The organism is Shewanella inventionis (genome assembly GCF_019931735.1).
Taxonomy (GTDB): domain Bacteria; phylum Pseudomonadota; class Gammaproteobacteria; order Enterobacterales; family Shewanellaceae; genus Shewanella; species Shewanella inventionis.
Genome location: NZ_CP082926.1, coordinates 3,806,318 through 3,863,988 on the forward strand (window position 1 = coordinate 3,806,318; position 57,671 = coordinate 3,863,988).

General features: G+C 41.9%; 46 protein-coding genes, 2 pseudogenes and 1 riboswitch (2 of these 49 running past the window's edge). Of the genes and pseudogenes, 32 read left to right on the forward strand and 16 right to left on the reverse strand.

Annotated elements, in window-relative coordinates:
• Positions 1 to 703, forward strand: the 3' portion of a protein-coding gene (locus K8B83_RS17010) for an aspartate ammonia-lyase (RefSeq protein WP_188736637.1). It extends 689 nt beyond the left edge of the window; the window shows 703 of its 1,392 coding nt (coding positions 690-1,392); its start codon lies off the left edge, out of view; its stop codon occupies positions 701 to 703.
• An 88-nt stretch (positions 704 to 791) separates the two neighbouring features.
• Here K8B83_RS17010 and gndA read toward each other — a convergent pair whose 3' ends face one another.
• Positions 792 to 2,321, reverse strand: coding sequence for an NADP-dependent phosphogluconate dehydrogenase (gene gndA / locus K8B83_RS17015; protein ID WP_188736639.1), 1,530 nt, complete (start codon positions 2,319 to 2,321; stop codon positions 792 to 794).
• A 246-nt stretch (positions 2,322 to 2,567) separates the two neighbouring features.
• On the reverse strand, positions 2,568 to 4,490 hold the full coding sequence (locus K8B83_RS17020; protein WP_188736641.1) for a propionyl-CoA synthetase: 1,923 nt from the start codon (positions 4,488 to 4,490) through the stop codon (positions 2,568 to 2,570).
• A 317-nt stretch (positions 4,491 to 4,807) separates the two neighbouring features.
• On the opposite strand from K8B83_RS17020, the gene K8B83_RS17025 reads away from it, so the two are divergent.
• The 8 genes from K8B83_RS17025 to K8B83_RS17060 all read left to right on the forward strand — a co-directional run bounded on the left by K8B83_RS17025 (position 4,808) and on the right by K8B83_RS17060 (position 13,424).
• A complete protein-coding gene (locus K8B83_RS17025) occupies positions 4,808 to 5,218 on the forward strand; it encodes a MerR family transcriptional regulator (RefSeq protein ID WP_188736810.1) in 411 nt (136 codons plus the stop codon).
• Positions 5,219 to 5,344: 126 nt separating this feature from the next.
• Positions 5,345 to 6,514 (forward strand): isovaleryl-CoA dehydrogenase, encoded by a 1,170-nt coding sequence (locus K8B83_RS17030; protein ID WP_223418408.1) that lies wholly within the window; start codon positions 5,345 to 5,347, stop codon positions 6,512 to 6,514.
• A gap of 87 nt (positions 6,515 to 6,601) precedes the next feature.
• On the forward strand, positions 6,602 to 8,209 hold the full coding sequence (locus tag K8B83_RS17035) for a carboxyl transferase domain-containing protein (protein WP_223418410.1): 1,608 nt from the start codon (positions 6,602 to 6,604) through the stop codon (positions 8,207 to 8,209).
• 37 nt (positions 8,210 to 8,246) lie between these two features.
• Positions 8,247 to 9,062: an enoyl-CoA hydratase-related protein gene (locus K8B83_RS17040; RefSeq protein WP_188736648.1), complete on the forward strand. Its 816-nt coding sequence runs from the start codon at positions 8,247 to 8,249 to the stop codon at positions 9,060 to 9,062.
• Positions 9,062 to 11,092, forward strand: coding sequence for an acetyl/propionyl/methylcrotonyl-CoA carboxylase subunit alpha (locus K8B83_RS17045; protein ID WP_188736650.1), 2,031 nt, complete (start codon positions 9,062 to 9,064; stop codon positions 11,090 to 11,092). The genes K8B83_RS17040 and K8B83_RS17045 overlap by 1 nt, the downstream gene beginning before the upstream one ends.
• Entirely contained in the window at positions 11,093 to 11,983 is an 891-nt protein-coding gene (locus K8B83_RS17050; RefSeq protein ID WP_188736652.1) for a hydroxymethylglutaryl-CoA lyase, read from the forward strand.
• A gap of 66 nt (positions 11,984 to 12,049) precedes the next feature.
• Positions 12,050 to 12,754: a CoA transferase subunit A gene (locus K8B83_RS17055; protein ID WP_188736654.1), complete on the forward strand. Its 705-nt coding sequence runs from the start codon at positions 12,050 to 12,052 to the stop codon at positions 12,752 to 12,754.
• 13 nt (positions 12,755 to 12,767) lie between these two features.
• Positions 12,768 to 13,424 carry a 3-oxoacid CoA-transferase subunit B gene (locus K8B83_RS17060; RefSeq protein WP_188736656.1) on the forward strand — a complete coding sequence of 219 codons (657 nt, stop codon included), beginning with the start codon at positions 12,768 to 12,770 and terminating at the stop codon, positions 13,422 to 13,424.
• 66 nt (positions 13,425 to 13,490) lie between these two features.
• Here the strand turns inward: K8B83_RS17060 and K8B83_RS17065 are convergent, their stop codons facing one another.
• Positions 13,491 to 14,348 carry a universal stress protein gene (locus K8B83_RS17065; protein WP_188736658.1) on the reverse strand — a complete coding sequence of 286 codons (858 nt, stop codon included), beginning with the start codon at positions 14,346 to 14,348 and terminating at the stop codon, positions 13,491 to 13,493.
• 272 nt (positions 14,349 to 14,620) lie between these two features.
• Between K8B83_RS17065 and K8B83_RS17070 the strand changes: the two genes are divergently transcribed.
• Complete coding sequence (locus tag K8B83_RS17070; protein WP_188736660.1) at positions 14,621 to 15,817, forward strand: cation:proton antiporter; 1,197 nt, start codon at positions 14,621 to 14,623, stop codon at positions 15,815 to 15,817.
• Positions 15,818 to 16,200: 383 nt separating this feature from the next.
• Positions 16,201 to 17,991 carry an acyl-CoA dehydrogenase C-terminal domain-containing protein gene (locus K8B83_RS17075; protein WP_188736662.1) on the forward strand — a complete coding sequence of 597 codons (1,791 nt, stop codon included), beginning with the start codon at positions 16,201 to 16,203 and terminating at the stop codon, positions 17,989 to 17,991.
• 75 nt (positions 17,992 to 18,066) lie between these two features.
• Here K8B83_RS17075 and K8B83_RS17080 read toward each other — a convergent pair whose 3' ends face one another.
• From K8B83_RS17080 to K8B83_RS17095, 4 genes are all read right to left on the reverse strand, one after another.
• The gene (locus K8B83_RS17080; protein ID WP_188736664.1) at positions 18,067 to 18,645 is read right to left on the reverse strand and encodes a thymidine kinase; all 579 of its coding nucleotides are present in this window, start codon (positions 18,643 to 18,645) and stop codon (positions 18,067 to 18,069) included.
• Positions 18,646 to 18,796: 151 nt separating this feature from the next.
• Positions 18,797 to 20,353, reverse strand: a complete 1,557-nt coding sequence (locus K8B83_RS17085; protein WP_283104385.1) for a Na+/H+ antiporter NhaC family protein — start codon at positions 20,351 to 20,353, stop codon at positions 18,797 to 18,799.
• Positions 20,354 to 20,434: 81 nt separating this feature from the next.
• Positions 20,435 to 20,650: riboswitch (Lysine riboswitch) on the reverse strand.
• Positions 20,651 to 20,955: 305 nt separating this feature from the next.
• Complete coding sequence (locus tag K8B83_RS17090; protein WP_188736665.1) at positions 20,956 to 21,879, reverse strand: electron transfer flavoprotein subunit alpha/FixB family protein; 924 nt, start codon at positions 21,877 to 21,879, stop codon at positions 20,956 to 20,958.
• A gap of 1 nt (position 21,880) precedes the next feature.
• Positions 21,881 to 22,630 carry an electron transfer flavoprotein subunit beta/FixA family protein gene (locus K8B83_RS17095; RefSeq protein WP_188736667.1) on the reverse strand — a complete coding sequence of 250 codons (750 nt, stop codon included), beginning with the start codon at positions 22,628 to 22,630 and terminating at the stop codon, positions 21,881 to 21,883.
• Positions 22,631 to 23,065: 435 nt separating this feature from the next.
• Here K8B83_RS17095 and K8B83_RS17100 point away from each other — a divergent pair, with 435 nt between their 5' ends.
• The 12 genes from K8B83_RS17100 to K8B83_RS17155 all read left to right on the forward strand — a co-directional run bounded on the left by K8B83_RS17100 (position 23,066) and on the right by K8B83_RS17155 (position 33,003).
• Positions 23,066 to 23,476: an H-NS histone family protein gene (locus K8B83_RS17100; RefSeq protein ID WP_188736669.1), complete on the forward strand. Its 411-nt coding sequence runs from the start codon at positions 23,066 to 23,068 to the stop codon at positions 23,474 to 23,476.
• A 141-nt stretch (positions 23,477 to 23,617) separates the two neighbouring features.
• The gene (rcsF, locus tag K8B83_RS17105; protein WP_188736671.1) at positions 23,618 to 24,013 is read left to right on the forward strand and encodes an Rcs stress response system protein RcsF; all 396 of its coding nucleotides are present in this window, start codon (positions 23,618 to 23,620) and stop codon (positions 24,011 to 24,013) included.
• 121 nt (positions 24,014 to 24,134) lie between these two features.
• Positions 24,135 to 24,914, forward strand: a complete 780-nt coding sequence (tsaA, locus tag K8B83_RS17110; RefSeq protein ID WP_188736673.1) for a tRNA (N6-threonylcarbamoyladenosine(37)-N6)-methyltransferase TrmO — start codon at positions 24,135 to 24,137, stop codon at positions 24,912 to 24,914.
• Between the two features lie 4 nt (positions 24,915 to 24,918).
• Complete coding sequence (locus tag K8B83_RS17115; RefSeq protein ID WP_188736675.1) at positions 24,919 to 25,530, forward strand: acyltransferase; 612 nt, start codon at positions 24,919 to 24,921, stop codon at positions 25,528 to 25,530.
• Between the two features lie 117 nt (positions 25,531 to 25,647).
• Positions 25,648 to 27,363, forward strand: a complete 1,716-nt coding sequence (locus K8B83_RS17120) for a proline--tRNA ligase (protein WP_188736677.1) — start codon at positions 25,648 to 25,650, stop codon at positions 27,361 to 27,363.
• A 177-nt stretch (positions 27,364 to 27,540) separates the two neighbouring features.
• A complete protein-coding gene (locus tag K8B83_RS17125; RefSeq protein ID WP_188736678.1) occupies positions 27,541 to 28,674 on the forward strand; it encodes a patatin-like phospholipase family protein in 1,134 nt (377 codons plus the stop codon).
• Positions 28,675 to 28,844: 170 nt separating this feature from the next.
• A complete protein-coding gene (locus tag K8B83_RS17130; protein ID WP_188736680.1) occupies positions 28,845 to 29,261 on the forward strand; it encodes a copper resistance protein NlpE in 417 nt (138 codons plus the stop codon).
• 74 nt (positions 29,262 to 29,335) lie between these two features.
• Complete coding sequence (rfbA, locus tag K8B83_RS17135) at positions 29,336 to 30,229, forward strand: glucose-1-phosphate thymidylyltransferase RfbA (protein ID WP_188736682.1); 894 nt, start codon at positions 29,336 to 29,338, stop codon at positions 30,227 to 30,229.
• The gene (gene rfbC / locus K8B83_RS17140) at positions 30,210 to 30,773 is read left to right on the forward strand and encodes a dTDP-4-dehydrorhamnose 3,5-epimerase (RefSeq protein ID WP_188736684.1); all 564 of its coding nucleotides are present in this window, start codon (positions 30,210 to 30,212) and stop codon (positions 30,771 to 30,773) included. The genes rfbA and rfbC overlap by 20 nt, the downstream gene beginning before the upstream one ends.
• Positions 30,774 to 30,777: 4 nt before the next feature.
• On the forward strand, positions 30,778 to 31,809 hold the full coding sequence (gene rfbB, locus K8B83_RS17145) for a dTDP-glucose 4,6-dehydratase (protein ID WP_188736686.1): 1,032 nt from the start codon (positions 30,778 to 30,780) through the stop codon (positions 31,807 to 31,809).
• On the forward strand, positions 31,806 to 32,687 hold the full coding sequence (gene rfbD, locus K8B83_RS17150; protein ID WP_223418411.1) for a dTDP-4-dehydrorhamnose reductase: 882 nt from the start codon (positions 31,806 to 31,808) through the stop codon (positions 32,685 to 32,687). The genes rfbB and rfbD overlap by 4 nt, the downstream gene beginning before the upstream one ends.
• Positions 32,688 to 32,841: 154 nt before the next feature.
• The gene (locus K8B83_RS17155) at positions 32,842 to 33,003 is read left to right on the forward strand and encodes a hypothetical protein (RefSeq protein WP_041413129.1); all 162 of its coding nucleotides are present in this window, start codon (positions 32,842 to 32,844) and stop codon (positions 33,001 to 33,003) included.
• Positions 33,004 to 33,150: 147 nt separating this feature from the next.
• Here the strand turns inward: K8B83_RS17155 and K8B83_RS17160 are convergent, their stop codons facing one another.
• Entirely contained in the window at positions 33,151 to 34,548 is a 1,398-nt protein-coding gene (locus K8B83_RS17160; RefSeq protein WP_223418413.1) for a magnesium transporter, read from the reverse strand.
• A gap of 149 nt (positions 34,549 to 34,697) precedes the next feature.
• Here K8B83_RS17160 and K8B83_RS17165 point away from each other — a divergent pair, with 149 nt between their 5' ends.
• A complete protein-coding gene (locus K8B83_RS17165) occupies positions 34,698 to 35,183 on the forward strand; it encodes a glutathione peroxidase (RefSeq protein ID WP_223418414.1) in 486 nt (161 codons plus the stop codon).
• 1,707 nt (positions 35,184 to 36,890) lie between these two features.
• On the opposite strand, the gene K8B83_RS17170 is transcribed toward K8B83_RS17165, so the two are convergent.
• From K8B83_RS17170 to K8B83_RS17185, 4 genes are all read right to left on the reverse strand, one after another.
• Positions 36,891 to 37,862 (reverse strand): PstS family phosphate ABC transporter substrate-binding protein, encoded by a 972-nt coding sequence (locus tag K8B83_RS17170; RefSeq protein ID WP_188736696.1) that lies wholly within the window; start codon positions 37,860 to 37,862, stop codon positions 36,891 to 36,893.
• A 314-nt stretch (positions 37,863 to 38,176) separates the two neighbouring features.
• Complete coding sequence (gene phoR / locus K8B83_RS17175) at positions 38,177 to 39,472, reverse strand: phosphate regulon sensor histidine kinase PhoR (protein WP_188736698.1); 1,296 nt, start codon at positions 39,470 to 39,472, stop codon at positions 38,177 to 38,179.
• Positions 39,473 to 39,640: 168 nt separating this feature from the next.
• Positions 39,641 to 40,330 (reverse strand): phosphate regulon transcriptional regulator PhoB, encoded by a 690-nt coding sequence (phoB, locus tag K8B83_RS17180; RefSeq protein ID WP_188736700.1) that lies wholly within the window; start codon positions 40,328 to 40,330, stop codon positions 39,641 to 39,643.
• A 186-nt stretch (positions 40,331 to 40,516) separates the two neighbouring features.
• Entirely contained in the window at positions 40,517 to 41,461 is a 945-nt protein-coding gene (locus K8B83_RS17185; protein WP_223418416.1) for a porin, read from the reverse strand.
• Between the two features lie 326 nt (positions 41,462 to 41,787).
• On the opposite strand from K8B83_RS17185, the gene rdgC reads away from it, so the two are divergent.
• The 3 genes from rdgC to K8B83_RS17200 all read left to right on the forward strand — a co-directional run bounded on the left by rdgC (position 41,788) and on the right by K8B83_RS17200 (position 44,711).
• Complete coding sequence (rdgC, locus tag K8B83_RS17190; RefSeq protein ID WP_223418417.1) at positions 41,788 to 42,699, forward strand: recombination-associated protein RdgC; 912 nt, start codon at positions 41,788 to 41,790, stop codon at positions 42,697 to 42,699.
• Between the two features lie 18 nt (positions 42,700 to 42,717).
• On the forward strand, positions 42,718 to 43,275 hold the full coding sequence (locus K8B83_RS17195; RefSeq protein WP_223418419.1) for a glutathione S-transferase family protein: 558 nt from the start codon (positions 42,718 to 42,720) through the stop codon (positions 43,273 to 43,275).
• A 113-nt stretch (positions 43,276 to 43,388) separates the two neighbouring features.
• Positions 43,389 to 44,711, forward strand: coding sequence for an IS4 family transposase (locus tag K8B83_RS17200; protein ID WP_223417409.1), 1,323 nt, complete (start codon positions 43,389 to 43,391; stop codon positions 44,709 to 44,711).
• A 37-nt stretch (positions 44,712 to 44,748) separates the two neighbouring features.
• Here K8B83_RS17200 and K8B83_RS17205 read toward each other — a convergent pair.
• The 3 genes and pseudogenes from K8B83_RS17205 to K8B83_RS17215 all read right to left on the reverse strand — a co-directional run.
• Positions 44,749 to 46,167: pseudogene (locus K8B83_RS17205) on the reverse strand (M61 family metallopeptidase); the annotation flags it as partial.
• Between the two features lie 40 nt (positions 46,168 to 46,207).
• On the reverse strand, positions 46,208 to 47,164 hold the full coding sequence (locus K8B83_RS17210; RefSeq protein ID WP_188738175.1) for an IS1595 family transposase: 957 nt from the start codon (positions 47,162 to 47,164) through the stop codon (positions 46,208 to 46,210).
• A 42-nt stretch (positions 47,165 to 47,206) separates the two neighbouring features.
• Positions 47,207 to 47,629, reverse strand: a pseudogene (locus K8B83_RS17215) (M61 family metallopeptidase); the annotation flags it as partial.
• A 199-nt stretch (positions 47,630 to 47,828) separates the two neighbouring features.
• Between K8B83_RS17215 and K8B83_RS17220 the strand changes: the two are divergent.
• The 4 genes from K8B83_RS17220 (at position 47,829) to xni (ending at position 53,902) form a co-directional block, all read left to right on the forward strand.
• On the forward strand, positions 47,829 to 49,985 hold the full coding sequence (locus K8B83_RS17220) for a tetratricopeptide repeat protein (protein ID WP_223418421.1): 2,157 nt from the start codon (positions 47,829 to 47,831) through the stop codon (positions 49,983 to 49,985).
• A 176-nt stretch (positions 49,986 to 50,161) separates the two neighbouring features.
• Positions 50,162 to 51,718, forward strand: coding sequence for a sensor domain-containing diguanylate cyclase (locus tag K8B83_RS17225; protein WP_223418422.1), 1,557 nt, complete (start codon positions 50,162 to 50,164; stop codon positions 51,716 to 51,718).
• 62 nt (positions 51,719 to 51,780) lie between these two features.
• Positions 51,781 to 53,145, forward strand: coding sequence for a nucleotide 5'-monophosphate nucleosidase PpnN (gene ppnN / locus K8B83_RS17230; protein WP_188957849.1), 1,365 nt, complete (start codon positions 51,781 to 51,783; stop codon positions 53,143 to 53,145).
• The gene (gene xni / locus K8B83_RS17235; protein WP_188957851.1) at positions 53,138 to 53,902 is read left to right on the forward strand and encodes a flap endonuclease Xni; all 765 of its coding nucleotides are present in this window, start codon (positions 53,138 to 53,140) and stop codon (positions 53,900 to 53,902) included. The genes ppnN and xni overlap by 8 nt, the downstream gene beginning before the upstream one ends.
• Before the next feature lie 96 nt (positions 53,903 to 53,998).
• Here xni and K8B83_RS17240 read toward each other — a convergent pair whose 3' ends face one another.
• Positions 53,999 to 56,818: a S9 family peptidase gene (locus K8B83_RS17240; protein WP_223418424.1), complete on the reverse strand. Its 2,820-nt coding sequence runs from the start codon at positions 56,816 to 56,818 to the stop codon at positions 53,999 to 54,001.
• A gap of 396 nt (positions 56,819 to 57,214) precedes the next feature.
• On the opposite strand from K8B83_RS17240, the gene K8B83_RS17245 reads away from it, so the two are divergent.
• Positions 57,215 to 57,671: the 5' end (the start) of an isocitrate dehydrogenase gene (locus K8B83_RS17245; RefSeq protein ID WP_188957855.1), read on the forward strand. It continues 554 nt past the right edge of the window; the window shows 457 of its 1,011 coding nt (coding positions 1-457); it begins with the start codon at positions 57,215 to 57,217; the stop codon falls past the right edge of the window.

The window sequence follows — 57,671 nt, forward strand, 5'->3', positions numbered from 1 at the left end:
TGCGATAGGAACGGGGATCAACAGCCATAAAGATTACCCCAATTTGGCCATTGCTCATTTGGTTGCCATTTCAAATAAACCGCTATTTCAAGCAAGCGATCTTATTGCGGCAACATCCGACATGGGCGCCTTTGTTTATTATTCAGGAATATTAAAACGTCTCGCGGTAAAACTAAGTAAAATAAGTAATGATTTAAGGTTGTTATCAAGCGGACCAAGGACCGGATTAGCCGAAATATCATTACCGGCGGTACAGCCAGGTTCAAGTATTATGCCAGGGAAAGTCAACCCGGTAATTCCTGAAGCCGTCAACCAAACTGCTTATCAGGTTATTGCAAGCGATCTTGCGGTCACTCTGGCTGCTGAAGCTGGGCAGTTGCAACTCAATGCGATGGAGCCGCTAATCATCTACAACTTATTAAACTCAATCAAAATGCTAACCTCAGCTTGTAAAATGCTTGATGAGCGCTGCATAAGAGGAATACAAGCTAACGAACAGCGGTGTCGAGATAATGTCGACAACAGTATTGGTGTCGTGACAGCTTTGGTTCCGGTGCTCGGTTATAGCAATGCCAGTGCAGTAGCTAGACAAGCGCTAGCAGAAAACAAAACAATTAGTGAAGTGGTGTTAGCTCGAAATCTACTGAGTCAGCAGCAGCTTGATAACTTATTGAACCCCACCAGCATGATGGGTATTGCTTAATAACATTTATACTCATCCTTATTTATCCCAATAAAAACGCTCTCATTTCAATGAGAGCGTTTTGGTGTTAACAACCCTTACAGCGGATTTATACTTTAGATAATGTGCGCTGTTTGGCGCTCCAGTCTAAATGGTATTTTTCACCTGCGGGTTTATCAGTACGCTCAAAGGTGTGAGCACCGAAAAAGTCACGCTGACCTTGCAATAAGTTAGCCGGTAATGTCTCACAGCGATAACTGTCGTAATAGGCAATAGCCGAGCTAATACAAGGCGCAGGGATCCCTTGCATAACTGATGCAGCAACAGTTTTTCGCCAGCTAAAGTGTTTTTGCGACAAAGTCTGACTAAATGTATCGGCCATTAATAGATTAGCTAGGGTTGCATTTTCTTGATACGCCTGAGTAATCGATTGCAAGAATGTAGCGCGGATAATGCATCCCGCTCGCCATATCTTGGCTATCTCAGCAAAATCTAAAGCCCAATTCTGCTCTTTTGCCATCATCGCCATAAGCTGGAAGCCTTGAGCATAACAACACACTTTGGCGCAATATAATGCATCTTCAAGGTTAGCGATAAACTCCGCTTTTTCGGTTTCGCTCAATACAACCGGGGCCGGCCCCGCAAGCTTAGAATTTAACTGCACTCGCAACGTCTTTTGAGTACTTACAGCACGTGCGTAAACTGCTTCTGCAATCGTTGGCGCCGGGCAACCAATTTGTAAACTGCTCACTGCAGTCCATAAACCGGTGCCTTTTTGACCTGCTTTATCTAAAATCATTTCAACTAGGGGCTTACCCGTTAATGGGTCATCTTGCTGTAATACTTCAGCACTAATCCCCATAAGGTAACTGTTTAATATTCCCTTGTTCCATTGTTTAAATACGGTACCGATTTCATGGGCAGACATCCCCAAACCATCATTAAGCAACTGATAGGCTTCACAAATAAGCTGCATGTCAGCATATTCAATACCGTTATGGACCATTTTGACATAATGGCCAGAGCCCGCAGGACCAATATAGGTTGTGCAAGGCTCGCCTTCAGTCACCGGATTGCCCGGTTCAAAACGCTCAATCGGTAAACCGGTTTGTGGATCCACTTTAGCCGCTATAGCATTCCAAATTGGTTCAACATAACGCCATGCTTTTTCGTCGCCACTTGGCATTAATGAAGGCCCAAAGCGTGCCCCTACCTCACCACCAGAAACGGCTGAACTAAAAAAAGTAAACTGACCTTTATACTTAGCTTCACGCTCTACAGTATCAGTCCATAAACTGTTACCCGTGTCGATAACAATATCTTGAGCTTCTATACCTGCGTCAATTAATGACTTACATACACCATCTACAGGAGCGCCCGCAGGAACAGATAACACGATCACACGAGGTTCGACTAAATTGGCGAGCATTTCTGAAAGATTATTACACGCTTGCATACGGTCAGCTAAGCCAGCCTTGCGCTCATTTGCTTCTTGAGAAATTGCAGCGTTCACTTTTTGAGTATCGAGATCAAAAACAGCCACATGATAGCCGTTATCTGCGATGTTTAGTGCAAGGTTCTTGCCCATCACACCAAGGCCAATAACGCCGACGTGAGATTGTTGGGTGTGGTTATTCATAGTCTATATTTCCACAGGTCACAGAGATTAATCGCGTAATGCGAATCCATTTGGGTGGCAATTATAGCGATTCTTGTAACTAAATTACCAGTAACAAAACGCGGAAACGCTGTTTTTTACAAAGTAAGTCTAGCCGAAGAATATAAAGGTAACCTATTGTCAGAATAGAAAAAACCATAAAAACTACTGTGCTTTTATGGTTTTAGTTCAGTTTAATTAAGGCATTTATTTGTGTTACAAAATGATTTAACCACCAGTGTGCTCTGATGCGAGTGCATTTGCATAACCCATTTTTGTCAACGCGTTACGAACAATTTCTAAGGTGTTTGGATCTTCAATGGTCGCAGGCATGGTGTAATCTTGATTGTCAGCGATTTTGCGCATGGTTGCGCGCAAAATTTTGCCCGAACGCGTTTTTGGTAATTTTTGTACTGCACTCACTAGTCTAAAGGAAGCAACAGGGCCAATTTCATGGCGCACTAACGCCAGTAATTGTTTATACAAGTCATCATCAGATAACGTCACCCCATTTTTAAGCACCACTAATCCAAGCGGAACCTGGCCTTTAAGCTTATCTTGCACGCCAATAACCGCGGCCTCAGCAACGGCTTCATGTTGACACAATACCTCTTCAAAGCGCCCAGTAGATAATCTATGCCCTGCGACATTAATAATATCGTCAATGCGGCTCATGATGTACAAATAGCCATCTTCATCAATGTAACCTGCATCTCCAGTTAAATAATAACCTGGGTACATAGACAAATAACTATCAATATAGCGTTTGTCATTTTGCCACAGCGTAGTAAGCGTGCCTGGTGGCAAAGGCTGCTTAATCACCACATTACCACTTTCATTGGCCGCAACAGGCTCGCCCATCGCATCTAATATCTCGACTTGATAGCCTGGTACAGCTCGTGCGGGGGAACCAGGTTTAATCGCGATTGGATCTGTACCCATTAAATTGGCTGCAACTGGCCAACCGGTTTCTGTTTGCCACCAATGATCAACCACTGGCTTACCTAACTGTTGCTGACTCCAATTTAACGTTTCAGGATCGCAGCGCTCGCCAGCTAAATACATTTGTTTAAGGCACGATAGGTCAAACTGTTTAATAAATTCACCGTTTGGATCTTCACGTTTAATTGCACGAATAGCCGTTGGCGCAGTAAAAAAGCTGCGAACGTGCTTTTGTTCAATAATGCGCCAAAAAGCGCCTGCATCGGGAGTGCCTATCGGTTTACCCTCATACATAATTGTGGTCGCCCCCACAAGCAATGGCCCGTACACAATATAAGAATGTCCAACTACCCACCCTACATCGGATGCAGCCCAAAACACATCACCCACACCAGTGTCATAAATGTGCTCCATAGACCAGGCTAGCGCAACAGCATGACCACCGTTATCGCGAACAACCCCTTTAGGTTGGCCAGTTGTACCTGAGGTATACAACACATATAAAGGGTCTGTCGCATCTAACGAGACACAGTCAACATCTTGTGCATCAACCAATGCACTGTACCAATCAAGATCGCGCGGGGCGTTTAGCTCAGCCTGATATTCAGTGCGATTTAAAATGATACAATGTTCAACTGTGTGTGTTGCCTGTGCTAAAGCATTATCTAATAAAGGCTTATAAGGCACGACACCCGACGGCTCAATACCACATGAAGCAGATAAAATTAATTTGGGTTTCGCATCATTAATACGAGTAGACAACTCATTGGCAGCAAAGCCACCAAACACCACAGAGTGAATGGCGCCAATGCGCGCACAGGCAAGCATTGCGTAGGCGGTTTCAGGGACCATTGGCATGTAAATGACGACACGATCGCCTTTAGTGACACCTAATGACACCATTAACCCCGCAAGGCGTTTGACTTGCGCTAGCATTGATTGATAACTAATCGCGTATTCATTTTGAGTCACGGGACTAATGTAATGGATAGCAGTTTGCTCACCACGACCAGCGAGTACATGACGATCGACAGCATTAAAACAGGTGTTCATTTTGCCATCAGCAAACCATCGATAAAATGGCTTGTTGCTATCATCTAATACCTTATTAGGTACAATGTCCCAACTGATGGCCTTTGCCGCTTTTTGCCAGAAAACTTCGGGCTCAGCTATCGACTGTTCATGCATTAAGAGTCCTAAATCCGCCATATTGATCTCCATTAATCAGGGTGTATGACAATGATTATGAGCAGAATTCATGAAATAGCCCTATTAGACAAAGGGATAACAATTCATCAAATGCACAAAAAAATCTTTAATTTCAATCAAGTGTTTAATATTATAATGACGTTAACTACTAAAGATTAATATCAAATATAACAATTGGTTAATGTATAATACTTAGCAACGTGGCAAGTAGAATTAACACGTATTTGCAGGATAAAAAATCAAAATAAACCCCACAAACTTTACCTTTACGTAAACTTCATATATCTTGCATCAAAAGAAACAGTTTTGGTGACATGATGAGCACAATCCATAGCCCTCAATCCACATACTCAATCAGTGACTTATCAAAAGAATTTGATATCACCACCCGCAGCATTCGTTTTTACGAAGACCAAGGCTTAATCAAACCTAAGCGTCGTGGTCAAACTCGTATATACAGTTTAAAAGACCGAGTACGTCTAAAACTCATACTTAGAGGAAAACGACTTGGGTTTTCATTAGCAGAAACACGCCGATTATTTGAACTTTACGATGCAGATAAAAGCAGTTCGACTCAATTACAAACTATGCTTGATTTAGTCAACGAGAAAAAAACCGCACTACAGCAACAAATGGACGACATTAAAGTGGTATTGATGGAATTGAACTCAGCAGAGCAGCAATGCAAAGCAGCATTAGCAGATAACACAGCCAAAAAGATGAAATAAATAACAGCAAAGAATGGCTGACTCAATTCGGCCAATGTTTTACCCGCTACCCAAAACGCAACTCTATAAGCGTTGGTAGTCAGTGCTTTACAAGACAATAATAAAAATTCAACAGGACACATGCAAATGAGCGACTTATATACCAGCCTAAACTTTGGTTTAGGTGAAGATGTTGACATGTTACGTGATGCAGTTCGTGGTTTTGCCGCCAACGAAATCGCCCCGATTGCCGCCCAAGTCGACCTCGATAACGCCTTCCCTAATCAATTATGGCCAGTGCTTGGCGATATGGGGTTACTTGGCGTCACCGTCGATGAGCAATATGGTGGTGCTAACATGGGCTACCTTGCTCATGTGGTCGCAATGGAGGAAATCTCACGCGCATCAGCGTCTATTGGATTAAGTTACGGCGCGCACTCAAACCTATGTGTTAACCAAATTAACCGCAATGGTAATGACGCGCAAAAGGCAAAATACCTGCCTAAGCTTGTGAGTGGTGAACACATTGGTGCATTGGCCATGAGCGAGCCTAATGCGGGTTCAGACGTTGTATCGATGAAATTGCAAGCCCGTAAAGAAGGCGACCGCTACATTCTTAACGGCAATAAAATGTGGATCACCAATGGTCCAGATGCACACACCTATGTGATTTACGCCAAAACCGATCTTGAAAAAGGCCCTCATGGTATTACGGCGTTTATTGTCGAACGCGGATTTAAAGGATTTAGCCAGGCACAAAAACTCGACAAACTCGGGATGCGCGGCTCAAATACCTGCGAGTTAGTATTTGAAGACTGTGAAGTGCCAGAAGAAAACATCTTAGGCGGCCTCAACAATGGCGTTAAAGTGCTAATGAGCGGGCTAGATTATGAGCGCGTTGTGTTGTCTGGTGGCCCATTAGGTATTATGTCTGCTTGCATGGACATCGTTGTACCTTATATTCACGAGCGCGAACAGTTTGGGCAATCCATTGGCCAGTTCCAGTTAGTGCAAGGAAAATTAGCTGATATGTACACAGGCATGAACGCTGCCCGTGCTTATGTTTACAGCGTGGCAAAATCTTGCGATCGCGGTGAAACCACCCGTAAAGATGCTGCTGGCGCCATTTTATACAGCGCCGAACTGGCGACTAAAATGGCCTTAGATGCTATCCAATTACTGGGCGGCAATGGCTATGTTAATGAATACGCAACTGGCCGTTTATTACGCGATGCTAAGCTTTACGAAATTGGTGCTGGCACCTCTGAAATTCGCCGTATGCTCATTGGCCGCGAATTGTTTAACGAGTCAAAGTAACCAGCATTTCAGTATAAAGGCGACATAACAAACATGTTATGTCGCCTTAATTAAGCCCCTATTTTTTGCTTCATTAAGGATATAAAAATGACGCAACTGAGCAGCCGTATCAATCCTCGCAGTGACGAATTTAAAGCCAAGTCAGACAGCATGACCTTACTTGTCGACGATCTTCAACAAAAACTCAAAAAAATCGAACAAGGTGGCGGCCCTGTCGCACTTGAGCGCCATTTGTCTCGTGGTAAGTTATTGCCGCGCCAGCGCGTTGAAAAGCTGCTCGACCCGGGCTCACCCTTTTTAGAAATATCACAATTTGCCGCATTTGAAGTTTATGACGAAGAAGTCCCCGCAGCGGGTGTAATTGCCGGTATCGGCCGCGTCAGTGGTGTTGAGTGCATGATTATCGCCAACGACGCCACAGTCAAAGGCGGCACCTACTACCCAATTACGGTTAAAAAGCATTTACGGGCGCAAGACATTGCCAGCCGTTGCCACTTGCCGTGTATCTATTTGGTTGACTCAGGCGGCGCGAATTTACCCCGCCAAGATGAAGTGTTTCCAGACCGCGATCATTTCGGGCGTATTTTCTATAACCAAGCGCAAATGTCAGCCAAAGGTATTCCACAAATTGCCGTCGTCATGGGCTTGTGTACCGCAGGCGGTGCTTATGTACCTGCCATGGCCGATGAGTCGATTATCGTCAAAGAGCAAGGCACTATCTTTTTAGCTGGCCCACCGCTTGTCAAAGCCGCAACGGGTGAAGAAGTCAGTGCAGAAGAGCTGGGCGGCGCAGAAGTACACACAAAAATATCCGGCGTTGCCGATCATTTAGCCCAAAATGATGAACACGCCCTTGAGCTTGCTCGCCGTGCAGTACTGCGCTTAAATCATCAAAAAGAAATCAAAAGCTTATTAAGCCCAGTTAAACCACCAAAATTCGACATCCATGAGTTGTATGGCATTGTCGGTACCGATCTTAAAAAGCCGTTTGATGTAAAAGAAGTCATTGCCCGTGTGGTAGATGACTCTGACTTTGATGAATTTAAAGCCAACTATGGCGCAACGCTCGTGTGTGGTTTTGCTCGCATTCATGGCTACCCCGTCGGCATTGTGGCCAATAACGGTATTTTATTTTCTGAGTCGGCGCAAAAAGGCGCTCACTTTATTGAACTGTGTTGCCAACGTAAAATTCCATTACTGTTTTTACAAAATATCACCGGCTTTATGGTGGGTAAAAAGTACGAACACGAAGGCATTGCTAAACATGGCGCCAAAATGGTGACTGCGGTGTCTTGCGCTAAAGTACCTAAGTTTACCGTGATTATTGGCGGCAGTTATGGCGCAGGCAACTACGGCATGTGCGGCCGCGCGTTTGAACCCACCATGATGTGGATGTGGCCTAATGCGCGTATTTCGGTCATGGGTGGTGAGCAGGCCGCGGGTGTATTAGCCACAGTGCGCCGCGATGGTTTAGCGCGCAAAGGCGTTGAATGGTCTGCAGAAGATGAGCAAACCTTCCGTAAACCCATTGTTGAGCAATACGAAAAAGAAGGCCATCCATACCATGCCAGCGCCCGCTTATGGGACGACGGCATTATTGATCCAGCGCAAACCCGTGACGTGGTCGGCCTAGCCTTATCGGCAGCATTAAATGCTCCTATTGAAGACACCCACTTTGGGGTGTTCCGCATGTAATTGTGCGGTTAATTCAACAAATAAGGAGTCATAAATCATGTTATCAAACCAATATAAATTTATTGAATGCCGCCTTGAACAAGGGGTGGCAGAGCTTATTTTAAATCGCGTTGAAGTGCACAATGCCTTTGATGAAGTGATGATCAGCGAGATGATCCAAGCTATCGAACACTTTGCCAAAAACAGTCAATGCACCATGTTGATATTGCGCGCCAATGGTAAAAACTTCAGTGCAGGCGCCGATCTTAATTGGATGCGCAAACAAGCCCAAATGGACTTTGAGCAAAATCTGACTGATGCCCATGAGCTTGCCAAGCTGATGCATGTGTTAGACAAGTTTCCCAAACCGACCATCGCCCTTGTGCAAGGTGCCGCGTTTGGTGGTGCATTAGGCTTAATTTGCTGCTGCGATATTGCCATTGCCACCACTCGCGCCAGTTTTTGCTTAAGTGAAGTAAAACTCGGACTGATCCCAGCTGTAATAAGCCCTTATGTGGTGCGTGCCATGGGTAATCGTCAATCACGCCGCTTTATGCTAACCGCAGAACGTTTTAGTGCTGATGTTGCCTTAACCCATCAAGTCATTCACGACATTAACGACGACCTCGATGCCGCGGCAGCGCCTTTTATTGCTGCATTGAATGCCAACAGCCCTCAAGGCATGGCATGGGCAAAAAATCTTGTGGCGTATTTAGAAAACGGCGTAATTGACCACGAAACGCTCAACTTTACCAGCGAGCAAATTGCTCGTATTCGTGTATCAGATGAAGGTCAAGAAGGCCTTAATGCCTTCTTTGAAAAACGACCGCCAGCATGGCAAACCGCTAAATCTGATCCACAAGGAGCCCAATAATGTTTACCAAATTACTGATTGCTAACCGTGGTGAAATTGCGTGCCGTATTATTAAAACCGCGCAAACCATGGGCGTACGCACCATCGCCCTTTATTCTGATGCCGACAAAGATGCCCGTCATGTCGCCATGGCTGATGAGTCATATTACCTAGGCGGCAGCGCCCCTGCTGACTCATACCTAAAAGCTGACTTGATTATTGAAATAGCTAAAAAATCGGGCGCAGAAGCTATTCACCCAGGTTATGGTTTTTTGTCAGAAAATGCCGAATTCGCCCGCAAATGTGAGCAAAATGGTATTGCCTTTGTTGGCCCAGGTAGCGATGCCATTGATGCCATGGGCAGTAAAAGTGCCGCCAAAAAGATCATGTCAAAAGCCAATGTCCCCCTGGTGCCTGGCTATCACGGCGACGATCAAACCGATGCAACCTTAATTGCCGAAGCAAAAGCCGTTGGTTTTCCTTTGTTAATTAAAGCGGCTTACGGCGGCGGTGGCAAAGGGATGCGTATCGTTGAAAACGAAGGCGAAATACTTGAAGCCATTAAGTCTGCACGCCGTGAAGCCATCTCGTCATTTGGTAATGACAAGCTACTCATGGAGCGCTACTTACGCCAACCGCGCCATGTCGAATTACAAATATTTGCCGACACCCATGGCAATGCCATTTATTTATCTGACCGTGACTGCTCTATTCAACGTCGCCATCAAAAAGTGGTTGAAGAAGCGCCAGCACCCGGTTTATCAGACGAACTGCGTGCCCAAATGGGTAATGCCGCAGTAGCAGCAGCTAAAGCCATTGATTATGTTGGCGCAGGCACGGTTGAGTTTTTACTGGATACCGACAACAGCTTTTACTTTATGGAAATGAATACCCGATTACAGGTCGAACACCCTGTAACCGAAATGGTAACTGGTCAAGACTTAGTAAAATGGCAGTTAGTGGTCGCAAGTGGTGGCGAATTGCCGCTACGCCAGGATGAAGTGCGTATCCATGGGCATTCATTTGAAGTACGCATTTACGCTGAAGATCCGCAAAACGAATTTTTACCCGCCAGCGGTAAGCTAAACTTTTTGCGTGAACCAGAGCAAAATCGTCACGTACGCATAGATTCAGGCATTCGTGAAAACGATGTTATCAGTAACTTTTATGACCCCATGATTGCCAAACTAATAGTATGGGATGAGTCGCGCCCTCGCGCCCTGCAACGTTTAGTGCATGCGCTTGAGTCATACCAAATCAGTGGCCTTAAACATAACATCGAGTTTTTAGCCAATATTGCCGAGCACCCAGCCTTTGCAGCTGCCGATTTCTGCACCGACTTTATTGAACGATATGGCGACACCTTAATTGGTGATGCCGCCATTGAAGCCGATACCGCGTTAGCACTAGCAGGACTGTATCAAGTGCTGTCTCGCAAACAAGCGGCCAAAACATTGGCCATAAATAGCGCCGACCCATATTCACCTTGGGGCCTCGTGAGCGGCTTTAGACTCAATAGTTCAAGCGTACACCATGTGTCACTGTTAACTGATACCGCAACGGCCACTCAACAGCACGATCTCGTTATTACCGCCGTGGGTGAGCAATACCAATTATGCTTACATGAGCAAGTGCTAAACCTAGCGGGTGATCTCAAAGCAGACTTACTTTTAGCCGAAATTAATGGCCACAAAAGCAAAGTACCTGTGAGCCACCAAGGTGACGACTTTACGCTATTTTTACCTTCTGGCAGCTATCACTTTAAAGCCATATTGGCTCAAGTGGCTGAAGAGGTGGTAAACCATGCAGATAAGCTTAAAGCACCAATGAACGGCACAGTGGTAACCCATTTAGTTGAAGTTGGCGAGCAAGTTAAAGCTGGCCAAGGCTTATTAGTGATGGAAGCCATGAAAATGGAATACACCATAGAAGCGCCATTTGACGGTGTGGTCAGCGAGTTTTATTTCCAAAGCGGTGAGCTTGTCAGTGACGGGGCACAACTGCTAAACGTTGAACCATTAACCAGTGAAGCTAACGTCGAGGAAGCATAAATGTTACCGACAAAAGTCAGCATTTTTGAAGTCGGCGCCCGTGACGGCCTACAAAACGAAGTGCCGGTGACTACAGCCGATAAACTCACGCTAATCACACAACTTGGTGATGCAGGTGTTAAACGTATTGAAGCGGGCAGCTTTGTGTCACCTAAATGGGTGCCACAGATGGCAGACTCCCATGAGGTACTGCAGCAACTTAAACGCCAAGCGGGTGTGGTTTACAGTGCCTTAACCCCTAACCTAAAAGGGTTTGAACTGGCATTAGCGGCTGGCGCCGATGAAGTGGCCATTTTTGGCGCCGCATCAGAGAGTTTTAGCCAGAAAAATATTAACTGCTCAATTGATGAGTCAATCGAGCGCTTTGCTCCGTTAATGGAAGCCGCCAAACAACATGGGCTTGCTGTGCGCGGGTATGTGTCTTGTGTGCTAGGTTGCCCATATGAAGGCGAAATTGCAGTAAGTGACGTCGCCAGAGTATCTGAGATCCTTTATAAAATGGGTTGTTACGAAATATCACTTGGCGACACCATCGGTGTGGGTACGCCCACTAAAGCACGGCAAATGATTGAAGCTGTCGCTAAAGTGGTGCCCATAGACAAGTTAGCTTTGCATTTTCACGACACCTACGGCCAAGCGTTAGCCAACATACTTGTCTGCCTTGAAACCGGTGTCAGCGTGTTTGATACCTCGGTTGCAGGCTTAGGCGGCTGCCCCTATGCCAAAGGTGCGTCAGGCAATCTTGCCACAGAAGATTTAGTTTACATGCTCCATGGTATGGGCATTGATACCGGTATTGACCTCACAAAGCTTGCGTTTGCAGGCGACACCATTAGCCGCGTGTTGGGGCGCGCTAATGGGTCTAAAGTGGCAAATGCAATCAGAACATAATCACATATACTCACAGGGGTGAGGCAAAACACTCCCCCTTGTGAACATAACAATAAGGACAACAAGATGGCAGGATTCAATAAAGTCGTCCACAGCTATGACGAAGCGCTAGCAGGACTGAGTGACGACATGACCATTATGGTCGGCGGATTTGGTTTATGTGGTATTCCTGAAGGCTTAATTAACCACATGGTAAAATTGGGTGTAAAAGGCTTAACAGCCATTTCAAACAATGCAGGTGTAGATGATTTTGGTTTAGGTTTATTGCTTAAACAACATCAAATTTCGACCATGATAGCCTCTTATGTTGGCGAAAACGCCACCTTTGAGCAACAAATGTTGTCTGGTGAACTTAATGTCATACTCACACCACAAGGTACGTTGGCTGAAAAAATTCGCGCTGGCGGTGCTGGTATTCCAGCCTTTTTTACCGCGACAGGTTACGGTACCCCTATTGCTGACGGCAAAGAAACCCGTGAAATTAAAGGTCGTCATTACGTATTAGAAGAATCATTAACGGCAGACTTTGCTTTAGTCCGCGCCTGGAAAGCCGACACCATGGGTAATTTGGTGTTTCGAAAAACCGCCGCTAACTTCAACCCAATGATGGCCACCGCAGGCAAAATTACCGTGGTAGAGGCTGAAGAGATTGTTGAGCCAGGCGAGCTCGACCCAGACCACATCCACACACAGGGTATTTATGTTGATCGCGTTATCAAAGCAAGCTTTGAAAAACGTATCGAGCAACGCACCGTTAAAGCTGCGAAATAAGGGAGGCAACACCATGGCATTGACCAGAGAACAACTCGCCCAGCGCGTAGCAAAAGAATTACAAGACGGTTTTTACGTAAACCTTGGTATTGGTATCCCAACCCTTGTGGCCAACTATATTCCACAAGGCATGCAAGTGATGCTGCAATCTGAAAACGGTTTACTCGGTATGGGCGAGTTCCCGACTGAAGAAAACATTGATGCAGACCTTATCAACGCCGGCAAACAAACCGTTACAGCAGTACCTGGCGCATCATTCTTTTCATCAGCAGAAAGCTTTGCGATGATCCGTGGCGGCCACGTAGACTTAACTGTACTCGGCGCATTTGAAGTCGATGTTAACGGCTCTATCGCCTCGTGGATGATCCCGGGTAAGCTCATTAAAGGCATGGGCGGCGCAATGGATTTAGTGGCAGGGGCTGACAACATCATTGTTACCATGATGCATGCAGACAAGCATGGTAATTCAAAATTACTGCCCAAATGTGAACTGCCATTAACCGGTTATGGTTGCATTAAGCGCGTAATGACCGATTTAGCCTTTATGGAAATTAAAGACGGCGCATTCCATCTTTTAGAGCGCGCACCTGGCGTATCTGTTGAAGAGATCGTCACAAAAACAGCCGGTAAGCTAGTGGTACCAGATCATGTACCCGAAATGACGTTTTAAAATTTGCTTATCACGATCAATAAAGCCCGGTTTTTACCGGGCTTTTTGTTACTGGCTTTATGAGTGTTATTCTTCTGTTGGGATAACCAAAACATTACTGCGCATCCGGCTTAAAATGGCTTCTGCAGTATTACCAATAATTCGCCCTAACAAGCCTTGGCGCTGCCTTGCACCGACCACAAAGTATTGGCTTTTTAAGCGGCAGGCTAATTCAAATAAACACAATTCAGGCTCACCGGTAATGATATGCATGCAATCGGCATCAACACCTATCTCGGCAATTTTTTGTTTATGTTCCGCATAAGCCTTTTTCACTAGGGCATTGATATCAAGTATATCCATATCGCGCACAATTTGCGGAATTCTGAGCACATAAGCCACATGTAGCTTTGTCCCCGTTGCTTTAGCAAACTGCTTACCATGGGCAATAACGGCATCATTAAGGCGCTGTTTTGCAGGGTTACTGGTGCCAAGGTCAATTGAAATTAACGTCGTGTTGCCGTTATTAAGCGGATTGTTAGTAAGCAACAACAAGGGCACTGTTGTATGGCGAATAAGCTGCCAGTCGGTCGGTAAATAATGCTCTGCATGGTGCACCGCTTTAACCATCAAATCAAAACCATGACGCTGAGCATGGCTGCAAGCATGTTCAAAAAGGTATTTACTCCAAATCACATGTAATGGCACATCTTCAGCATCGAGGCTATCTAAATGAGCTTGTAATTGTATTTCGCGTTGAGTCATCAAGGCTTTTTGCGCCACGCCCGCTAACCTTGGGTTGTCTCGGTCGGCACCACTTAAATAAGCATAAGTATAAGCAAACACTTCAACTTGTTTATTTAATTGTTTCGCTAACACTAATCCATGAGCAATGGCATCTGTGTGGGCATTTTCCATTTGAGCAATAACAAACATTTTGTTCATTTATATCTCCTTTATGAGACGTGTTAACGATCCAAAGCCACTTAAAACACATTGACTAAAGCTAATATCATCATGTTGTCACGTCATTAAAAACGCAGTAATTACCTAACAGCTACCCCATAACACATTCTCTAAAAACGTGAGCTAGCAACTATCTTTAGCTTAGCTAATAGCGTAAGTTTGTGCATAAATATCGGTATAAAAATTGATCAACATCAAGTTTATTAGATCAAAACAATCAAATACATATTGCCCAACTTAAGGAAAATGAGATGGCAATAGACAGCTTTGTCGTGTCACTGTTTCTTATTCTCATTGCCGGAAGGTTATTAGGAGAATTAAGTGACAGGTTGGGGTTTCCTAGCGTGGTGGGAGAAGTCACTGCGGGAATAATCATTGGTCCGTCACTGCTTAATTGGGTGTTACCACACAGCACTTTGGCCATCATCGCAGAACTCGGTGTTATCTTATTGTTATTTGATATTGGTTGTGAAACATCAATCAAACGCCTTGCTCATTCAGGTAACCAAGCTATTCGCGTTGCCTTGCTAGGAGTTGTCATTCCATTAATGACCACGGGGTTGGCGAGTTTGTACTGGTTATCACTGTCTCCTTTTACTGCATTATTTTTTGGCTGCGCATTAACTGCCACCAGCATAGGCATTTCAATTCGCGTTTTAGCACTCAATAACCAAACTCAGAGTCACGCAGGGCAAATTATCCTAGGTGCTGCGGTAATAGACGATATTGTTGGCGTAATGTTGTTAAGCATACTGTTTAATTTTGCCTCATCGGGTGAATTAGCACTTAGTTCAACATTGATGTTATTTATCATGATCGCCTGCTTTATTATCTTTAGCCCGCCGCTCATCAGAGCCATTATTTATCTTACTCGTTGGCTTCACCTAAAAGCGCGTATTCCAGGGTATGAAGTGTTTGTTGTCATGACCATGATTTTGTTATTTGCATGGTTAGCACACTTGTTTGGTACACCTGCCATTTTAGGTGGATTTGCAGTCGGAATGGGCTTGTCGAAACACTTTACATCTCCCTTTAATCGTTATTTAAAGAACCCTTTTACTTACACCAACCAACTAGAAGGAGCAGCAAAACCGTTAGTCCAATTATTTAGTCCAGTCTTTTTCGTGTACGTTGGCATCAGTTTAGACTTAAGCCAACTTGATGTGAGCTTTACAGGCTTAATATTACTGGCATGGCTAAGTTTTATTGCTGTTGTCAGCAAGTTTTTAGCGGGGCTCACCGCAAGCTCTAAATGGCAAGAAAAACTCATTGTAGGCTCGGCAATGGTGCCACGGGGTGAAGTCGGCTTAGTGTTTGCTGAAATGGGTCGTCAGCTTGGAGTAATACAAGCCAAAGAATTTGCCATACTTGTTATGGTTATTGCTCTGACAACACTGATTGGGCCGTTAATCTTAAAATTAACAATGGAAAAAAATCAATCTCAGTGACGAAATAGCAAGCGTATTTTAATATCGCTATTGCTGATTAACCCGTTCATTTATGCCTAACAGTTCAAAAAAAACAGTCACAACGACCTTAAGAAGGTGGCAATTGAACACAATTTACAGACTACCCAAGCCAAGCAAATAATGATCGTTTAGGCATAAACCTCCGTATCGAACAACATTCATACAGCATATGCGCCAAAGTAAATTTAACAATACATCCAATATTCGAAAAAGTTTACGCTTACGTAAAAATAATGCTGAGTTTTTACTCGAAATTGGTTATGTTAGATAACACAAGCCAAAGAGATTGGACCAGTATTAAAAATGATGGTTTACCGCCTTTGTTGAAATATTGAAATACACAGTAACCAAGGAAAGACTTTATGCCAATTTATCAAGCCCCTCTTCGCGACTATCAATTCATTTTGTCAGAATTACTCAGCATTTATCAGCAAACTGATCTACGCGGTTTTGATGAAATAGACGCAGATCTCACCGATGCAATCTTACAAGGTGTAGCAGACTTTACTACCGACATCATGTTACCACTTAATGCCAGCGGCGATTTAGAAGGCTGTAAACTGGTTGACGGCAAAGTCATTACCCCAACAGGGTTTAAGCAAGCATACAAACAATATGTTGAAGATGGTTGGGCCACATTAACATGCGACCCAGAGTACGGCGGCCAAGGTTTACCAGAAGTGATTGGCACGTTTGCTACCGAAATGAAAACGGCAACCAACATGGCGTTTGCCATGTACCCAGGGCTTACCCATGGCGCCTACTCAGCCATTCATGTACATGGCAGCGATGCACTAAAACAAAAATATTTAGCGAAATTAGTCAGTGGCGAATGGACAGGCACCATGAACTTAACTGAATCGCATGCAGGAACAGACCTGGCATTACTGCGCACTAAAGCCGTTCCTGCGGGTGATGATCTGTATGCCATCAGTGGTGAAAAAATCTTTATTTCATCTGGCGATCACGATCTTGCTGAAAACATCATTCACCTGGTACTGGCACGCTTACCAGACGCACCTGAAGGGGTTAAAGGCATTTCGTTGTTTGCTGTACCTAAGTTTTTAGTTAATGCTGACGGCAGTTTGGGTGAAGCCAATACACTTGGTGCGACCGGCCTTGAGCATAAGATGGGCATACACGGTAACTCAACCTGCGTAATGCATTTTGACGGTGCCATTGGCGAATTAGTTGGCGCCCCACATCAAGGCTTAAAAGCCATGTTCACTATGATGAACCAGGCTCGTTTAGGTGTCGGTATTCAAGGCTTAGGTGTGTCTGATATTGCATACCAAAACGCATTAGTCTATGCCAAAGAGCGCATTCAAGGCCGTGCATTAAGCGGTGTAAAACAGCCTGAGCAAGCTGCTGACTCATTATTAGTGCATGGTGATGTTCGCCGTATGTTGTTGTCACAAAAATCGTTTAACGAGGGTACCCGCGCACTAATGGGCCAACAAGCATTATGGCTTGATGAAGCTGAGCGCCATACCGACCCTGTAAAAGCCAAACAGGCCTCGGCGTTAGCTGCACTGTTTACGCCAATCGTTAAAGGATTTGTTACAGATCAAGGCTTTAAAGCTTGTGTCGATGCACAGCAAGTATACGGTGGCCATGGTTATATTAACGAATGGGGCATGGAGCAATTTGTCCGTGATATCCGTATTGCGATGATTTACGAAGGCACTAACGGTGTGCAAGCACTTGATTTAGTTGGCCGTAAATTACTGGCAGACAAAGGCGCTGCATTAACGCTATGGTCTGGCATGGTGAAAGCATTAATCGAGCAACATGCAACTAATGATGCGATGAAACCTTATTTAGCGGGGTTAATGGATGCGGCGGGCGATCTTGAAAAAGCCACCGGCTTTATTGTTCAAGCTGCCAGTAAAAATCCAGATCTCATTGGTGCTGCATCAATGGCCTATATGCAGTTATTTGGCATTACCGCACTAGCTTGGATGTGGACACGCGTTGCAGCAACGTCATTAGCCGCATTAGAAGCCGGAACCGAAGAAACTGGCTTTTACCAGGCTAAACTTAAAACAGCACAGTTCTTTATGAGTTATTGGGGCATCCAAACACGCAGCTTACGCAAACAGATTGAATCTAGCAGTGCTGATATTGTTGATTTCGCAGACGCTGATTTTTAATCGGTAAATGCAAACAAAAAAGCCGCGTCATTTCACATGACGCGGCTTTTTTTTATTCAATCAGCTTAGGTTGGCCTAATCCCACAAAAACTCTCTAAAATGCTTACGACACACTGACTCGTAACTTTCGTTGCCACCAATGGCGACCTGCTCACCTTCTCGCATCGGTTTGCCTTCATGGTCCAGCCTTACCACCATGTTGGCTTTACGGCCACAATGACAAATCGTTTTTAGCTCAACCAACTTGTCAGCCCAAGCCAATAAATAATGGCTGCCAGGAAATAGCTCACCTTGGAAGTCGTTACGAAGGCCATAGCACAACACGGGAATATCCATATTATCGACCACATGAGTTAACTGACGTACTTGTTCTTTACTCAAAAATTGGCTTTCATCGACCAGTACGCAATGGATTTTTTGCTCGTTGTTCGACGCGGAAATTAATTCGATTAAATTATCGTCATCTTTAAAAACCTGCGCATCTGTTTCAATACCAATACGCGACGACACTTTACCTACGCCATAACGATTATCTATCGATGCGGTCATCACCAAAGTGTGCATGCCACGTTCGCGGTAATTATAAGAAGACTGCAGCAATGAAGTTGATTTACCGGCGTTCATTGCCGAATAATAAAAATACAGTTGCGCCAAAATTAAGCGTCCTAATCGTTAATGATAGATAGGCTGTCATATTACCTTTATTAACATCGCAACAACAAACAAAAATGCCGTATTCGTTACGAACACGGCATTTTTAAACGTTAAGCACAACGACTAAGCAGCTTAAAGCTAAGCTCAACGTTTATTTTTTAGCCCAAAAGTGTAACATCACAATGCTGAACACAAACAATACACTACAACAGATTAATCCTGCCATTAGCGAGCCAGTAAACCCTAATACGCTGTAACCAACCAAACTGATAGCAGCTGCTATCAAGGCATAAGGTAATTGCGTCACAACATGGTCTATATGGTGACAACTTGCACCGGTTGATGACAAAATGGTGGTGTCAGATATCGGCGAGCAATGATCGCCAAACACCGCACCAGACAAAACCGCTGCCAACATAGGTAACATCATGCTGCTGTCACTGCCCATAGCCATATCAGCTGCAATCGGTAACATAATGCCAAATGTGCCCCAACTTGTGCCTGTAGCAAACGCTGTAATTCCCGCTAATAAAAACAACACGGCAGGTAACAAGGCAAACGGGATATTGTCTGTGGCTAAACTTGCCATATATTTACCCGTTTCAAGCTGACCAATCACACTTGAAATGGTCCAAGCAAATAGCAATATGTAAATTGCAGGTAACATAGAGCGAGCACCCACGGCCAGCCCTTTAAATAGCATTGAAAGTTCGACTTTCTGAAATATAGCAAGCGCAACTGTAGCGACAAAGCCGACAAGCGAGCCAAAGAAAAGCGATGAACTCACATCGGTGTTTTCAAAAGCACCTAACACACTAAACGGCAAGTCACTTGCAGCTAATGCATCAGCGCCGCTTGCAACCATAAAATACACAGTAGCAAATACCAAAATGGCAATCGGTAAAAATAAGCCTAGTACTTTGCCTGTATCAGCCTCTGGTAAGTCAGCAACAGCCCCAGGAGGTTGACCTTTATTCTCGTCAAATAATTCACCACGTAATGCATTTAATTCATGCTGGCGCATAGGGCCAACATCTAAACTAAAAGCTGCAACGCACAGTAATAACAACAAAGAAAACAGAGCATAAAAGTTCATTGGGATCATTTGCACAAAAACGCTTAAATGGCCTGAATCGGTAAAACCATGAGCGGTTAAAATGCCACCAATTAACGCAATAATGTAAGCTCCCCAACTCGAAACTGGAGAAATCACACACACAGGCGCTGCTGTCGAATCCAGAATATAGGCCAATTTAGCACGCGAAATATGATAACGGTCAGTAATAGGGCGCGAAATGGAGCCGACAACTAAGCTATTGAAATAATCATCAATAAACACCACACAACCCAAAAACATGGTCATTAATTTAGCATCTCGTTTATTACGGATACGCAATTTAGCCCAATCAGCAAATGCCCTTGCAGAACCACTGACGGTAATTAATGCTGTGATCATCCCAAGGACAATCAAAAAGCCCAGAATGTACACATTCCAACTGTTCAGAGCAGCGTCTTTCCACACAAGTTGGCTTGCGGTATTGGCGATATATTCACCACTACCCACAACAGAAAAATCTGTTAACAACAACGCGCCTAAGACAATACCTAAGCCCAAAGATAGCAGCACTTTACGCGTAAAAATGGCCAATGTAATCGCCACAAGTGGTGGCAAAACTGACAGTGCCGAATCGGCATAACTTATGATCATAATTTAATTATTTCTTCGTTGGATACGAATAGAGCAAACTAGAAATAAGACTGGACACACACAGAAAGTGTATGCTTGAACTTAACTAGTAGCACTCCACAGCAATACCCATTTAATATGAATATCATTTTTTATCATCACGATAAAAAACACTATGACAGTGCAGTCCCTTTCGAGAACTGCCCCAACAAATGAGGGTGATAGACTCATTTATTTCGGCATTGCATCCTTTGGTGCTGAATTATTGGAATCACCCAATCCAGCATTACTCTTATACAATGCACCTCTACTTTCACTACTTGCCAATGACACCTCACAAATAGCGCCGACATACAATCATAAATGGTACGTAGTCCGCTAGCAATAAGCGCTAAAAGGCGGTGCAAATAACAATTATGACAACTAAAGCCACAATTGCATTTCATTATATTAACGTTTTTGAATCAAATAAACACGGCACACACTGAATACAAAAAACAACAACTAAGCAATTTAGGCAAAAAACGCCCAATATAAAAGGTTTCTACCGGTTAAGTAGAAACCTTTTATTATCTCAAACAGCCCATCAAAAGATGAGTTGTTTAAATGAGCAAACGATATGATTAAACTAAATTATTTAACGCCGGAACCGCCTCAAATAAATCAGCGACTAAACCATAGTCTGCGACCTGGAATATCGGTGCTTCAGGATCTTTGTTAATAGCAACAATCACTTTAGAGTCTTTCATGCCCGCAAGATGTTGAATAGCACCAGAAATACCCACAGCAATGTACAAATCAGGCGCCACAATCTTACCTGTTTGACCCACTTGTAAATCATTAGGTACAAAGCCTGCATCAACTGCCGCACGAGAAGCACCCACTGCAGCACCTAACTTGTCAGCTAACTGCTCAAGAATGGCAAAGTTTTCACCACTGCCCATACCACGGCCGCCTGAAACAATTATGCCAGCGTTACCTAATTCAGGACGCGCAGATTCAGTTAATGCTTGTGATACAAACTCAGTACGAGCTGTAATAACCTGAGAAAGGTTAACTGTTTCGGCGCTGCCTGTTGAGGCAACCGCGTCAAACGCACTTGAACGTACCGTCATGACTTTTTTAGCATCTAAACTTTGTACTGTCGCTAATGCATTACCCGCATAAATAGGACGAACAAAAGTATCGCTGCTAACAACATCAATAACCTCAGAGATTTGCGCAACATCTAATAACGCTGCAACACGCGGCAAAGTGTCTTTACCAATGCTCGATGCTGCGGCTAAAATGTGCTCGTAATCAGCCGCCAACTCAACCACCAATTTAGAGAGGTTTTCAGCAAGCTGAGCACCATATTCAGCGCTATCAGCAACCAATACTTTACTCACACCCGCAAGCGCTTGAGCAGCAGTGACCGCAGCGCCACAATCAGCCCCCGCCACAAGTAAGTGAATATCACCACCAATGGCCGTCGCAGCGCTAACAACCTTGGCCGTATCAGATTTTAAACTGACGTTATCGTGTTCTGCTAATACTAAAATGGCCATGTTAGATCACCTTCGCTTCGTTTTTTAACTTCTCAACCAACTCTTCAACTGAAGACACCATAATACCGGCTTTGCGATCCACAGGCGGAGTAACTTTAAGCACAGTTTGATGAGCTTTTAAGCTCACACCAAGATCGGCAACGGCTAAAGTGTCTAACGGCTTACGTTTGGCTTTCATTATATTTGGTAATGATGCGTAACGAGGCTCGTTTAAACGCAAGTCAACAGTGACAATAGCAGGTAACGGCATTGATAAGGTTTGTAAGCCTCCGTCAATCTCGCGAGTAACAGTCACCTTCTCACCATCAAGTTTAACTTCAGATGCAAAGGTAGCCTGTGGCATATCGGTTAATGCCGCGAGCATTTGGCCTGTTTGATTGTTGTCACCATCAATTGATTGCTTACCAAATATAATTAGCTGTGCTTGTTCTTTTTCTTGCACCGCTTTTAAAAGTTTGGCAATAGATAAAGGAACTAAATCCTCATCAGTTTCAATATGAATGGCTCTGTCTGCACCAAGAGCCATAGCCGTTCTTAACTGCTCTTGAACTACTTTGGCACCCACACTCACCACAACAACTTCAGTGGCTATGCCAGCTTCTTTTAATCGAACCGCTTCTTCTACTGCGATTTCACAAAATGGGTTTAACGCCATTTTAAGGTTTGTCGTATCAACATTTGTGTTATCAGCTTTTACCCTGACTTTCACATTGGCATCGACTACGCGTTTAACAGGCACCAATACTTTCATAGGTTTTCCTTCTTACACCTTCAATGTATGTGGACAACACACTGGCGTTTGCCAATGCAAGATGGGATTACTTTACGTCCTGTTAACGTTAACGTCAATCAAAGTCAAACGCTTGTTTAGATTTTTTTATCCGCGAGGTGGCAATCAAACTACACGGCATTTAAACAAAAGGGCATAAAATATTAAGTTTAATTAAAAATATTGGGTATTAAAGGTAATTTAATTTGATCCTATACTGAATAGTTTCTATTATTGTAACTATATTCGGTATTATTAATTTTGCATTGGTCATCTTGTGAGATTAACTCTCATCAATATAATTAAAAAGAATCCAAATAAACCACATGCAATACTGAAATTTACCCTGTAAGTTGAACAAATTACCTTAAATAAATCTTTTATTTTTAATAATAAATCATTAGGAAACTAAACAACATGAGTGACTTTTTAGATATTTTAACCCACGGTCGTCGTTTTAAAGCAGCAGTAAAAGAATTGTCTCTTGATGATTTACGTGACACAGCCGCCAAGTTAGAAAAAATTATTGCTGATCGTGAAGAAGAAGAAAGATTAGAGCTTGAAGCCAATGCTGAGCGTAACGCTCGCATTGCGGAAATTCTCGCACAAATCGAAAACAGTGGTTTATCAATTGAAGATTTAGGTGACGTAACATCTGCACCTAAAGCGGCTAAAGCCAAACGCGCACCACGTCCACCTAAATATCAAATTACGGTTGACGGTGAGTTAATCCAATGGACGGGTCAAGGTCGTATGCCTACTGTATTTAAAAACCAAGTTGAAAGCGGTAAAGACATTAAAGAGTTCTTAATTCCTGGCATGGAATAATTTTTTAATAACATATTTGTTGATTAACGATAACAAAGGGCTTACTTAGGTAAGTCCTTTTTATTTGACTGCTTTATCAACACCAGAAGACAGGGTAAACTTAAGCCGTTGGCTCATACTTATTAATTAAAGGCTACGGCTATGATTTTTTCTGTTAAACACGCATTGTTTCTTTCTAGTGCCGCACTTTTATTGAGCGCGTGTGCAAGTGATTATGTTTTCAAAAGTAATTTAGACGGTAAAGCAATAAACGAATACTTTAAAGTAGGTGACGTTGTTTTATATGATGGGGAGGTTCAACCTAAAGGGCAATTTGAAGTATTAGGTTTAGTCGAGGGCGAAGCCTGCCAAGAAACCCAAAAAGACACGCCGCCCCAAATGGCAGAAGCAAGAACCAATGCCAGAAAAGCCGCTGCTGAATTAGGTGCAAATGGTTTTGTCGTAAAAAGCTGCTTTATGATTACCGAAGCGGATAACAGCTGTTATAGCCGTGCATTTTGTGTAGGACAAGCAATCAAAACAACTAATACCAACTAAGCTAAAGTGACAGAATCAATATTAACCGCAGCACTGAATCTAACGTGATGAAACACACAAATAATGAGTCATCACGTTAGTTATTATCTTTATTCGACTATTTGCTTATTTCAGGTATTGCATGACTCAAGATGCCACTCAAATTCATTTAAACACACCAAACAACACTGGCTCGTTTAGCAGTCAAATTAATGCCGTAGCCATTTGCAGAACCCCCTATAAGCAGAAATTTGGCATTCCTCGTCAACCAGGTCTAGTTAAGGCCACTGGCTATATTGAGTTTGAACCGGCGTTTAACCATATCGACGCCATTCGAGGCATTGAGCAATATTCTCATTTATGGCTTCTGTTTTGCTTTCATGAAAATTTAGCACAAGGCTGGAAAACCACGGTGCGCCCACCAAGATTAGGTGGAAATGAAAAGCTTGGCGTATTTGCCACTCGCTCAACATTTAGGCCCAACGGTATCGGCCAATCCGTTGTCAAATTACATGGCATAGTCAATCGTAAAGGCAAAGTATGTTTAGCCATATCTGGCATGGATTTACTAGATGGCACGCCTATCATTGATATTAAGCCTTATATTCCATTTTCAGATGCGATCCTTGATGCAAAAGGTGGCATTGCCCAACAAGCTCCAGAGCTCATCGCGGTACATTACACTGAACTGGCTAAAACCCAAATTGCACAATATGGCACACAAGCGCAATACCAGGATCTCATGGAGCTTATTAATGGTGTCCTATCCCAAGACCCTCGCCCCGCTTACAAAAAAGCCAAAGACGATCCCAAATTGTATCAAGTAGCCTTATACGACTTAGATATTTTTTGGCATATCACCTCTCACGGAATTGAAGTGCTAGAACTTAAACCCACTAAAGTCTTTCTACTGAAGGACTAACAATATGGCAGATCTCAACTACCAAGCTCAGCATAAAAAACGTTTATCTTGGATGCCATGGCTATATTTTTCACTTAAACCAAAACATTTGCTGTGGGCTAAACCTTGGCAAGACGACATACAGCAGCAGTTAACACAACTTGAAACCATTCACATTGGTGAACATTGTTTTATTGCACCACAAGCACAATTATTTGCAGAACCCGGACGTGATATCGTTATCGGCAATCAATGTATGATCAGTGCCGATGTGTTTATGCACGGCCCAATCACAATGGGAAATGAAGTCGCAATCAATCACGGTTGCAGTCTTGATGGCGGACGAAATGGAATACAAATAGGCCATCAAACGCGTATCGCTAATAATGTGACCATCTATGCCTTTAACCATGGTATGGCACCAAATACGCCAATTTATCAACAAGCAGCAACCTCAAAAGGCGTAGTTATTGGTAACGACGTTTGGATTGGTGCCCAGGCTGGAATTGTCGATGGCGTAACAATTGGTCACCATGCAGTAATAGGTATGGGCAGTATAGTCACCAAAGATGTGGCCGAATATGCAATTGTGGCAGGAAATCCAGCCCGAGTGATTGGCGATAGACGAGATAAATAATCACCTTAAGCAAATAAAGCACAATAAAGACATATTTTGAGTTGAATTAGCAGGTGACATCGTTCATGCAGGTGCTAAAATGACGCACATTCATAGTAATTATTTTGGACATTGGGAATGCGAGTTAGTAAGTACCTGCTTTCAACACAAAAAGAAACCCCTGCAAATGCAGAGGTGATTAGTCATCAGTTAATGCTTCGCGCGGGTATGATCCGCCGTAACGCATCAGGTCTATACAGCTGGTTACCCTCAGGTTTACGTGTACTTCGTAAAGTTGAAGCCATTGTTCGTGAAGAAATGAACAAAACAGGCGCTATCGAAATCCTAATGCCTTTAGTACAACCAGCAGATCTTTGGGTTGAAACTGGCCGTTGGGAAAAGTTTGGCCCTGAATTACTGCGTTTCCAAGACCGCCACAACCGTGATTTCGTGCTCGGGCCAACCCATGAAGAAGTGATCACAGATTTAGTACGCAAAGAGTTAAGTTCATACAAACAATTACCACTGACTCTTTACCAAGTACAAACTAAATTCCGTGACGAAGTTCGTCCTCGTTTTGGCGTAATGCGCGCACGCGAATTTTTAATGAAAGATGCCTACTCTTTTCATTTAGATCAAGACACTATGGATAGCACATACCATGCTATGCATACCGCATATAGCAACATCTTAACGCGTATGGGCTTAGAGTTCCGCCCAGTATTAGCCGATACAGGTTCAATTGGTGGCAGTATGTCACATGAATTCCACGTATTAGCTAACAGCGGTGAAGATCTTATTGCTTACTCAACTGGTAGCGATTATGCCGCTAACATTGAAAAAGCCGAGTCGCCAATACCTACACAAGCTCGCCTTGAACCAACTCAAGCAATGACATTAGTTGATACACCTAATGCCAAAACCATTGCTGAACTGGTAGAACAATTTAATCTAGACATCACCAAAACTGTTAAAACATTGATTGTGAAAGGCGCAACCGAAGAAGCTCCATTAGTTGCATTGGTTATCCGTGGCGATCATGAACTTAACGAGATCAAAGCCGATAAACTCGAGCTTGTTGCCTCTCCGTTTGAATTTGCCTCTGAAGCAGAAATTCGTGATGCTGTTGGTGCAGGTCCAGGTTCATTAGGCCCTGTGGGCTTAACAATGCCTATTGTTATCGATTATAGCGTCGCGGTTTTAAGTGATTTTGCTGCCGGTGCCAACACTGAAGATAAGCATTATTTTGGTATCAACTGGGAACGTGACTTACCACTTGCAACAACTGCAGATATCCGTAATGTTGTTGAAGGCGAACCAACACCTGATGGTCTAGGTACTTATGCAATGGCACGTGGCATTGAAGTTGGCCATATTTTCCAACTTGGTACCAACTATTCAAAAGCCATGAATGCCACAGTATTAGATGAAAACGGTAAAGCTCAAATACTGTTAATGGGCTGCTATGGCGTGGGTGTAAGCCGAATTGTGGCCGCCGCAATTGAACAAAACCATGATGATCGTGGCATTATTTGGCCAGAAGCGATTGCACCGTTCAGCGTCGGTATCTTACCGATGAACATGCATAAATCTCATCGCGTTGCAGATATTGCAGAGAAACTTTACCAAGACTTAGCCGATGCTGGTATTGAAGTGTTGATGGACGATCGTAAAGAGCGCCCAGGTGTAATGTTTGCTGATATGGAATTAGTCGGTCTACCGCATGTTGTGGTCATAGGCGATCGCAATATCGATGCAGGCGTATTTGAATACAAAAACCGCCGCACCGGTGAAAAACAAGATATTCCATTCGATCAAATCGTAGAATTCTTAAAGAATGCGGCAAAATTGTAACCACTAACTGCTAAATTAAAATCCGAAAAACGCACTTTATGGTGCGTTTTTTATTGGCTTCTTTTCAGGATTAACATAATTTAGTCCAATTGGTGTTAATCCCCTATGGAGTGCAATAGAAAAACAATTCATACTAGAATGTAAAATAACCTTATATTTACATAAGAAGGAAACAGATTGTCAGTGTCTACAGCATTAGTTTTAGGTGGAGGCGGTGCAAGAGCTGCATATCAAATTGGTGTGCTTAAGGCCCTAGTACAATTTTACCCGCGCAATCATCATGTTCCATTTGATATCATCTGCGGCACCTCCGCCGGCGCTATAAATGCAACCTCACTTGCAACCCATGCATCGTGTTTTCATTTGGGTGTCAAAAAACTTGATTGGGTTTGGCGTCACTTCGAAACAAAGCAAGTTTACCGTACTGATATTTTTCAAGTGCTTAGGCATCTTGGGCGAATGGCCATCAAAGGCCTACAGGACGATAAAGTCAGTACCGACGCAGGCAGTCTACTCGATAATCAACCCCTAAGAGAGCTACTGAATAAACTTATCGACTTCAAACGTATCGATCGTAACATTAGTAATAATGCGCTCAAAGCAATTAGTGTTGATGCGTCTTGTTACAATAACTGTCGCTCATACAGCTTTTATCAAGGCAATGAACACATTGAAGACTGGCAAAGAGCCAGAAGGGTTGGATTACGCAGTTTGCTCAATACCGAGCATTTATTAGCGAGCTCAGCTATCCCTATGGTGTTTCCTTCCATAAAACTCAATCAAGCTTATTATGGCGACGGCTCGGTACATCAATTATCCCCTCTTTCTAGCCCTATTCACCTAGGCGCAAACAAAGTGTTTGTGATAAACCTCGACAGCCCACATAAGCATTTTCCGATAGAGTTCGAATACCATCCTAAAACCGCCACCATAGCAGGCCACTTATTAGATACTATTTTCTCAGACACGCTAAACAGTGATCTAGAGCGTTTACAGCGCGTTAATAACACATTATCAATGATATCACCGCAAGACAGAGTGTCATTAAACCTACGACACATCGACACGTTTGTGATTAAACCCAGCCAAGATCTCAGCCGAATCGCAGCGCGTTTTTACGATGACATGCCATTTGCAATAAAAACATTATTAAAGTTTTTTGGTATCAATCGCCAATCAGACTCAAGTATTGTCTCTTATTTACTATTTGAAAAAAGTTACACCAGCACGCTAATCGATTTAGGTTACCAAGACGCAATGGCCCAAATTGATGAAATAAAACAGTTTTTTGAAATCACAACTAAAGTATAACGTGAGGTTAAAAATAACTGTGCTATAAAGAATAGTGAGTTCGATTTAGCATGATAGTGGCTGATAGTTAGATGATTTAGAACAAATTTATCACACAAGTAAGACAGGCAGATTGCATGACGCAAACATGCCGCCAACGAGTTACATTTTAATATCTAAAAGGATTTTAGATGAAAAAAGCATGGTTATTTCTCTTATTAACGCTCCTAGGCTGTGACCAAAAAGCACCTATAAATGATGATATTGCGACCAGCAGCATGAATACCATCCAATGGCCAGGTGTGTATCATGGCATTTTTCCCTGCCCCAGTTGTGAAGGAATGGACACCACCATCGAACTCTTTCGTCCAAACAACTATATTATTCATACCGTACGACTAGGCAGCGATCCAAATCCATATCGAGGCAGTGGTACATTTAAATGGGATGAAACTGGCAATATCATTATTTTAGACCGAGGGCATATCTACCAGGTGTATCCTGATCACCTGTACTTACTCGATATCACATTTAAACGCATAAAAGGCCCAGATGCAGAACGATATCGTGTAGATAAAATAAAAGGCCTAGGTCAGTCCCGCGACTAATTACACCAAAGCGCCCTGCTTTATTGGCTATAGCTGTGTTAAAATTGCCAGATTAGACACTTGAAGACAGTTAAATGAGAAAAGGTATTTTATTAGCGGGTGGTTCAGGCACACGACTTTATCCCATCACACAAGTTGTCTGTAAGCAATTACTCCCCATATACGATAAACCCATGATTTATTACCCTCTTTGCACCTTAATGCAAACAGGGATCACTGAGATTTTGGTCATATGTACTGAAACAGACTTACCACTGTTTAAATCGCTGTTAAAAAATGGCCATCAATGGGGCATCAAAATTGAATACACTATTCAAGCTAAACCTGAAGGCCTAGCCCAGGCTCTTATTCTTGCAGAGCCATTTTTAAATGGTAGCCCTAGCGCACTGATTTTAGGTGATAACCTATTTTATGGCCATCAGTTGCAGACCACATTGCAAGCCGCCAATAACATGACTGGCGCAACCATATTTGGTTACCATGTTGCAGATCCGCAGGCCTATGGTGTTATAGAGTTTGATCAGCATAAACGAGTCAAATCCATCACCGAAAAACCGACAACACCAAAATCAAATTTTGCCATGCCTGGGTTATACTTTTTTGACAACAAAGCATGCCAATATGCAAAGAAAGTGTCGCCCTCAGCAAGAGGTGAGCTCGAAATTGTCGATGTGATTATTCAATATTTAAACACTGAACAGCTCAATGTTAACATTTTAGGGCGTGGCACCGCATGGCTAGACACGGGGACACCAGATGCGATAGCCGATGCGACACAATACATTGCAGCCATTGAAAAGCGGCAAGGATTAAAAATTTCCTGCCCAGAGGAAGTCGCATTTTCAATGGGATTAATCGATCAACACCAACTCACCATACTGGCAAACCAACTCATTAAGAGTAGTTATGGTCAATATTTACTGTCATTAATTAATAAGAATTTTCCTGATGAAATGCATCAATACTGAGCTTGATGAAGTCTTGTTATTTAGTCCACAAAAGTTCGTTGACGAGCGTGGGTTCTTTATGGAGACATTACGCCAAAATGTATTCAATGATGCGTTTGCACAACGAAAGTTGACTACACCGCAATTAGTTCAAGAAAATCAATCTCGTTCGGTTAAAAATGTGCTCAGAGGGCTTCATTTTCAGAGACAGTACCCACAAGGAAAATTAATTAGAGTATCAAGAGGTTGCATATTCGATGTCGCAGTAGATTTAAGAAAAGGCTCTAGCACCTACGGCAAATGGATAGGACAGCAACTTTCTGATGAAAATGGCTACCAAATGTGGATCCCACCGGGTTTTGCACATGGTTTTTATGTGTTATCAGAAGTCGCCGACATTATTTATAAGTGCTCAGAATATTATCGCGCTGATGACGAACACACCCTGGCATGGAACGACCCAACACTGAATATTCAATGGCCAATCACTGCTGATATTGAGCCCATTGTCTCCAGTAAGGATAACCCAAAAATAAACCCTAACATTGTTACATTTGGCACTTAACGTCATGACAGCACAAAACACACAAACACTCAAAATCCTTATTACAGGGGGCTGTGGCTTTATTGGTTCGGCATTAATCCGCCATATCATTAGCTTAACATCACACCAGGTTATCAATCTCGATAAACTCACATACGCAGCAAACCCACTGAGTTTATCTTCAGTACAAGACAATAAACGCTATCATTTTATTCAAGGTGATATCTGCGATGACAAGTTAGTTAACTCTGTATTTGAGCAATATCAACCCAATGTGGTGATGCATTTGGCGGCTGAAAGTCATGTTGACAGATCGATAGCGGGACCCGCTGATTTTATTCACACTAATATTGTCGGTACCTTCAATTTGCTCGAAGCAAGCCGACATTTTGTTAATCAGTTACCATCACATCAAGCCAAAGGATTTCGATTTCACCATGTTTCTACCGATGAAGTCTTTGGCGATTTACCTCAAACGGGTTTCTTTAATGAGCAGAGCGCTTACTCGCCTAGCTCGCCTTACTCTGCAAGTAAAGCGTCTAGCGATCACCTAGTAAAAGCATGGCATAGAACATACGGACTCCCAACATTAATCAGCTATTGCTCAAATAATTATGGGCCGTTTCAGCATCCTGAAAAACTGATCCCGTTAACCATTACTCGCGCAATAAAAGGACAGCACATTCCTATTTATGGCGATGGTCAACAAATACGCGATTGGTTGCATGTACAAGATCACGTCGAAGCATTATTGACCGTGCTAACACAAGGCCAAATAGGCGAGGCTTACGCAATTGGGGCCAATAATGAACAAACTAACCTGCACCTTGTTCAATCTATTTGCAAACATTTGAGTATCTTAATGCCAGAACACCATCTTGCGCGCAATAATGGGTTTGAATCATTAATTCGTCATGTAAAAGATAGACCTGGACATGATCAACGCTACGCCATCGACGCGAGTAAATTAATGTCCGAGCTTAATTGGACACCCAAATACACTTTTGAAACGGGTTTAAATCAAACTGTTCAGTGGTATTTGGCAAATAGCAAATGAAGATACTGACATTTGGCCAAACGGGCCAGCTAGCAAAAGCATTAAAACGCACTAAGCCAAACAATATTGAGTTGACGCAATTATCACGACAGCAAGTGGACATCACGCAACCTCAACTCATTGACGAAGCCTTGGAATATTATCGACCAGACATTATTATCAATTGTGCAGCCTTTACCGATGTAGAACGTGCTGAAAACAATCGTCCGCAGGTTTTGCAAACCAATGTTGAAGCGGTAAAATTTATGGTTAACACGGCGAGCAAACTTGGTATTCGGTTTATCCAGTTATCAACCGATTATGTATTTGATGGCAATTCGTCATTACCTTATTCGGTCAATCAAAAGCCTACTGCGATTAACGTATATGGCCAATCCAAGTTACTTGCCGAAAAAGTCATTTTGCAGCAACAATCAAATCAATATTGCATTGTTCGTACTTCTTGGCTCTATCACTATAGTGGCAAAAATTTTGTCACCACTATGCTGAAACTCATGTCACAAGCGCAATCCAATTCTCACATAATTAGTGTTGTTAACGACCAAACTGGCAGCCCGACGATGGTTGATGATCTTGCTCATTTTTTATGGAAACTGTGTTTACAAAAACAATGGTCGGCTATTTATCATTGGAGTGATGCAGGTAAGTGCACCTGGTATGAGTTTGCCCTGGAGATACAATCACAAGCCCTAGCATTAGGGTTAATACCGGCAACAGTGTCCTTAATACCTGTGACATCTGAACAATATAACTCTTGTGTTAAACGCCCATCTTTCAGTGTGTTAGATACAAAACAATCACATTCAATTGTTAAACCTAAACCCTGGAAACAGCAATTGGCGCACAGCCTTAATGCATACACACTCGATAAAGAGTGAGCCCTTAAAGTAAAAAATAAACCGTCATCTAATTGTCATTTTTTCATGCAATAATTTTTACCGTCAAGAATGAAATATTTCGCTTTAGCTTATTATTAACTTTAGGTAAAAAGAGGCTGTACCAACAGCGGTACAGTTATCTGGAATGTTGAAAATGTCACACTCATTTGAATTTGATGAAGATGATGCGCCATGGGGCGATAACATCAAGGGAAAACCAAAATCTAAAAAAGTAAAACAGCGTCGCCGTGATACTAAACGCCGCTACTTTGACGATAATGCAGAAATGGAGTTCGCACCTGCTAAGTGGAAATAAGCTAACAGGATTTTCTCATCAAGTTTAAAAAGCAAGTTGCCTGCAACTTGCTTTTTTGTTTAAAAAAAATGGCCTTGAATAATTCAAGACCATCTTATTATTACCGCATCTGCAAATACCGATATTATTTATTTTTTACCTGGTTACTTATAGATAAAGTATTGAGGCTAAACCTAAAAAGGTAAAAAAACCTACCACATCGGTGACTGTGGTTAAAATAACCGAACCCGATAACGCCGCATCCTGGTTAAAGCGCTGTAAAATCATTGGCACCATAACCCCTGCAATTGCCGCAACGGCCATGTTGATCAAGATTGCACAGGCAATCACAATCCCCATTACGGTATCATCAAACCACCAGCCAGCAATTATCCCGATAACAATGGCCCATAACGTGCCATTTAACGCACCAATACCGAGTTCGTTTTTCATTAACGACATCACGTTACCAGCAGTGATTTGGCCCATCGCCATACCGCGGATCATCAGCGTTAATGATTGGCTCCCTGCAATACCGCCCATTGAAGCAACAATTGGCATTAATACAGCTAATGCCACTACCTGAGATAGCACGTTTTCAAACATACCAATGGTGGCAGAGGCCAAAAATGCAGTCAGCAAATTAATCCCTAGCCACACGGCACGACGTTTAGCACCAACAACAATCGGAGCAAACAAGTCGTCGTCTTCATCCATACCTGCGGTTGCCATTAACTGCGCTTCATAATGTTCGCGCACTAAAGCAGTGGCTGTACGCAGTGTCATGCGGCCAATCAAAATACCGTCTTCATCAACAACGGGGAGCTCTAATTCACGGCTATGCTCTATGGCTTCAGCAGCCTCAATCAGCGACGAATCAGCAGAGATAACACGACTGTCATCCCACTTTAATGCTTGCAGCGGGGTATCGGTATCCACCGTCTTAAATACATCGTAACGACGTACTGTACCTAAATATTTATCATTGTTGTCCACTAAAAATAAGTGATCATTACAGTCTAAATCGATACGTCTAAAAAATCGCTGGCCTTGTGCCACCGTAGAGCTTGGATTTAATGCCAACATTTGGTGATCGGCATAACGACCAATTTCATTTTCAGTATATTGATCGTATAACTCAAAGTGTTTACGTTGACGCTCACCCATTTGTGCCAATGCACGGTCGGTAATATTGTCAGGTAATGAATCACTCCACTCAATGAGATCTTCAGGGCTTAATTGCGAAAACAGTAAATCAAGCTCCTCATCAGGCATTTTCTTTAAAATGCCTAAACGAGGATCTGCACGCATTAAGTTAAGAACATCAACACGTTCTTCTACATCAACTTGCTGCCAACGTTCATAACGTTCATCAAGCGGTAACGATTCGAGTAATAGTGCGATGGTACCAGGCTCAGCATCAATCAAAATCTCACTGAATACTTCAGCCTGTTCTTCACCTTCGGCTTCAGTTAATTGGAGGACGACTTGGCTAACATCAGCTTGGGGAGATGAGCTGGATTCGATTTCATCTTCAGAGTTAAGTTCGTTCTTTAAATCATTCATAAGCACGCCCTAATTCTCTAGTTAAATATGCGCAAACTATATTGAAATTGTCATTAATAAGCAAATAGATATATTTTATTGTACGCAATTAAATTGCCAACAACTAAAATCTACATTATAGTCATAGTTTTCTATGCAGGAGTGACATAATGAGCAGTGCAATATATTCAATCACAGTAAAAGATATTAAAGGCCATGATATCGTCATGGACGCGTACAAAGATAAAGTCTTATTAATTGTAAACACTGCCAGCAAATGTGGGTTTACTCCACAATACCAAGCACTTGAGGCATTAAATCAAGAGTATAAAGATAAAGGCTTAGTCATTTTAGGCTTCCCATGCAATCAATTTGGTAAGCAAGAACAGGGAAATGAACAAGAAATTAGTCAATTTTGCGAATTGAATTTTGGCGTTACCTTCCCTTTGTTCAGCAAAGTTGAAGTTAATGGTACTCACACACACCCTTTATACCAATTACTCAAAAAATCCGCCAAAGGCTTGCTTGGTAGCGAGTCAATCAAATGGAATTTCACCAAATTTTTAGTCGACAAAAATGGCAATGTAGTTAATCGATATGCTCCAACCACAAAACCTGAAGAACTAAAAAGTATAATTGAAAAATTATTAGCCTGAAGCCCCTGAGCCGTGCACATCACTCTAGCATAGCTCTAAGATATTGAATAATATCAAAAATTAAAAATAACTTAAAAAAATGATAAATTTATACTTAATTTTTGAACTTTTTATCTATTTGATACTCAAAATAAGTAACAGTGAAATTGACTTTTATTGTTCATCATCTCCCTGAGACTTCTAGCGCAGTCTCCTTGATCGTAAAATCGATCGATAGGCAATCATTTGGTTGCCTTTTTTTATGGCTTGGATTTAAACCACTCAACATTGATCGCGCCATGAGTTAGCTCTTGCTCCACCTACCACCTACCACCTACCACCTACCACCTACCACCTACCACCTACCACCTACCACCTACCACCTACAAAAATACGTATAACTAATTAATTTAAAAGAATAAAAATTATTATTGATTAATAATCAATTTTATTATGAACTTTTTAGCACTCTTCTAGTCTTAATATATGTAGCAAGTTGAAACACAAATAAGCAACGTTTACCTCCAGCGGATCTTGTTTGTAGCAAAGCCTTAATACTTTGATCCAACCTGCACAGATTTATGTTCATTGTTCATCACCATCCCTATTTGGAGAGCATTAACACGCTAGCGCACTGTTAACCGCCCTTCGTAAAGAACGACTTAGGCAACCATATTGGTTGCCCTTTTTTTTGACCTTTTTATCCTTCACAAACAAGATTTAAGCAAAATATAATTACAAACAATAACCTGACCCCAACAATTCATAATTGCCCATCAACATTGATCAAATAGATAAATAATTTTTCCCGGGTTGTGAACTTTTAAAATATTGTCTGGTCAGAATATATGTAACGAATGAGATGCCGTTGATGTGAGTCATAAAGCCATGATTTAACCTTCTCCCCCGGAGTTAAATCAACACGCTCAATTGACTCGCTCTAACTTCTGATAGGATTAGTTACTGCAACAGGTTTTAATGTTTATTGTTCATCATCCCCCATTGGGCAGTATTAGCACGCTAGCGCACTGTTAATGACAACCCGCAGAGATTTATTTTGGCAGCCAATAGGCTGCCATTTTTTTGCAAGTACAAGTCTTAAATCCCCCACAAAATAGTCAATTCACGCCATCAGGAACCACAAAATGCCATTGCGAGCAAATTATCATTTTTTTTAATAAAATTTTTGAACTAATTTGAAATCACTGTGTCTGATTATATGAACCAAATTTGCATTACTTATTTTGTAACTAGTAGCGTTTTTTTGTTCATCATCATTCTCCTATTTGGTAGTAGATTAACTCTATCGACAGTATTGCCTTTAGCAATAGCAGCAACCTTCTTCTTGGGTTGCTTTTTTTTTGTCTTTTTTCAGCGTTAAAGGTGCTAACAATTTTTTGCGTTAATCATGTCTCATTCCTACACAAGAGACATCTGCACACTCAATGATTCTGCGTCCAACATAACGTGATAAAAATGCCGTAGGCGCATTATGGGCTCTCTTAACACCTGGACGATATGGATATTGGACATATCAAAATGATGCAAGACTCATCTTATACCTGTGTTTCAACACATTTAAGTCCAGCCTTAACGTTGACTTGATTATCCATCACCAAGGGGCAGTGATATCACTAAGTGATGTGCAATGGTATAGCTTGAGGGATATTTGACATTAAAAACAAAAAAGGCCTCAAATGAGGCCTTTAAGATTAATGGAGTAAGCGATTAAAGCTTAACACCCACTTTTTCTAAATCTTTAATAACAACTGCTGAAGGAACTGGTACATAACCATCTTTTTCAACAACTTGCTGACCTTGCTTAGACAATACAAAGCGTAAAAACTCACGGTCCATTGGCGATAAATCTTTATTTGGGTGCTTGTTCACGTAAACATATAGGTAACGTGATAATGGGTAAGTACCGTTAGCAGCATTTTCTGCAGTTGCTTCGATGAACTTATCACCTTTTTTAGACAGAGGAACCGCTTTAACGCCAGCAGTTTTATATCCAATACCTGAGTAACCAATCGCATTTAGTGACTGTGATACCGATTGAACTACAGACGCAGAACCTGGCTGTTCGTTCACGTTTGCACGGAAGTCACCTTTACATAATGCTTCTTCTTTAAAGTAGCCATAAGTACCAGATACTGAGTTACGACCGTAAAGCTGAACGTCTTTAGCGCTCCAGTTTCCATCTAAACCAACATCGCCCCAACGATTGATTTCTGTTCCGCCACACTTGTGTGTAGAAGAGAAAATGCTGTCGATTTGCTCGATGCTTAAACCTGTGATTGGGTTATCTTTGTGCACAAATACTGCTAAAGCATCAATCGCAACACGGATAGCAGTTGGTTGATAACCGTAATGTTTTTCAAAGGCTTCGATTTCATTAGGCTTCATCTTACGGCTCATTGGGCCAAATTGTGAAGTGCCTTCAGTCAGTGCTGGTGGCGCAGTAGAAGAACCAGCAGCTTGAATTTGGATGTTTACGTTAGGATAAATATGTTTGAACTCTTCAGCCCACAACGTCATCATGTTTGCTAAAGTATCAGAACCTACAGAAGACAAGTTACCAGAAACACCACTTGTTTTTTCATATACAGGTAAAGTTGGGTCAATAGCAGCCATTGATGCTGCTGAGAATACACCAGCGGCTGTTAGGGTAATTGCGCCGACAAGTTTGTTCAGTTTCATTGTATTGCTCCAGAATTAAGCGTACTTAGTTTTTTTAAACGTAGTCAGTATCGACCTCATTGATGACAAGTCTATGACTTTGATATGACAGTTGTATTACAGTTTTTAAAAATACCCCAATACGGCATCCCAAATGGCCTATTTATGTTTATCAATAGCTTAGCTCATGCTTATATAAGGCATTCCGTCATTTATTGTTAATAAAACTGTAGAATTACAGCGAACCATAGCGGATATAGCAAGATGAGCACGTTATTATAGACATAAAAAAACAGCAAAAATGCTGTTCTTTAGATGGCTAACCATAACACTCGTTATTGACGTTCTAATAAATGCGTTGGAATTATAAAACTGAAGGTACTGCCTTTACCGTATTCACTGGTCACGTTAAGCTCGCTGTGATGATGGCTTAATGCATGCTTTGCAATGGCTAATCCAAGCCCTGTACCACCGGTTTTACTTGACCGTGCATTATCAACACGATAAAAACGCTCAGTTAATCGATTGATGTGTTGAGGTGCAATCCCCACACCAGTATCTTTTACCGAAAATAGCGCGCCCGTAGCCACACTTCGCCAAGTCACCGAAATGATACCACCGGGTGCTGTGTAACGGATGGCGTTAGAAATGAGGTTTGAACAAGCGCTTCGTAGCTGTAATTCATTACCATGGGTATTTAATCCAGGTTCACAGCTAAACTCTAAGGTATATTCAGTTCCGGCAAGGGCTTGAGCTTCTTCTCTTAGAATATCCATCATGGCTTGCATATTAACTGTTTTTGATAAATCAACGTCAGCGGCATCTTCAATACGCGATAATGCTAATAACTGCTCAACCATCGACTGCATACGTGAGGTTTGCTGTTGCATTAAAGAAAGAGGTTTTTGATTTGGTGAGCCTTCGTCTTCCATTCCTTGCATTATCTCTAGATACCCCTGCAACACTGTTAGTGGGGTTTTTAATTCATGAGACACGTTAGCAACGAAATCTTTTCGCATACCTTCTAATTGATGGATCCGAGTAATATCACGGGCAATCAATAACAGTTGCCGATCGCCATAACTCATAATACGAATTTCTAATAATCGTTTGTCAGAAACAGGAGATGGGAGCTCTAAAGGCTCTTTATAACTGCCTTTTTTAAGATAATCTGAAAAATCAGGATGACGGATAAGGTTATCAATCCTTTGCCCACTGTCTTGAGGCCAAACAAAACCTAAAATTAATTGGGCTAATTTATTACACCACAAAATATTATGCTCGGCATCAAGCACCACGGCTGCATCAGGTAACGCTTCTGCACCTTGCCGAAATCGAGCTAATAACGTGGCTAACTGACCAACACGGCGGCGATTTTTTCCTTGTAAGCGATAGATGCCATTAAACACACCTTCCCAACTTCCCTGGCCTTGTGGAGGTGTTAATTTTTTATCTTCCCAAAGCCAAAAGTTAAGTCGAGCAATTTGCCGATAATGCCATACAAGCATAAAAATGGTGCCCAGTAGCATTACAATTGCGATATGACCAATTAAAGCACCCACAAAGAAAAATAATGTCAGAAACAACGCCAAACGGAAAAATAACCGCAATCCAGAATAAGAGTTAAGCATAAGCAACCTAATGGCTAAAGTAACGCAGCCAACACTCAATAGTGTCGTTACTGATTATTAGGACTAACGAGGGATAACAAGATAGCCTAAATTGGCTATTGTGGCTAGGGAGCAACATGTAAAGAAACTCTGTTAACATCAACAGAGTTTCTCTTGTTATCCGTTAGATTACATTCTGGTCGAAAAGCGATAACCAGCACCACGAACGGTTTGAATAAGCTTGTCATGCCCGCCCTGCTCAACCGCTTTACGTAACCGGCGAATGTGCACGTCAACGGTACGATCTTCGACATACACATTGGTTCCCCAAACGTTATCGAGTAACTGCTCTCGACTGTATACCCGCTCAGGGTGAGTCATGAAAAAGTGCAACAATCTAAATTCAGTTGGCCCCATATCAAGTACAGCATCACCTACAGTCACACGATGACTCACAGGGTCGAGTTGCAAACCTTGCACATCAATGGTTTCTTCTAAACGCGTAGGCGCGCTTCGGCGTAACACCGCTTTTATTCTGGCAACTAACTCTTTAGGAGAAAACGGTTTAGTAATATAGTCATCAGCCCCAACTTCAAGGCCTTTCACTTTATCTTCCTCTTCTCCGCGAGCAGTTAACATTATGATGGGAATTTGACGAGTAAACTCATCTTGCTTTAAACGTTTTGCCAATTGGATACCGCTACCACCAGGGAACATCCAATCTAACAAAATTAAATCTGGATACGGCTCTTGAAGCAACTCAATGGCTGAATCAAAATCTTCAGCAGCAGCTGTCGTAAAACCATGTTGATCCATCACAAATGTCAGCATCTCACGAATTGCTGATTCATCTTCTACTATTAAAATCCTAGCTGTCATTTTGGGTTTCTACATTAATTTGCCACATGAGTATTATTGGACACTTTTGTTACACTTTCATGACCCTAAAGCCAATATTGCCACTAAAAAACGTTTTTTGTCATAAAAAATTAATTGCTGTTATCACGTTGTAACAAAAAAAGGGCCGAAGCCCTTTTTTTAAAATGACAGGATATACCTTAGTGGTTAGAACTTATGTTCAATACCTATACCAACATAGTTGTCATCTTGGTCGTTTGAGTCAAACGAGTTCGCGGTGTAAAAAGCAAATAACTTAGTAGGTTTACCTAAGCTGTAGTCTGCGCCAACAGACCATGAGTCGCCTTTATTTTCCATATCAGCAAATTGCGCTTTAAGCGTAACATCGTTGATGTCATATGCAGCGCTTAGTAAGAAACCATTGTCACTTACACCGCTGTCTAGTGCTTCTTGTTGCTGGTACATACCACCAAGCACAACACCGGCAACTTTACCTTGTACCGTAGCACGCGCAGTGTCATAACCCTTCACTTTAGAGTCATAGGCAATCGCCGCGTATATTGACGAATTTTTTAAACCAGCATCACCGTACATCACAGCCATGCTCACACCATCTTCACCGCTTGTGTTATCACCCACAACTTGATCAGAGTCGCCAGATGCAACATAAGTTACGCCAGCTTGAACATCGCCAAACATTGGCGTGTAATATGTCACTGTCTGCGCCATGCGGTTTTCACCTTTAAATAAGGTTTTAACATCACCAGACAAGTCGTTGAACTGGTCAACTTTACCTTGAGATACTTTTAAAATAGTGTCGTTACGACCAACAGAAACAGCACCAAAGTTGCCTTTTAATCCCACAAACTGATTGCGAGCTAAAAAGTTTTCTTTGTCTTCATCACCCGTGTCAACTTCGTATTCGATAGTGTAGAAGGCTTCTAATGAATTGCTTAATTCAAAGTTTCCGGTCACACCAAAACGTGATGCATTACTTTGAACTGTCGTTTCGGTTTCATCAGAAACATCGTTTGACTGTGCTGTAACATTTAATTTGCCATACACTTTTAGAGGTTCTGCAGCATATGCACTTGAAACTACAGAAGCGGCCATTGCAGAGGCTAATAGAGTTTTACAAAAAACGTTCATCATTTCATCCTTTTGACGATTATGTCGTCATGGTTATTCAGGGTAAGTTGTATCGGAACGAGCGGAATTCTGCCTTGTAAATGTTTCAGAAATATTTCACTAGTTAATTAAATACTGATATTCAACTCACAAAAAGAACCCTCAACCCACGAAATGCTGCTGCAACAGTGGTTTGAGTAGCGATATATTAAATATGACAGTTTGATGAATTCTCATTCTTAGCAAGTGGCTCATCATGCAAATGCTGCTTTTTTGTAGGTTTACCGCTTTGCATCTATCCCGTAAACTGCTGTAACTGAATTTATCCTGTAAATTAATGAGAGCATTCTATGTGGTTTAAAAATCTCACCCTCTACCGTTTCAACAAACCGTTTACAACTGATACCGAAACACTAGAAACAGCATTATCGGACTTCACCTTTTCGCCTTGCTCTAGCCAAGACATCAGTAAGTTTGGTTTCTCATATGCGTTAGGAAAAAAAGGCAATGCGCTGGTACACAGTGCAGAAAATCGTCATTTAATCTGTGTAACCAAAGAAGAAAAAATCCTCCCGGGCCAAGTAATAAAAGAAGCACTCGATGAAAAAGTGGCTGAAATCGAAGCGCAAGAAAACCGTAAAGTCACTAAAAAAGAAAAAGACAATATTAAAGACGAAATCACCACCACATTGTTGCCGCGTGCTTTTTCTCGTCGCAGCCAAACTCATGCTCTTATCATGCCTGAGCTAGAGATGATTTTAGTCGACAGTTCAAGTGCCACTAAAGCTGAAGAGTTATTAGCGTTACTTCGTAAAGCGCTTGGCAGTTTACCCGTCATTCCATTGAGTTTTGCTACCCCAATTGAAGCCACACTGACCCAATGGTTACAAGCAGGAGAAGCGCCAGCCCCTTTTGAAATGCAAGATGAAGCTGAATTAAAGTCAGATTCAGATGAAGGCGGCATAGTGCGCTTTAAACAACAAGTTCTTCAAGAAGATGAGGTACTGGCGCATATCGCTACGGGTAAGCAGGTACATAAGTTGGCACTGCACTTTGGCCAATCGATTGCCTTTTTGATGCAATCAGATGCCAGTGTCAAACGCATTAAATTTTCAGAAGAATTTAGAGCAGGTAATGATGAAGTGGGAACTGAAGACCCTATTGCCCGCCTAGATGCCGATTTCGCCCTCATGGGTAGCGAGTTAGTTGCCTTTATTAATGCACTTAACCAAGCATTGGGTCCATTAGAGCAAAGCGTATAAACTTAACAAGGACATAATATGAAACTATACGGAAGTTATACCTCACCTTTTGTTCGCCATTGTCGTATTGCGTTATTAGAATCGACACTAGATTATGAATTTATCGAAACCGATCAAGCTGCAAGTGCCACAATGTCGCCCACAAAACGGGTACCGTTTTTACAAGATGGCGAGCTAACACTTACCGATTCTAGTGCCATATTACGTTATATTCGTCAAAAATCCGCCAAACCTTTTATCGACAGCGCGGTTGAGTTTGATCAATATTGCATGATCAATACCGCGCTAGATAGCACCATTAATTTATTTTTCTTGGCTCGCGATGGTGTCGACATTGAACGCTTTGATTACACACTTAGGCAGGCACAACGTGTTGAATCCATCTTAGGCGAGTTAGAGCAACTCAACTTGCCATTACATGGGCCCTTTAATGATGTTCAACTGCGTTTAGCATGTTACTTAAGTTGGGCTGTATTTCGCCAACGCATCAATATAGACCGTTATCCAAAATTGAAATTGTTTTTAGCGGCACTAGAACGCGAACCATTTTTTGTTGAAACTGCCCCACCCGCTTAATTAAAATAACAAAAAGCCCTGATATTTCAGTAATGCCGATCGTTTAAGCGACTTGAACGATCTTTTCTAGGCTTCATAATCGGTCTTAGATTTATTTCTGAGGCCGATTTTTTATGTCTGAATTTTCTTTAGAGTTACAAGCGACTGCTGAATTGCATTTTCCAGAGTCAATCGACTCATTTCGCAAAAATATCCCTATCGAATGGGTATCGGAAGCCGTTAATCAAACAGGCCGTGCCGCCGTCAGAAAGAGAAGATTCCCTGCTGAACAAGCCGTTTGGTTGGTACTTGGGATTGGTTTGATGCGTAATCGTTCTATTAGCGATGTTTGCGATAAATTGGAATTGGCTTTTCCTGATTCAAAAGGCGATTTGCCCCCCTTAGCCACGAGCAGCATTGTTAAAGCTAGACAGCGCATTGGTTATGAACCATTGCGGTACCTATTTCACACCACGGCAACTCACTGGGAAGCTGAAGGACAGTCAGACTCAGTCTGCGGTCTTAAGCTTCTTAGCGTTGATGGCACTCAATTTAAAACGCCAGAAACTGAAGATAATAAAAAGTTAGGCTACGCCAGAGGTAAATCAACATTCCCCTCGGTCCTTGCTGTGACGCTCATGTCAACACGAACGCACCTCATTTCTGATGCCGCCTTCGGCCCCATAACAAACAGTGAAATATCTTATGCTCAACAACTTGTAGGCTCAGCCCCAGATAATTCTTTGACTCTTTTTGACCGTGGTTTCATGTCTGCAGAGCTTTTTGAATCATGGCGTGGAGCAGGAGCGAATACTCACTGGCTCACACCAATAAAAAGCAAATTTAGGTACGAAGTTTTAGAAGAATACTCAGAGCACGATAAACTGATAAAAATGCCTGTGTCACCTGATGCAAAAAGAAAATATCCTCACCTTAGGGATAGTTGGCAAGCTCGTTTGGTGCTTATTCCTGTGCCTAAAGGAGAAATCAAAGGGTTTATAACCTCACTAGAATGCCCGATTACCTACCCATTGAAAGATATCATTAACGTTTATTGGGAACGCTGGGAAATAGAGCAGAGTTATGGTGAACTCAAGCAAGGTCAACTGAATAATCAAGCCATTCTTAGAAGCCAAAAAGTCGAAGGTATTTATCAAGAACTATGGGGAATCTTAATTTCTTATAACCTAGTTCGATTAGAAATGAAAAGGATGGCAGAATCTCATGACGTAGAGCCATTAAGAATAAGCTTTATCAATGCATTAAGACTCATTCAAGATGAGTTCCTATGGTGCTCAGGACGGACACCTGGAACGATCCCTAAAAAGCTGCAAAACCTTAGGGAGAATGGAAAGCGATTAATCCTACCAAAAAAAAGAAAGCGAAAACCATTTCCAAGACAAGTGCTATATAAAGCACCACGTTACCCCTATAAGAAAAGAGCCGCTCACTGTTAAGCGAGCGGCATTATGATATTTCAGGGCTTTTTTAAAGTTAAACGTCTTCGTTAATTGTTAACCACTCACCGTCGTCATCAAATGGCCAATCAATACCAAGCCATGATTTAAAAAAGGCTTTTTGTTTGCCAGTCACCTGCTCTAGTGGCTTAATGGCTAATGTTCCTTTGGGCTGCTCGCCTAACACCATAATCACTTCTTTTAAGCGATCATTACTAAAAACGGTTACCGAAATCTTATCTCCTGGGGTAAAGTCATCAAAGCGTTTAGCAAAAGCATCAGCGGTTATTTTCAAACCATTGACAGCAACTAACTCATCACCAGCCGTTATCCCCGCGTTCCATGCTGGGCTGTTCTTAGCCACCGTCGCAAGCACTAAATCGGCATGCAAACCAGATAATCCCATACCTGTTTCAACCTGGGTTTTGGGTTTGTCACCATAAGTTGTGACCAAACCGGCTTGAGCCAATAAGTTATCAAAGTCTACACGAACAGGTTGCTCCACAAACTCCTGCCACCAAGCTTGATAATCTTTCCCTGTGAGGGTCGTTAAAATCTGTTGTACGTCGGCGACATGATACCCCATCGGAATTTTAAAATTCTGATATAAAGCCTTATGCACATCCCGATAAGAATGACGTAAATCGCTGTCTTTGATCACGCTAAAATCTAATGCCATTGATGCAAGGTAGCCCTCAGAATAAATATTTACACTGTGGTTAATTGCATAATCCCCCCAGGTGCTGATCCTCTGGCCTAAACTTGCTTCAGCGACCGATTGCGTGTCTCGACCGGGATTATCTTGATTGAGCACAATACGTTGGCTTAAATCTTCAAAAAACTCTTTCGGAGTAATCACACCTGCTCGAAGTAACAGCTGATTTTGAAAATAACTTGTCGAGCCTTCAGCAACCCACAGTAAATCACTCATGTTTTCAGACTGATAATCATAAGGAACTAACCCTTGTGGACGATAAGACTTTACATTCCATGTATGAATAAACTCATGCGAGGCCGTGCTAATAAAGCGTAAATAATCTTTTCGTTCCCTAAAATTAAACCTTGGTAACTGAATCACGGTAGAATTAAGGTGCTCGGTAGCACCTGTGGCGCCGCTTGTGGCATGCACCATATAGACATACCGTTCAAATGGATAATCATCCCAAATCATTGACGCCTGGCCACTAATTTTGCGCAAATCTATTAAAATTTGCTCCGTATCGTAATTACCCTCGCCCCAAAAAACGACCTCGTACTCACGTCCATCAGCGTCAAAACTAAAATGTTGATTAATGCCTGTCTCGATTGGCGAATCAAGCAATACATCATAGTTGGCTGCAATAAATGAATGAGGATGACGGCCTTTTTCCATACCAGAAAAACTCTTCCAGCCATTAGGCACTTTCATATCGACTGAAATAGGTTGTTGGCGAAATTCTGGGCTGTACATAAACAAGGGCTATCCACTTAGCACAACCAACCACTATATATTGTGGTTATCGATCTTTAATTGATTGGTACGTTATCGGCTTAGAACGCACTGCTTGTTCAAGCAGCCTGTAGAATAATAATCCCCGAGAATCTGACTTTCTTCTGTTGAAGCGAAATGTAAACTCATCTAAATAATAATCAAGTTGCTTAGCCTTTACCGCGCCTTGATATGTACCTAAAAGCCATCTTTTACATAATGATGAGACTCGATGTACCCCAGCCATTGTTTCATGTGCAGGTACAGATGAACCTAAATGCACTATTCGGTTATGCTTATATCCTTTCTTGTCTATTTGTTTGTATGCTTGAGAGCCATCACTACAAATTGTACTACCAGGTTCAATTACATCTTGAATGAATTGATGGATATGTTCTTTAGTTGCACTTTCCACTTGCCTTAAACGTATCCGACCAAATCCAGAGGGTGATAGCAGCTCAACAGCGACCAAAACTACAGCCTTACGCTTACCCTGTTGATTTTTAATAGATGATTGCGGAACGACGCCACCTATTAGTGTTTCGTCAACCTCTACGATGCCGGATAACTTATCCCTTTCAGGATCAACCATGGCATGTCTTAACTTGTGCATTAATGACCAAGCGGTTTGATAACTCCCAAGACCTAATAGCCTTTGAACTCCAAGAGCGCTGACACCATTTTTTTGATTTGTAATAAACCAGACCGCAGCAAACCAACTTTTCATGGGGGTTCTTGTTTTGTCAAAAAGTGTACTTGATGTTACTGAACACTGAGAACGACAAGCATGACATTTTAACTTGCCATTACTTAACTGATAAGGTGATTGATGGCTTGAACAGCTTGGACAAATGAATCCGTTTGGCCAACGAAGTGCGTAAAGGTAGCTGATGCAAGATTGTTCATCATGAAACCAATCTACAAACTCGTCCCAACTTGTAGGGTAATCAACGCCAGCTTTTAATAAATACGATGAAGTTTTCATTACTACATATTGACACTGGTGGCGCTAAATGGATAGCCCTTACATAAACACACCACTGGCATCTAAATAGGCATGGCTGTCATCAATATGGCGCAAACGATCAGCTAATTGATTAGCATGTAGCTGATATGTCACGTTAACAGCGGTTGGTTCAGTTAAACTGATTGTCCACTCGCCACTGGCTGTTCGCTCCCAGGGTAATGCCCGCCCTTTAGCGTCAGTGGCCTCAAACAACCTAACACCATCCGCAACGGGGAGTACTTGATATCGTCCTGTTCGCCACACAGGGAGGTTGACCTTAAATTGTGTAGCCTCTGTTTTAGGAAATGAAACGCTAACTTGCGCTAAATGATGAACAGGCTGATTGATATCAATATGGTAATCAACATCAGCCATCAACTGAGTCGAAAAACACATTGAAAAAAAGGCGCTTGAAATTAAAAAGGCAAGATTAGTAGGTTTCACTCTAGGTTCCTTCTGGTATGATTCGAGATGTTTTTATTTTAAATTACGAACAATTATAACAAGCTACGCTTATTTACAAAGTGCCCATTAACGACTCATTACAAAAAGCATTAGAGAGTCGATAAACAAAATGGGATTTGTATACCGTTACCGCCCGAACAGCGTTAATTTAAGAAACACATTAAAAGGTTTAATTGCTATGCTGCGACTCGCTCACCTTGTCTTATTCATTTCACTATTTCTCAGCTCAGTCGCGGACGCTAAAGATCTTGAACAACAAGAAATTGAATTTAAAGAAAACCCCAATAAGCTATTAATTAAACTCTCAAAGTCGACTGAATTTCCGTTACAGTTCACCAATAAAGAAGAGTTTAGTAAAATTGCTAACGATTTAGGCTATGAACCTATTGAGTTACAACGAGATTTAGAAGTGCTCGCTAGAGTCAATCTTGAAACCAATTTGAGCTCGCCGACAAAATACGACGATGCAAAATTATTAATTGGGCAACTTGACGCAATTGCTTCTAACGCCTTCGATGAAGCTATGGTCATTATGCTAAAGGCGAGATTGAGGGCGCGCGAAAATAAAGAATATCAGCCGATTATTGTGCAATACATGGATGCGTTAAACAAAATCAACACTGACATGAGCCTACAAGCAACACTGTTTAAATATATTATCCACGAACATTTAGGTGGATTACATATGATGTTGCTCCAATCCGCTCCATCGTTGTCACATTACAATCGCTATCGAGAAATTGCTTATCAGCTTCACAATGACTACTTCATCGCAGAAGCAGAAACCGCGCTGGGTAAATATTACAACCGTAATGGTGACAAGGCAAAATCACTGCAACATTTTAGCGAAGCATTTAGGTTAGCCAGTGGGGTTAATTACCCTATGTTAAAATCACAAGCATTAATCAATTTAGCACGTACTTATCGAGATTTAGAACAATGGGACGATGCCTTAAAATATGCCCATGGAGCCGCTGAAATTCAGCAGCAATTAGGCTTTGAAACCTACCTTGCCGAAACATTGAATGTCATTGCAATGGTATATGAAGGACAAGAGAAATGGAGTAAAGCGGTAGATTACTATTTAAATGCACAACAAGTTAACGAGCGTGTAGGTAATGTAATTGCCGTAGGGATTAACTTTCATAACATTGGCGGCATTTACGCTAAACTCAATAATATTCCAGCCGCACTTAATGCATTACAGCGTGCTAATGATATTTTTAGATCGCTAAAAACTAACCATTACTTAGTTCATAACGAGTTATTATTCACCCAAATCAATGCACAACAAGGCCAATGGGCTGAAACAATCGATCACGCAAAAAAGACACTTGAACTAGCTAAAAAGCTGAAACAGACTGATATCCAAATTGAAACATTAGGTTATTTATCAACTGCATATCGTAAAACCAATGAACTCAATGCGGCTATCGATACTGTGGAAAGTATCATTACATTAACCAATAACCATGACGATGATACAAAAGACGATAAAAGCTACTCAGAGCTCACAGAACAAAAGTTAAAATTTGAATTAACACTGCTCAGCAACAAGCTAGAGCAACAAACAACAAAAAACAAACACCATCAATTGATTATTATTTTATTGGCTTTTAGCTTAAGTATTGTTATCGCAGTAGTGATCTTTATTTGGCGTAAATTGGCGCTTAAAAACGCCTTATACCTAAATGCTAAAGTGATTAACCATATCGAGCCTATGACGCAAATAGCGGGATATCGTGCATTTATTGAAAAGTTAGACACCTTAGACCCGAGTGAACCTCAAACATTGGCACTGATCAATATTGATGAACTTAATAATCTTGATATACAGCTCGGATTAACTGAATCACGTGCATTAATGCAAAAGTTGATTGTACAAATGAGTCAACATCTCAACACTGAAGTCTTCATGATCCGCTCAGGGCAGCTGGCATGCTATTTTAATCAACAACGTAATGCTGACTATATTTACGATGCATTAGTCATGTGTCTTGAAAAATTAAACACCATACAACCTAATATCCCGCATTTTGCTCATTTACACGATGCACACAAAGCGAGTATTGGCCACATTAATTTACCCTTGTTAAGCAATCCTGACGTTAACATCAGTGCTCAACTGCATTTCGAAACACTTCAGTACGCATTAGCGGCTGCCATCGATATTAAAGAGAAACCCGCTTATGTTTCATTAAGGCCGCTTAATTTCGCGCCAGCCGCTATTTTTATGCCACCACTATATTTAAATCTAACTCAAGCGTTGAATAGAGGCATCATTCGAGCTGAAAGCAACCGAAATACTTTAGATATCAATTGGCCAAAAAGCTAATTGCCTAATAAACTAGCAGTTATGTTCTAATTACGAATCTTTATTAGCAATTAGATTTGTTGCACAACATTAATGAGATAACATCTATAATATACGGACTAAGAGATCATCCTTAGCACTAGGATTGTGGCACTAGATAGTTTATTGCTATCTAATTAATAGTAGGCAAAGTAATAATGAAAGAGTCTGATACCGCTATTTCACAAATAACATTAATGAAGCAAAAGCTTCATGCAGCGAAACTTGCACTGGATGAGATTAATACTGATCGCAATGACAAATTAAAAACGCTGATCCAGTTTATTAGCCATTTAAGCCTTACTTGCAAAGGACAAAACTTAGAGTTAGACAATAAGCTGGCTAAGTTGCGTCATCATATGCAAAATTTTGAGCAAATTGATGAAGCCCTTCCTGAATTGGTTGATATAGAGCGCCTACTTAAATCACAATACAGCCATACTATGTCACGCTTAGAGGACAGTCGTCTCGGCCTGACACGTGTTATTCGTCAAATTCAACGCATCAACTCAGCACCAGATAAACTCAAAAAAGAAATCACTTACTTTAAACAAGATCTAAGCAAGCCTTTTCATACTGTATGGGAATACATTCCTAAGGTTGAAAAACTCATCTTTTTTTATGAAGAGATTTTGAAGCAGGAAATTTCTGGCACTGACAACTACGATATTTTGCCGCAACACATACAACTGGCAAGAGAACTGGCAGCAAAAATAGCAGAGGTTGAGTTCAGAAAAGATCAACGAGATCAAATACTCGTAATTAAAGAAGTATTACTCGGCGATATTCATGTTAATGGTTTACTTGACGCATACCAAACCATCTTAAGTCTACTGCTAGACAATATTGCTCGTGAAAAAACAGCATCACAAGACTTCTTATTCGCCTTAAATGATGCGCTAAGTATCGTCCGAGACGTGGTTAACAGTACTTATAATAACAGCCAGCGCAGCGAACAATTAAAAGGTCAATTAAACAAAGAAATTAACTTACGTGTGAATAATGCTGACTCATTAGTGGTTGATCTTGATAATATTATTGAACTGAAAACTCAGCTTACCGTACAATTATCTTCTCTGCGTGATGCACTCTCTCGCAAAGAAGCACTCGAGCAGCGTGAGCAAACTATTTTACGCAAATCGATAGACTCTATGCGTAAAGAGCTGAACGCAATGAGTAACGAAGCAAACACTTACAAAGAAAAGCTATTCGAACACCAAAAACTGAATCTATTAGATCCGCTTACTCAGCTGTCAAACCGCACAGCCTTAGAAGACCGAATGGAACAGGAATACCGTAACCATGTTCGCTTTAAAACGCCATTATGGATTGCCGTAACAGATATCGACCACTTTAAAGCCGTTAATGATAACTTTGGCCATAGTAGCGGCGATAAAACCTTACAAGTGATTGCTATGGCACTTAAAAACTCATTGCGTGACAGTGAATTTGTGGCACGTTATGGTGGTGAAGAGTTTGTCTTGTTATTACCAGGCATTACAGATGAACACATCTCACTGATGCTTAACCGAGTTAGAGAAAAGATTAAAAACATTCCATTTAAGTTTAAAAATCAGAGAATTACAGTTACATTATCTATAGGTGCTGCACAGGTAATGGAAAATGAGACGCTCGAAGAAGCATTCGAAAGAGCAGACGCAGCATTATACCAAGCAAAAAACAACGGCAGAGACCGGGTCGTTATTGATATCTAGTCCATTGCCAAACAATGTTCTTTGGACTCAATAACAAGTATTCGAGTCCAAAGGAGTTGCTTATGATCGTAAAAATTAGTCCACGTGGTAGTCTAGATCAACTTTCTCAATTAGAAGTAGAACGCCTTAGACAAGGCGCCAAAAGCGACCTTTATCAATTATACCGCAATTGCTCACTTGCTGTGCTCGCCTCAGGTTTAATCAGCGACAGTTCAGAAGAGTTATTTACCCGCTACGAATCTTTCAATGTCAATATTTTGCAGCGTGAACGCGGCATTCAAATCGAATTAATTAATCCGCCCACCCAAGCATTTGTCGACGGCGAAATTATTGTTGGTATTCAAGAGCACTTATTCGCAGTATTGCGAGACATTATCTACATCAGCAATAAATACGATAATTTAAAACACATTGATTTGACCAATGCGAGTCACATTACCAATGTGGTGTTTGATATTTTACGTAATGCTCAAGCCATATCGCCAATGAAAGATCCCAATGTTGTTGTGTGCTGGGGTGGTCATAGTATTAATCCTGTCGAGTATCAATACACACGCGATGTAGGTTATCAATTAGGGCTTCGAGGTCTAGATATCTGCACAGGTTGCGGTCCAGGAGCAATGGAAGGGCCGATGAAAGGAGCCACTATTGGCCATGCAAAACAACGGGTACATAATGCACGTTACATCGGCTTAACCGAGCCCAGTATTATCGCAGCGGAACCACCAAACCAGATTGTGAATGAACTGGTAATTTTACCGGATATTGAGAAACGACTCGAGGCCTTTGTTCGACTAGGACATGGTATCGTGATATTTCCAGGTGGTGCAGGCACTGCAGAAGAACTGCTGTACTTTTTAGGTATTTTATTGCACAAAGATAACTGCAATAGCCCATTTCCACTAATATTAACTGGCCCTGCTGAAAGCGCAGAATACTTTACAGAAATAGATGCTTTTATTGGTGCAACACTCGGTGCAGAAGCCCAAAGTAAATATCAGATCATTATTGACGACCCAGTGCAAGTTGGCCAAATAATGAAACAAGGAATGACTGAGGTTAAAAACTATCGTAAAAATAAAGGTGACGCGTATCAATATCAATGGTCACTAAAAATAGAGCCTGAATTTCAATTACCCTTTGATCCAACCCATGAAGTTATGGCAAATTTAAACTTATACTTTCAAGACAACAAAGCAGAACTTGCCGCTAATTTACGCAAAGCATTTTCGGGCATTGTTGCGGGTAATGTTAAAAGTGACACGATTAAACTTATCCAACAACACGGGCCTTTTAACATACAAGGTGATGTGCAACTCATGCACATGATGGATAACCTGTTAACGGCATTTGTAAAACAACAACGGATGAAATTACCAGGTAGCGCGTATGTGCCCTGCTACAAGATAATAAAAACTAATGAATAAACTGCTGATTATTGATGGATTAAACCTTGTGCGCCGTATTCACGCAGCGCTACCAGATGAAAACGACATAACCAGCGTGCAGCAACGCACTCTGGCTGCATCGCAAAAGATGTTGCTGCAACATCAACCCACTCACGTAATCGTCGTGTGGGATGGTAATGAGACATCCTGGCGTAAGGTATTGTACGAAGATTATAAAAAAGGACGTAAGCCAATGCCCACAGCGTTAAGCGAAGGGCTAGCAAAAATCAAAACGACATTAGCAGACAATGATATTCATTCATTTGATGCACAATCAGAGGCAGACGATGTTATTGCCACGATTGCGACCAAAGTGATAAGCAACAAAGGTGAAGTCGTTATCGTTTCGACCGACAAAGGCTTTAGCCAGTTACCCACCAAAAACCTAACCTTATGGGATCACTTTAATCAACAAACGTTTGATATCAAACAATACGAAAAAAAACTTGGGGTTGAACAATATCAGCTCCTTGATTTTATCGCGCTTGCTGGAGACAGCGGTAATAAAATCCCTGGAATTACCGGTATAGGGCCAAAATCGGCAGCTGACTTACTCAATAAATTTAGAACCCTTGCTAACTTATATCGCTCGCTTGATAACCTAGGCGCTAAACAGGCGCAAAAGCTTGCTGAAGGGAAAGAAATGGCACGGATTAGTTACAAGCTTGCCCAACTGCAAACCGATATTCCACTCAATGTGAACTTAAAACAATTTAGGGCCAAGAACGCTGATTAATTTGTATTTCACATTCCCAGAGACAACAAAAAAAACGCCTCAGTATCATTGATACTGAGGCGTTTTGAAACTGTAAGGCTTTAGTCAAATAGTGGGTTAGTCAACTTTTTTATACTCTTGGTAAGCTTCACCTTGAGATAGCCATTGCGGTGCAGGCTCACCTTTTAAATAATGGTCAAAGTATTGTTTCATTTTAATACTGTAATCCAATTTATTTGGGTATTTTTTCAAATGATGTGGTTCGTCTTGATATTGCAAAAACACCACATCTTTGCCCGCACGGCGCATCGCTAAATACAATTCCACACCTTGCTCCCAAGGCACAGCATCATCTTTATCACCAAACATAATCATCATCGGCGTTTGAATGCGATCAGCATAAAAGATAGGCGAGTTTTCAATGTACTTTTGCGGTGCTGCAAATAAGCTTGCTCCAATGCGGCTTTGACCGGTTTCGTATTGAAATTGACGAGCCAAGCCAGAACCATGACGAATACCGCTATAAGCACTGGTCATGTTTGACACTGGAGCGCCAGTGACCACTGCCTTAAATATATTGGTTTGAGTCACAGCATATGCACTTTGATAACCGCCCCATGAGTGGCCCTGTATCCCTACTGCATCGGGATCTGTCACGCCCATCTCAATGAGTTTTTGCACACCAGCAGTTAATGCTTTAACAGACGAAATACCAGGATAGCCAATTTCAAAACGAATATCGGGCAAAAAGATGGCATAACCATTATCGGCATACCAAGCAAAATTAGGACGATGATTCAGCTTCATATCGGGGAAAGCATGTAACCTATCGCTCATAAAACGGTAAAAGTACACCATGGTTGGATACGCTTTACCCGCTTGGTAATTGGTCGGCTTAATTAATACCCCATCCATTTTTACCCCATCGCCATCACGCCAATGCACAAGCTCGGCATTGCCCCAGGCAAAATCATTACGTTGCGCATCAAGCGTAGTGAGTTGTTTGGCATTTTGTACATTGTTAACATCAGCACTGTACAAATCAGGATACAAGTCATAGCGTTGTTTAGAGAAAACAACTGTATTGGCATCGTTCGCGCGGGCTAATAAAGTTAATTTACTGTCGCCAGTAGTCATAGCTGCGACACCTTGGTTACCCACTGTCGCAGCATAAAAGGTATCGGCTTTGGTTGTATGGCTGTAACCTTGTAACAACAGTTGTTGACCCTGAGTTACCGTTGCTGGTAGTCGCTTCTTTTTGACTAAACCCACGACTCTAAATTGCGTGTTATTCTTTCGTCCTTCACCGTTGGTTAACATAAAACCTTTATGTGACGATGTATCAAATTGCCACATATCGAATTTATCGTAGAAAGTCACACCACTATCGTCGGATAACCAAGGGCCAAAACCGTATCCAGGAGCTTCGCTGGGATAATCATGGTCCTCGTCGGCAAATGGGCTGCTGATGTTCTGTGTTAGATTAACGTTACGACCAGACAAAATATCGCGTAAATACACATTGCCCTGTTGGTAATAAGCCAGATATTTAGCATTTGGCGACAACGTTGGCATAGCGTCACTCGGTTGCTGTACCAATATTTGCTGTTTGTTGCCAGTCCTCAGATTAACCAAGTACACATCACGGTAAAAACCAGCCCAAGTAATCATTTTTTGATACGGTACATCTGTGCTTGCTAACAGATAATCAGTTTGTTCACCATAAGTGACATCGGGTATATCCTGATCAGCTAATTGCACCATTTTGTTTGTATCTAAATGCAAAACCGCAAGGTAAGTACGCTTTAACTCTTTTGCATACTCTTTCACTTCTTGTGGTTTAATTTTAGCATCGTCTCCATGCCATACTCTCAACTGCTTTTGTGCAGTAATAACATCGGGATTAACAACATCATCAGCATTATTGTATTTTGCTTGTTCCGCTTGCTGAGCCACACTCGGCACGCGGCCAACAAATAAACGTTGGCTATCTTTAGAAAACTGCACACTAGAATACTGATTGTAGCTCCAACGATTATCTTTAGCATATGTACGCAGTTTTTTGCTATTAACATCAAACAATACCAGCTCATGTTCTCGTCCATAACGCTCAACAGAATCATTACCTTTAGTCAATGCAACGAAACGCCCATCAGGACTGATGGCTAATGATTCAAGCTGTTCGTTATCGCTATTAAACACATTCTCACGGGTAAATGAGTCAAGCTTAACCAAGGTTAGATTATGTGATGTTGGTTGGTGCTGATTTTGTAACACTGCTAAGTACTTACCGGCTTTATCAAACGTATATTGCGTGACGTTGTCTAGCGATAACTGCTCATTAGTTGCAAGCTTTACCAATGTAATAGAGGTTCCTACATCTTTTTTATCGGCAGGCTTTTCATCTTCAGTTTGTTCATTCTTAGCTTTTTCAGCAATGATCTTTTTATCCGAATTATCGGTAGATACTTCAGCATTATCGTCGCTAGCATCGGCGGGTTTGTACTTCAATAACAAATAAGCACCATCTTCACTAAATATGGCAGTATCGACATTATCAAACTGTTGCTGGTTGCCGGTGTCAGTCGCTAAAAGCACCACAGAGTGAGGTAAATCGTCACTTTTTTCTGTTTCACGTTCAAACAAAGACGCTTCAATATTCGCAAGTACAAAGCGACCGTCGGTGCTCACTTTAACATTGCTACCATGCTCAATTTGATATTGCTTATTACTATTACTAAAGCGCACTAATGCACGGCTATCACCGCGGTCTGGCATAGCTTGCACCGCGATAACATTGCCATTATCTGACACAATAGGCTGTTGCAGAGTTTCAAACTTCATTATATCGTCAATGGTTAATGCCCGCGGCGCCGCAACGCTTGAAGCACTAAAAGACAGGCATATTGCCAGTGGAATTAAATTAAATACCTTCACAGTTTCCTCTAATTATTATCATGTTGGATGGTCTGTTTTTTCAATGGCTGACAAGCAGCGCCATTAAATCGATGATCATTCGACCAAAGTCGTCTATATAAAAACGCCTTAGCGAATAAGCTATCCGTGGTCAACATCTGGCTCTGGTCACCAATAGCCACAGTCTTTCTTAGAAAAATCCAAATCGAACTGATTGATAGTTCATAGTAAAACAAACAGATTAGGATTGACTTAAAAATAACGAAAATTATGTGATAATACTCACTATTTTCTGTAAATAAACGTTAAAAGTCGTTAAAATACGCCGCAGAAAAACGACGGATTTTATCGTCGTCTGACCGTAGCAATAATGCGGTTCAACACTTGCTGTAACCACAATCGTGGAAAGGACTATTCATGTCAAAACGTACAATTACCGTAATCCCTGGTGATGGGATTGGACCTAGCATTATCGATTCAGCCTTAAAAATCCTCGACAAGGCAGGATGTGACTTTGAATATGAATTCGCAGATGCCGGGCTAACCGCACTAGAAAAACACGGTGAACTATTACCACAACGTACACTGGACCTTATCGAAAAAAACCGTATCACCTTAAAAGGTCCATTAACAACGCCTGTGGGTGAAGGCTTTACTTCAATCAATGTAAGCCTTCGTAAAAAATTCAGCTTATATGCTAACGTCCGCCCAGTTAATTCTTTTAAAGGCACTCAAGCACGTTACGAAAACATCGATATCATTACGGTTCGTGAAAACACTGAAGGTATGTATTCTGGGTTGGGCCAAAAAGTATCTGATGACGGTCAAACAGCTGAAGCAACCAGTATTATTACACGCCAAGGCGCTGAGCAAA

Coding starts and splice junctions, on each gene's coding strand:
- gndA (WP_188736639.1), bottom strand. CDS start 2,321: ATGAATAACCACACCCAACAATCTCACGTCGGCGTTATTGGCCTTGGT.
- K8B83_RS17020 (WP_188736641.1), bottom strand. CDS start 4,490: ATGGCGGATTTAGGACTCTTAATGCATGAACAGTCGATAGCTGAGCCC.
- K8B83_RS17025 (WP_188736810.1), top strand. CDS start 4,808: ATGAGCACAATCCATAGCCCTCAATCCACATACTCAATCAGTGACTTA.
- K8B83_RS17030 (WP_223418408.1), top strand. CDS start 5,345: ATGAGCGACTTATATACCAGCCTAAACTTTGGTTTAGGTGAAGATGTT.
- K8B83_RS17035 (WP_223418410.1), top strand. CDS start 6,602: ATGACGCAACTGAGCAGCCGTATCAATCCTCGCAGTGACGAATTTAAA.
- K8B83_RS17040 (WP_188736648.1), top strand. CDS start 8,247: ATGTTATCAAACCAATATAAATTTATTGAATGCCGCCTTGAACAAGGG.
- K8B83_RS17045 (WP_188736650.1), top strand. CDS start 9,062: ATGTTTACCAAATTACTGATTGCTAACCGTGGTGAAATTGCGTGCCGT.
- K8B83_RS17050 (WP_188736652.1), top strand. CDS start 11,093: ATGTTACCGACAAAAGTCAGCATTTTTGAAGTCGGCGCCCGTGACGGC.
- K8B83_RS17055 (WP_188736654.1), top strand. CDS start 12,050: ATGGCAGGATTCAATAAAGTCGTCCACAGCTATGACGAAGCGCTAGCA.
- K8B83_RS17060 (WP_188736656.1), top strand. CDS start 12,768: ATGGCATTGACCAGAGAACAACTCGCCCAGCGCGTAGCAAAAGAATTA.
- K8B83_RS17065 (WP_188736658.1), bottom strand. CDS start 14,348: ATGAACAAAATGTTTGTTATTGCTCAAATGGAAAATGCCCACACAGAT.
- K8B83_RS17070 (WP_188736660.1), top strand. CDS start 14,621: ATGGCAATAGACAGCTTTGTCGTGTCACTGTTTCTTATTCTCATTGCC.
- K8B83_RS17075 (WP_188736662.1), top strand. CDS start 16,201: ATGCCAATTTATCAAGCCCCTCTTCGCGACTATCAATTCATTTTGTCA.
- K8B83_RS17085 (WP_283104385.1), bottom strand. CDS start 20,353: ATGATCATAAGTTATGCCGATTCGGCACTGTCAGTTTTGCCACCACTT.
- K8B83_RS17090 (WP_188736665.1), bottom strand. CDS start 21,879: ATGGCCATTTTAGTATTAGCAGAACACGATAACGTCAGTTTAAAATCT.
- K8B83_RS17095 (WP_188736667.1), bottom strand. CDS start 22,630: ATGAAAGTATTGGTGCCTGTTAAACGCGTAGTCGATGCCAATGTGAAA.
- K8B83_RS17100 (WP_188736669.1), top strand. CDS start 23,066: ATGAGTGACTTTTTAGATATTTTAACCCACGGTCGTCGTTTTAAAGCA.
- rcsF (WP_188736671.1), top strand. CDS start 23,618: ATGATTTTTTCTGTTAAACACGCATTGTTTCTTTCTAGTGCCGCACTT.
- tsaA (WP_188736673.1), top strand. CDS start 24,135: ATGACTCAAGATGCCACTCAAATTCATTTAAACACACCAAACAACACT.
- K8B83_RS17115 (WP_188736675.1), top strand. CDS start 24,919: ATGGCAGATCTCAACTACCAAGCTCAGCATAAAAAACGTTTATCTTGG.
- K8B83_RS17120 (WP_188736677.1), top strand. CDS start 25,648: ATGCGAGTTAGTAAGTACCTGCTTTCAACACAAAAAGAAACCCCTGCA.
- K8B83_RS17130 (WP_188736680.1), top strand. CDS start 28,845: ATGAAAAAAGCATGGTTATTTCTCTTATTAACGCTCCTAGGCTGTGAC.
- rfbA (WP_188736682.1), top strand. CDS start 29,336: ATGAGAAAAGGTATTTTATTAGCGGGTGGTTCAGGCACACGACTTTAT.
- rfbC (WP_188736684.1), top strand. CDS start 30,210: ATGAAATGCATCAATACTGAGCTTGATGAAGTCTTGTTATTTAGTCCA.
- rfbB (WP_188736686.1), top strand. CDS start 30,778: ATGACAGCACAAAACACACAAACACTCAAAATCCTTATTACAGGGGGC.
- rfbD (WP_223418411.1), top strand. CDS start 31,806: ATGAAGATACTGACATTTGGCCAAACGGGCCAGCTAGCAAAAGCATTA.
- K8B83_RS17155 (WP_041413129.1), top strand. CDS start 32,842: ATGTCACACTCATTTGAATTTGATGAAGATGATGCGCCATGGGGCGAT.
- K8B83_RS17160 (WP_223418413.1), bottom strand. CDS start 34,548: ATGAATGATTTAAAGAACGAACTTAACTCTGAAGATGAAATCGAATCC.
- K8B83_RS17165 (WP_223418414.1), top strand. CDS start 34,698: ATGAGCAGTGCAATATATTCAATCACAGTAAAAGATATTAAAGGCCAT.
- K8B83_RS17170 (WP_188736696.1), bottom strand. CDS start 37,862: ATGAAACTGAACAAACTTGTCGGCGCAATTACCCTAACAGCCGCTGGT.
- phoR (WP_188736698.1), bottom strand. CDS start 39,472: ATGCTTAACTCTTATTCTGGATTGCGGTTATTTTTCCGTTTGGCGTTG.
- phoB (WP_188736700.1), bottom strand. CDS start 40,330: ATGACAGCTAGGATTTTAATAGTAGAAGATGAATCAGCAATTCGTGAG.
- K8B83_RS17185 (WP_223418416.1), bottom strand. CDS start 41,461: ATGATGAACGTTTTTTGTAAAACTCTATTAGCCTCTGCAATGGCCGCT.
- rdgC (WP_223418417.1), top strand. CDS start 41,788: ATGTGGTTTAAAAATCTCACCCTCTACCGTTTCAACAAACCGTTTACA.
- K8B83_RS17195 (WP_223418419.1), top strand. CDS start 42,718: ATGAAACTATACGGAAGTTATACCTCACCTTTTGTTCGCCATTGTCGT.
- K8B83_RS17200 (WP_223417409.1), top strand. CDS start 43,389: ATGTCTGAATTTTCTTTAGAGTTACAAGCGACTGCTGAATTGCATTTT.
- K8B83_RS17210 (WP_188738175.1), bottom strand. CDS start 47,164: ATGAAAACTTCATCGTATTTATTAAAAGCTGGCGTTGATTACCCTACA.
- K8B83_RS17220 (WP_223418421.1), top strand. CDS start 47,829: ATGCTGCGACTCGCTCACCTTGTCTTATTCATTTCACTATTTCTCAGC.
- K8B83_RS17225 (WP_223418422.1), top strand. CDS start 50,162: ATGAAAGAGTCTGATACCGCTATTTCACAAATAACATTAATGAAGCAA.
- ppnN (WP_188957849.1), top strand. CDS start 51,781: ATGATCGTAAAAATTAGTCCACGTGGTAGTCTAGATCAACTTTCTCAA.
- xni (WP_188957851.1), top strand. CDS start 53,138: ATGAATAAACTGCTGATTATTGATGGATTAAACCTTGTGCGCCGTATT.